This window comes from Hymenobacter sp. M1-2, assembly GCF_057808495.1.
The window spans coordinates 114,691-166,259 of sequence record NZ_JBTYZO010000014.1 but is presented as its reverse complement, the minus strand read 5'-3'; the positions used below and the strand labels follow the sequence as shown (position 1 = coordinate 166,259).

45 protein-coding genes (1 of these 45 running past the window's edge) are annotated in these 51,569 nt (G+C 56.1%); 24 read left to right on the top strand and 21 right to left on the bottom strand.

Annotation, left to right across the window (positions count from 1 at the left end; genetic code table 11):
• Positions 1-173: 173 nt before the first annotated feature.
• The 3 genes from dut (at position 174) to ACYSMN_RS15160 (ending at position 2,859) form a co-directional block, all read left to right on the top strand.
• Positions 174-608 (top strand): dUTP diphosphatase, encoded by a 435-nt coding sequence (dut, locus tag ACYSMN_RS15170; RefSeq protein WP_488924748.1) that lies wholly within the window; start codon positions 174-176, stop codon positions 606-608.
• A gap of 136 nt (positions 609-744) precedes the next feature.
• Positions 745-1,707 carry a threonine ammonia-lyase gene (locus ACYSMN_RS15165; RefSeq protein WP_488924747.1) on the top strand — a complete coding sequence of 321 codons (963 nt, stop codon included), beginning with the start codon at positions 745-747 and terminating at the stop codon, positions 1,705-1,707.
• 141 nt (positions 1,708-1,848) lie between these two features.
• Complete coding sequence (locus ACYSMN_RS15160; protein WP_488924746.1) at positions 1,849-2,859, top strand: sugar phosphate nucleotidyltransferase; 1,011 nt, start codon at positions 1,849-1,851, stop codon at positions 2,857-2,859.
• A gap of 195 nt (positions 2,860-3,054) precedes the next feature.
• On the opposite strand, the gene ACYSMN_RS15155 is transcribed toward ACYSMN_RS15160, so the two are convergent.
• A complete protein-coding gene (locus tag ACYSMN_RS15155) occupies positions 3,055-3,747 on the bottom strand; it encodes a hypothetical protein (protein WP_488924745.1) in 693 nt (230 codons plus the stop codon).
• Between the two features lie 613 nt (positions 3,748-4,360).
• Between ACYSMN_RS15155 and ACYSMN_RS15150 the strand changes: the two genes are divergently transcribed.
• The 3 genes from ACYSMN_RS15150 to ACYSMN_RS15140 are packed head-to-tail and all read left to right on the top strand — an operon-like array spanning position 4,361 to position 8,304.
• On the top strand, positions 4,361-6,172 hold the full coding sequence (locus tag ACYSMN_RS15150; RefSeq protein ID WP_488924744.1) for a tetratricopeptide repeat protein: 1,812 nt from the start codon (positions 4,361-4,363) through the stop codon (positions 6,170-6,172).
• Positions 6,165-6,938 (top strand): lipoprotein insertase outer membrane protein LolB1, encoded by a 774-nt coding sequence (gene lolB1, locus ACYSMN_RS15145; RefSeq protein ID WP_488924743.1) that lies wholly within the window; start codon positions 6,165-6,167, stop codon positions 6,936-6,938. The genes ACYSMN_RS15150 and lolB1 overlap by 8 nt, the downstream gene beginning before the upstream one ends.
• Entirely contained in the window at positions 6,922-8,304 is a 1,383-nt protein-coding gene (locus ACYSMN_RS15140) for a murein hydrolase activator EnvC family protein (RefSeq protein WP_488924742.1), read from the top strand. The genes lolB1 and ACYSMN_RS15140 overlap by 17 nt, the downstream gene beginning before the upstream one ends.
• Positions 8,305-8,579: 275 nt before the next feature.
• Here the strand turns inward: ACYSMN_RS15140 and ACYSMN_RS15135 are convergent, their stop codons facing one another.
• Together ACYSMN_RS15135 and ACYSMN_RS15130 are read right to left on the bottom strand one after the other, a co-directional pair.
• Positions 8,580-9,398 (bottom strand): LytTR family transcriptional regulator DNA-binding domain-containing protein, encoded by an 819-nt coding sequence (locus ACYSMN_RS15135; RefSeq protein WP_488924741.1) that lies wholly within the window; start codon positions 9,396-9,398, stop codon positions 8,580-8,582.
• Entirely contained in the window at positions 9,356-9,553 is a 198-nt protein-coding gene (locus ACYSMN_RS15130) for a hypothetical protein (protein WP_488924740.1), read from the bottom strand. The genes ACYSMN_RS15135 and ACYSMN_RS15130 overlap by 43 nt, the downstream gene beginning before the upstream one ends.
• Before the next feature lie 309 nt (positions 9,554-9,862).
• On the opposite strand from ACYSMN_RS15130, the gene ACYSMN_RS15125 reads away from it, so the two are divergent.
• The 6 genes from ACYSMN_RS15125 (at position 9,863) to ACYSMN_RS15100 (ending at position 16,913) form a co-directional block, all read left to right on the top strand.
• Positions 9,863-10,111, top strand: coding sequence for a Sec-independent protein translocase subunit TatA/TatB (locus tag ACYSMN_RS15125; RefSeq protein WP_488924739.1), 249 nt, complete (start codon positions 9,863-9,865; stop codon positions 10,109-10,111).
• 12 nt (positions 10,112-10,123) lie between these two features.
• Entirely contained in the window at positions 10,124-10,525 is a 402-nt protein-coding gene (gene tatA / locus ACYSMN_RS15120; RefSeq protein WP_488924738.1) for a twin-arginine translocase TatA/TatE family subunit, read from the top strand.
• Between the two features lie 14 nt (positions 10,526-10,539).
• Positions 10,540-11,982 (top strand): Asp-tRNA(Asn)/Glu-tRNA(Gln) amidotransferase subunit GatA, encoded by a 1,443-nt coding sequence (gene gatA, locus ACYSMN_RS15115; RefSeq protein ID WP_488924737.1) that lies wholly within the window; start codon positions 10,540-10,542, stop codon positions 11,980-11,982.
• Positions 11,983-11,984: 2 nt separating this feature from the next.
• Positions 11,985-14,003, top strand: a complete 2,019-nt coding sequence (locus ACYSMN_RS15110) for a lytic transglycosylase domain-containing protein (RefSeq protein WP_488924736.1) — start codon at positions 11,985-11,987, stop codon at positions 14,001-14,003.
• 165 nt (positions 14,004-14,168) lie between these two features.
• A complete protein-coding gene (locus ACYSMN_RS15105; protein WP_488924735.1) occupies positions 14,169-14,876 on the top strand; it encodes a DsbA family oxidoreductase in 708 nt (235 codons plus the stop codon).
• Between the two features lie 561 nt (positions 14,877-15,437).
• Positions 15,438-16,913, top strand: coding sequence for an alpha/beta hydrolase family protein (locus ACYSMN_RS15100; RefSeq protein ID WP_488924734.1), 1,476 nt, complete (start codon positions 15,438-15,440; stop codon positions 16,911-16,913).
• A 198-nt stretch (positions 16,914-17,111) separates the two neighbouring features.
• Here the strand turns inward: ACYSMN_RS15100 and ACYSMN_RS15095 are convergent, their stop codons facing one another.
• The 5 genes from ACYSMN_RS15095 to ACYSMN_RS15075 form a co-directional block, all read right to left on the bottom strand.
• Positions 17,112-19,151: a DUF4974 domain-containing protein gene (locus tag ACYSMN_RS15095; protein ID WP_488924733.1), complete on the bottom strand. Its 2,040-nt coding sequence runs from the start codon at positions 19,149-19,151 to the stop codon at positions 17,112-17,114.
• Positions 19,152-19,319: 168 nt separating this feature from the next.
• Positions 19,320-20,453 (bottom strand): FecR family protein, encoded by a 1,134-nt coding sequence (locus ACYSMN_RS15090; protein ID WP_488924732.1) that lies wholly within the window; start codon positions 20,451-20,453, stop codon positions 19,320-19,322.
• Between the two features lie 52 nt (positions 20,454-20,505).
• Positions 20,506-21,330, bottom strand: coding sequence for a DUF4249 domain-containing protein (locus tag ACYSMN_RS15085; RefSeq protein WP_488924731.1), 825 nt, complete (start codon positions 21,328-21,330; stop codon positions 20,506-20,508).
• 140 nt (positions 21,331-21,470) lie between these two features.
• Positions 21,471-23,861, bottom strand: coding sequence for a TonB-dependent receptor (locus tag ACYSMN_RS15080; protein WP_488924730.1), 2,391 nt, complete (start codon positions 23,859-23,861; stop codon positions 21,471-21,473).
• Between the two features lie 310 nt (positions 23,862-24,171).
• Complete coding sequence (locus ACYSMN_RS15075) at positions 24,172-24,900, bottom strand: head GIN domain-containing protein (protein WP_488924729.1); 729 nt, start codon at positions 24,898-24,900, stop codon at positions 24,172-24,174.
• A gap of 345 nt (positions 24,901-25,245) precedes the next feature.
• On the opposite strand from ACYSMN_RS15075, the gene tssD reads away from it, so the two are divergent.
• Both tssD and ACYSMN_RS15065 read left to right on the top strand, forming a co-directional pair.
• The gene (gene tssD, locus ACYSMN_RS15070) at positions 25,246-27,135 is read left to right on the top strand and encodes a type VI secretion system tube protein TssD (RefSeq protein WP_488924728.1); all 1,890 of its coding nucleotides are present in this window, start codon (positions 25,246-25,248) and stop codon (positions 27,133-27,135) included.
• A 410-nt stretch (positions 27,136-27,545) separates the two neighbouring features.
• Entirely contained in the window at positions 27,546-28,244 is a 699-nt protein-coding gene (locus ACYSMN_RS15065) for a hypothetical protein (RefSeq protein WP_488924727.1), read from the top strand.
• A 389-nt stretch (positions 28,245-28,633) separates the two neighbouring features.
• Here ACYSMN_RS15065 and ACYSMN_RS15060 read toward each other — a convergent pair whose 3' ends face one another.
• Positions 28,634-29,233, bottom strand: coding sequence for an RNA polymerase sigma-70 factor (locus tag ACYSMN_RS15060; protein ID WP_488924726.1), 600 nt, complete (start codon positions 29,231-29,233; stop codon positions 28,634-28,636).
• Positions 29,234-29,416: 183 nt separating this feature from the next.
• Positions 29,417-30,697 carry an MFS transporter gene (locus ACYSMN_RS15055; RefSeq protein ID WP_488924725.1) on the bottom strand — a complete coding sequence of 427 codons (1,281 nt, stop codon included), beginning with the start codon at positions 30,695-30,697 and terminating at the stop codon, positions 29,417-29,419.
• Positions 30,698-30,850: 153 nt separating this feature from the next.
• Here ACYSMN_RS15055 and ACYSMN_RS15050 point away from each other — a divergent pair, with 153 nt between their 5' ends.
• The 4 genes from ACYSMN_RS15050 to nth all read left to right on the top strand — a co-directional run bounded on the left by ACYSMN_RS15050 (position 30,851) and on the right by nth (position 33,301).
• Positions 30,851-31,273 carry a hypothetical protein gene (locus ACYSMN_RS15050; RefSeq protein ID WP_488924724.1) on the top strand — a complete coding sequence of 141 codons (423 nt, stop codon included), beginning with the start codon at positions 30,851-30,853 and terminating at the stop codon, positions 31,271-31,273.
• A gap of 367 nt (positions 31,274-31,640) precedes the next feature.
• Complete coding sequence (locus tag ACYSMN_RS15045; protein WP_488924723.1) at positions 31,641-32,276, top strand: RNA polymerase sigma factor; 636 nt, start codon at positions 31,641-31,643, stop codon at positions 32,274-32,276.
• Entirely contained in the window at positions 32,215-32,445 is a 231-nt protein-coding gene (locus tag ACYSMN_RS15040; protein WP_488924722.1) for a hypothetical protein, read from the top strand. The genes ACYSMN_RS15045 and ACYSMN_RS15040 overlap by 62 nt, the downstream gene beginning before the upstream one ends.
• Before the next feature lie 157 nt (positions 32,446-32,602).
• Complete coding sequence (nth, locus tag ACYSMN_RS15035; RefSeq protein ID WP_488924721.1) at positions 32,603-33,301, top strand: endonuclease III; 699 nt, start codon at positions 32,603-32,605, stop codon at positions 33,299-33,301.
• A gap of 57 nt (positions 33,302-33,358) precedes the next feature.
• On the opposite strand, the gene ACYSMN_RS15030 is transcribed toward nth, so the two are convergent.
• Positions 33,359-34,582 (bottom strand): glycosyltransferase family 4 protein, encoded by a 1,224-nt coding sequence (locus ACYSMN_RS15030; protein WP_488924720.1) that lies wholly within the window; start codon positions 34,580-34,582, stop codon positions 33,359-33,361.
• Positions 34,583-34,691: 109 nt separating this feature from the next.
• Entirely contained in the window at positions 34,692-35,708 is a 1,017-nt protein-coding gene (gene gldB, locus ACYSMN_RS15025; protein WP_488924719.1) for a gliding motility lipoprotein GldB, read from the bottom strand.
• Between the two features lie 118 nt (positions 35,709-35,826).
• Between gldB and ACYSMN_RS15020 the strand changes: the two genes are divergently transcribed.
• Entirely contained in the window at positions 35,827-36,501 is a 675-nt protein-coding gene (locus ACYSMN_RS15020) for a porin family protein (protein WP_488924718.1), read from the top strand.
• A gap of 80 nt (positions 36,502-36,581) precedes the next feature.
• Here ACYSMN_RS15020 and ACYSMN_RS15015 read toward each other — a convergent pair whose 3' ends face one another.
• From ACYSMN_RS15015 to ACYSMN_RS15005, 3 genes are all read right to left on the bottom strand, one after another.
• The gene (locus ACYSMN_RS15015) at positions 36,582-38,189 is read right to left on the bottom strand and encodes an Rne/Rng family ribonuclease (RefSeq protein ID WP_488924717.1); all 1,608 of its coding nucleotides are present in this window, start codon (positions 38,187-38,189) and stop codon (positions 36,582-36,584) included.
• Between the two features lie 412 nt (positions 38,190-38,601).
• On the bottom strand, positions 38,602-39,513 hold the full coding sequence (locus ACYSMN_RS15010) for a tetratricopeptide repeat protein (RefSeq protein ID WP_488924716.1): 912 nt from the start codon (positions 39,511-39,513) through the stop codon (positions 38,602-38,604).
• An 82-nt stretch (positions 39,514-39,595) separates the two neighbouring features.
• Complete coding sequence (locus ACYSMN_RS15005; protein WP_488924715.1) at positions 39,596-39,901, bottom strand: HU family DNA-binding protein; 306 nt, start codon at positions 39,899-39,901, stop codon at positions 39,596-39,598.
• 193 nt (positions 39,902-40,094) lie between these two features.
• Between ACYSMN_RS15005 and mutY the strand changes: the two genes are divergently transcribed.
• The 4 genes from mutY to recG all read left to right on the top strand — a co-directional run bounded on the left by mutY (position 40,095) and on the right by recG (position 44,676).
• Positions 40,095-41,186 (top strand): A/G-specific adenine glycosylase, encoded by a 1,092-nt coding sequence (mutY, locus tag ACYSMN_RS15000; protein WP_488924714.1) that lies wholly within the window; start codon positions 40,095-40,097, stop codon positions 41,184-41,186.
• 97 nt (positions 41,187-41,283) lie between these two features.
• Positions 41,284-41,718 carry a single-stranded DNA-binding protein gene (locus tag ACYSMN_RS14995; RefSeq protein ID WP_488924713.1) on the top strand — a complete coding sequence of 145 codons (435 nt, stop codon included), beginning with the start codon at positions 41,284-41,286 and terminating at the stop codon, positions 41,716-41,718.
• A gap of 137 nt (positions 41,719-41,855) precedes the next feature.
• Positions 41,856-42,452, top strand: coding sequence for a gliding motility lipoprotein GldD (gene gldD / locus ACYSMN_RS14990; RefSeq protein WP_488924712.1), 597 nt, complete (start codon positions 41,856-41,858; stop codon positions 42,450-42,452).
• A gap of 127 nt (positions 42,453-42,579) precedes the next feature.
• On the top strand, positions 42,580-44,676 hold the full coding sequence (recG, locus tag ACYSMN_RS14985; protein WP_488924711.1) for an ATP-dependent DNA helicase RecG: 2,097 nt from the start codon (positions 42,580-42,582) through the stop codon (positions 44,674-44,676).
• Positions 44,677-44,743: 67 nt separating this feature from the next.
• Here recG and ACYSMN_RS14980 read toward each other — a convergent pair whose 3' ends face one another.
• Positions 44,744-44,980, bottom strand: coding sequence for a hypothetical protein (locus tag ACYSMN_RS14980; RefSeq protein ID WP_488924710.1), 237 nt, complete (start codon positions 44,978-44,980; stop codon positions 44,744-44,746).
• 403 nt (positions 44,981-45,383) lie between these two features.
• Here ACYSMN_RS14980 and ACYSMN_RS14975 point away from each other — a divergent pair, with 403 nt between their 5' ends.
• On the top strand, positions 45,384-46,835 hold the full coding sequence (locus tag ACYSMN_RS14975) for a hypothetical protein (RefSeq protein WP_488924709.1): 1,452 nt from the start codon (positions 45,384-45,386) through the stop codon (positions 46,833-46,835).
• A 131-nt stretch (positions 46,836-46,966) separates the two neighbouring features.
• Here the strand turns inward: ACYSMN_RS14975 and ACYSMN_RS14970 are convergent, their stop codons facing one another.
• The 5 genes from ACYSMN_RS14970 to ACYSMN_RS14950 form a co-directional block, all read right to left on the bottom strand.
• Entirely contained in the window at positions 46,967-48,391 is a 1,425-nt protein-coding gene (locus ACYSMN_RS14970) for a Glu/Leu/Phe/Val family dehydrogenase (protein WP_488924708.1), read from the bottom strand.
• A gap of 287 nt (positions 48,392-48,678) precedes the next feature.
• Positions 48,679-50,466 (bottom strand): acyl-CoA dehydrogenase FadE, encoded by a 1,788-nt coding sequence (locus ACYSMN_RS14965; RefSeq protein ID WP_488924707.1) that lies wholly within the window; start codon positions 50,464-50,466, stop codon positions 48,679-48,681.
• Between the two features lie 203 nt (positions 50,467-50,669).
• Positions 50,670-50,885 carry a type II toxin-antitoxin system HicB family antitoxin gene (locus ACYSMN_RS14960; RefSeq protein ID WP_488924706.1) on the bottom strand — a complete coding sequence of 72 codons (216 nt, stop codon included), beginning with the start codon at positions 50,883-50,885 and terminating at the stop codon, positions 50,670-50,672.
• A gap of 1 nt (position 50,886) precedes the next feature.
• Positions 50,887-51,075: a type II toxin-antitoxin system HicA family toxin gene (locus ACYSMN_RS14955; protein ID WP_488924705.1), complete on the bottom strand. Its 189-nt coding sequence runs from the start codon at positions 51,073-51,075 to the stop codon at positions 50,887-50,889.
• A gap of 53 nt (positions 51,076-51,128) precedes the next feature.
• On the bottom strand, positions 51,129-51,569 hold the 3' end of the coding sequence (locus tag ACYSMN_RS14950; RefSeq protein WP_488924704.1) for an acetyl-CoA C-acyltransferase. Its footprint extends 738 nt past the window's final position; only the last 441 of its 1,179 coding nucleotides appear in the window; the start codon falls outside the window, past its right edge — the gene reads right to left on this strand; it ends in the stop codon at positions 51,129-51,131.

Here is a 51,569-nt window from a genome sequence, read left to right as displayed (position 1 = left end):
AGGTTGAACGACTCGCATGAGGCTGCAACGCTTGTCGTTCAACGATGCGCGAAGCTGGAGCTTCGCGCTACGACCCGGCCGCGTAGGAACTCGCTTCGCTCGTCGCGGAACGGATTTCCGCGCTACGGTTCCATTACTACCGAAACGAGCTGCCAAAAACTACCTTTGCCGACATGCAGATTCCCGTCATCAACCGTTCCCACCACTCGCTGCCGGAGTACCAAACGGCCCACGCCGCCGGCCTCGATGTGCGGGCCAATTTGGAAGAGCCCGTTACGCTGCAACCCCTGCAACGCGCCCTTATCCCGACGGGCCTGTTCATGGAGATTCCCGTGGGGTATGAAATGCAAGTGCGTCCGCGCAGCGGCTTGGCCTACAAACATGGCATCAGCATCGTCAACAGCCCCGGCACCATCGATGCCGACTACCGCGGCGAGCTGAAAGTGCTGCTCGTAAACCTCTCCGACACGGAGTTCGTGGTGCAGGATGGCGAGCGTATCGCCCAGCTGGTAGTAGCACGGCACGAAGTAGTTGCCTGGCAGCCCGCTGAAACCCTGAGCGAAACCTCACGCGGTACTGGCGGCTACGGCAGCACTGGCACTGTTTAGATATGAGAAGTGAGAACTTAGAAGAGAGAGGTGAGACTTCGTTCTGGTGTAAGTGCACCTGAATACGTTTCACTTACCCGTCAGCCTCTGAGTTCTCACCTCTCATGTCTCACTTCTAAGTTCTCACTTCTACAACATGGTAACTCTAGCTGATATTGAGCAAGCGCAGCGCCGTCTAGCGGGCACCATCGTGCGTACGCCGCTGCTGCCGTTTGCGGCGGGAAATGATGGCGCTACGGCTATCTACCTGAAGCCGGAAAGCCTACAACCCATTGGCTCCTTCAAGATTCGGGGGGCTTGTAACCGGATTTTCGACCTGAGTCCGGAAGAGTTGCAGCGCGGCGTTATTGCGTACTCCAGCGGCAACCACGCGCAGGGAGTGGCCTTCGCGGCGCAGCGCCTTGGTATTAAGGCTGTCATCGTGATGCCGACCAACACGCCGAAGGTCAAGATTGAGGCTACCCGCCGCTACGGCGCCGAAGTAGTGCTCTACGACCCGGCCCAGGAAAAGCGCGAAGACGTAGCGGCCCGCATCATGGAAACCAACCCGTACACGCTGGTGCCGCCCTTCAATGATCCGCACGTGATTGCGGGACAAGGCACGGTAGGGTTGGAAATCTACCAGGATTTGCCTGATGTGGACCTCGTAGTGGTGCCCATTGGCGGCGGCGGCCTGATTAGCGGGGTGGCTACGGTCCTCAAGACACTCAAGCCCGACGTGAAAATTGTGGGCGTGGAGCCGGAGCTGGCCGCTGATGCCCAAGCCTCGTTTCGGAGCGGGCAAATTGTGGAGCTGAGCGCGGCCGACACCACCCGAACTATTGCCGACGGCGTACGCACCTTGAAGCTAGGCGACCTAACTTTTGCGCACATTCAGCAGTACGTAGATGATATCGTGACCGTGAGCGAAGCTGAAATTCGGGCTGTGAGCCGCCAGTTGATGCTAGAGGCTAAGCTCGTTGTGGAGCCCACAGCCGCCGTAGCCCTGGCCGCGCTGCTGCACCACCGTAGCGAATTGCCGCCGGCGCGCCAGGCAGTAGCCATCTTGAGCGGCGGCAACATCGACCCGGCCCTGCTGGAGGAATTGTTAAATGGTTGAATGGCTAAATGGTTGCATTGTTAAATTGTTGATCGTTCAACGTCCAACCATTAAGTCATTCAACCATTGAACAATTAAGCCATTCAACCATTTAGCCATTTAGCCATTCAACCATTTAACAATTAAACCCTTCACCCTCTCATGAGAATCATTGTCCCGATGGCCGGCATGGGCAAGCGTATGCGCCCCCACACTCTCACGGTTCCCAAGCCCCTTATCCCTATTGCCGGTAAGCCTATTGTGCAGCGCCTGGTAGAGGACATTGCCAAAGTGTGCGGCGAGCCGGTGCAGGAAGTAGCGTTTATCATTGGTCGCTTTGGGGCAGAAGTAGAGAAAAGCCTCGTGCAGATTGCCGAATCGGTGGGCGCGCAGGGCAGCATTCACTACCAGGACGAGCCGCTGGGCACTGCGCACGCCATCTTGTGCGCCAAAGACGCTCTCACCGGCCCCGTGGTAGTGGCCTTCGCCGACACGCTGTTCAAAGCCGACTTCACCCTCGATTCCAGCGTGCCCGGCACCATCTGGGTGCAGCGCGTCGACGACCCCAAGCCGTTTGGCGTGGTGAAGCTGAACGAGCAGGGCCAGATTACGGACTTCGTGGAAAAGCCCCAGGAATTCGTGTCCGACCTCGCCATCATCGGTATTTACTACTTCCAGGACGGCGACTACCTCCGCGACGAGCTGCAATACCTGCTCGACAACGACATCAAGGACAAGGGCGAGTACCAACTCACCAACGCCCTCGAAAACATGAAAAACAAGGGCACCACCTTCGTGCCCGGCCGCGTCACGGAATGGCTCGACTGCGGCAATAAGGACGCCACCGTCTACACCAACCAACGCTACCTGGAATACTTGCAGGAGCGCGGCGAAAATCTGGTGGCCGGCTCCGCCAAAATCACCAACTCCGTGCTGATTCCGCCAGTCTACGTAGGCGAAGGCGCCATCATCACCGATTCGGTGGTGGGGCCGCACGTTTCGCTCGGCAACCAAAGCAACGTCCGGGGGTCCGTCGTATCCAACTCCATCGTGCAGCAGTCGGCCACCTTGCTCCACGCCAACGTCACCAACTCCATGGTCGGCAACCACGCCACCGTGGCCGGCACCCCCAACGACCTCAGCCTCGGCGACTACAACACGCTCCGCGTCTGAGCGTAGCCCGCCCCCGATGGCACAAAAACGCCGCCGGCCCCACGTGGGCCGGCGGCGTTTGTCGTTAGAAGAACCGGGCAGGCGGCTTTTCGCCGCCCGCCCGGTAGCCGCTAGTACGAGGTCGGCACAACAGTAGCTTACTCTCACTGAGCGGGCGGCGAAAAGCCGCCTGCCCAGCTACAAAACCCTTTTTGGTTACGACTGCGGGCTACCAGGAGTATCGCCCTTGTCGCCTCTGCTGCGGCCGCCGCTCTTGCCGATGCGGCGGGCCAGCCGGTAAGCCCGGTGCAGGTCGGGGTTGAGCAGGCGGAAAACTTCCATCGGGTCGTCCAGCTCGTAGAGCTGCTGCATCAGCTCGGCCAGTAGCTCATCGGCGCTGGCGTTGGCGCCCTGCCGCTGGTCGATGAGGTCCTGCGTGGCGCCCACCGTAGCCGAGTAGGCGGCCAGCGCCTCGTCGAAGCGCGTGCGCACGGCCGCCGTGAAGCCGTATTTCGCCAGTGCTTCGGCGTGGGTGGTGGCGTGGCCGAGCAGCGTGGTTACCACGTCGCGCAGCTGCGGCGGGCGCAGCTTGGTAAACTGCCGCACGCGCAGCGTGGCGACGGCCAGCAGCGCGGTGTCGTTGGTTTTGCGGGCGTGCGACTGCAACGGGCCGGTCAGGGCGGGCAGTATTTTCTCCAGGCTGAGGCGTTGCGTGCCCGCCCCCTGGGTTACGTCTTGCGTGGCGCTAGGCGTGTCGCCCATAGCCTTGCTCAGGGCGGCATACGCGGCCCGTACGTCGGCGGCCTCGCGCGCGGCTACCGGGCTGGGCGCCAGGTCCGCGGGCCTTTTTTCGAGCAGCTTGTCCACGGCGCCGGCCATGCGATACTGATTCAATTGTTCACTATCCATGAGAAAAAAAAGTAAAGTGCCGGGCAATGTCGCCCGGTTCAGCAAGATGCACGGATAAACTCAACAGTGCAATCACGCTGCTCTCCTTGCCTCGGCCAGCACCAGCTTCCCTCTGGGCACTGCCAAGTCGGCTACCAACGATGCCGACCCCACTTAGCACAGTCCCGACTTCGTTTCGTACGGCCCGGACCCCACTTCGGACAGCTCGGACTTCGCTTCGGACGGTCCCGACCTTGCTTCGGACGGCTCGGACTTCGCTTCGGACGGCCCGGACCCGACTTCGGACAGTGCCGACTTACTCTGGACGGCCCGGACTCCACTTTGGACAGTGCCGACTTCGTTTCGGACGGCCCGGACTTGGCTTGGGACGGGGCCGACTTCGTTTCGGACGGGTCTAACCTGTTCGCCGACAGCCCGGAGCTGGCTGTTTCGGAGTCTTGCTTAGCCTTGGGTTCTGGCGTCTTCCCCTTTCCGGCGCAATATCTTACCGGCAAATGCAGTATTTTCGTGGCCGCTTACGTTACGCAGAAGCGCGCGGCGGTTCCGCCGTTTTGGGTACCTTCACCTTATCAGTTTCTTCTGACTGGCGGACTCGTTCCGCGCTTCTGTCTTCATGCGTCGCGTAGTATCTTCTTTCTTACTCCTATTCGTGCTGCTGCACCTACCCGAAACGGGCCAGGCCCAGCAGCGCCCGGCTCCTACTTCGGAATCGCCGGAAGTAAAGCCCCGTAAGCTCAGCCGCAAAGAGCGCAAGGAAATATCCCGCCGCGCCGAAGTGGAGGCTGCTGGTCGGCTGCGGCAGCTCTCCGAAAAAGACCGGGAGCTGAGCGAGGCTTTCTTCGTGGATGGCGTGAAGTACGTGCTGCTCGAAGACTACAACAAGGCCTTGGAGCGGCTGCTGAAAGCCTACTCGCTCAACCCCACCAACGCGGCCATCAGCTACAAGATAGCCGAAACCAACCTGCTCAGCGGCAACCTCAAAGACGCTACCAACTTCGCGCAGGCCGCCGTCAAGCTCGATCCTAAAAACGCCTACTACTACCTGCTGCTGGCCCAGACCTACGCCTCGCAGAAGCAGTACGACCAGGCTACCAAGGTGTACGCCCAACTGATTCAGGACGTCCCGGATTCCAACTATTACCTCTTCAACCTCGCCGATCTGTATCTGGCGCAGGGCAAGCTCAATGATGCGCTGGCCACGCTGGAACGGGCCGAAAAGCAATTTGGGCCCTTGGATGAAGTGTCGTTCAAGAAGCAGCAGATCTACCTCAAGCAAAACAACCTCGATAAGGCCTTGCAGGAAGGCGAAGTGCTGATTGCGGCCAACCCCGACGAAATTCGCTACGTGCTGGCTCAGGCTGAAATGTACGCCGCCAACAACCGCCTGCCCGACGCCCTGCGCGTAGCCGAGCAAGCCTTGCGCCAAGACCCCGAAAACCCGCAGGCTCACATGATTCTGGCTGATGTGTACCGGCAGCAGGGTAATGCGGCGGACTCGGAAAAGCAAATCAAGCTAGCCTTCGAAAGCCCTAGCCTCGACATCGACGACAAGGTGCGGGTGCTAGTCGACTATCTCAAGCAGTTGCCCAACCCCAAACTGGAAAAAACCGCGCTGGACCTGGCGGCCATTACGACGCGTGTCCACCCGAAGGAAGCCAAAGCCTTTTCCGTGGCAGGCGACATTCAGTTAATCGCCAACCGTAAGCAGGAAGCCCGTAGCAGTTACTTGCGAGCCATCAGACTCGATAATTCCCGCTACCAGATCTGGCAGCAAGTAGTCCTCATCGATGCCGAGCTGAACCAAACCGACTCGCTGCTGCGCCATTCCGAAAAGGCCCTGGAGCTATTCCCAAATCAGGCACCGCTGTGGTTCTACAACGGCGTGGCGCACGTGCTCAACAAGCAGCCCACCAAAGGCGTGAAAGCCTTGGAATACGGCCGTAAGCTCGCCACCGACAACCCCGAGTTGCTCGCCCAGTTCGACACCCAGCTCGGCGATGCCTACCACGAGGTGAAGGAATACACCAAGTCGGATGCCGCGTACGAGGCGGCCCTGACCTTTGATGCCAACAATGCGCAGGCACTCAACAACTACAGCTACTTCCTCTCTGTACGGGGCGAAAAGCTAGACCGCGCCAAGGAAATGTCGGGCAAGCTCGTAAAGCAATTCCCCGACAACGACACCTACCTGGACACGTACGCCTGGGTGCTGTACAAGCAGAAAGACTACGCCGGTGCCCGTCAATACCTGGAAAAAGCCTTGCTGACCAGCAAAGACGCCACCGTAATCGAGCACTACGGCGACGTTCTATTTCAGCTTGGCGAGAAGGAAAAGGCACACGCAGAATGGCTGCGCGCTAAAAAAATAGGCGGAGCATCCAACCTGATCGACCGCAAAATCAAAGACAAGAAGCTGTATGAGTAAACGCATTGCGTTGGGCCTGCTCCTGGCGACCACCCTGCTGGGGAGCTGTAACCGCAAGGCCATTCCGACTACATCGAGAAGTGGTAGCAACCGCCCCATGCCGGAAGCGGTGCGGGCCATGAACATGGACTTCCGCTTCCTGTCGGCCAAAGGCAAGGCGCAGTTCGACTACCAAGGCAATCAGCAGGGCGCCAACATCAACGTGCGCATCCGCAAAGACAGTGTTATCTGGATTTCGGCCTCTTTGATTGGATTGGAAGGCGTGCGGGCCTACATCACCCGCGACTCGGTGCAGGTGCTCGATAAGCTGCACCGCCAATACTATTCCGGCAACTACGCCTATTTGAGCAGCCGCCTGAACGTGCCCGTCAATTTTGATATGCTGCAAGCGCTGCTGCTCGGCAACTATTTGCCGCCTATCAACTCGACCACCGAACCCCAAGTAACAACCGAGGGCTCCATGCAGCGCGTTAACTACGAGCAGGCCGGCTTGCTCGTGCAACAGCTCATCGAACTGGGCAAGGCGCGCGTGCAGCAGCTCACCGTGCACGACCCCGCCACCCAGAACAAAGTAACCGTCGATTACAGCGACTTCCGGGTGGTAGAGCGCACCCCGCAGTCTTTCGCCTACAACACGCTGCTGCAAATTCAGCAGGGCCAGACCAAACCCACCACCGCCACCATCAGCTACCGCACCATCGACGTGGACAAGGAGCGGCTGCAATTTCCTTTCTCCATTCCGAAAGGCTATGCCCGAAAGAAGTAAGTGGTGGGCGGTAGTAGCGTTATTAGCCTTAGTGCTGGGCGCAGTATGTCCGAGCGGCGATTTGCTCGCTCAACGCACCCGTACCACCACGAAGCGCCCTAGTAGCACTAGAAAATCGAAGGCTCAGTTGGAACGGGAGCGGCGCAACACCCTGCGCCGCATTCGCGAAACGAGCCGCATTCTGGAGCAGACTCAGCGCCAGAAAGAAGCTTCGCTAGGCCAGCTGAACGCGCTGAAAGAAAAACTTAACGTGCAGCAGGGCGTCATCCGCAATATCTCCTCGGAGATACGCTACATCGAAACTGATGTGCAGCAGACCGAGACGCAGGTGCAAAAGACCAAGCAGAATCTGGAGCAACTGAAAGCAGAGTACGCGCGGCTCATCTATGCTGGCTCGAAAACGGCCAACAGCTACAACCGCATCATGTTTCTGTTTGCGGCCGAGTCGTTCAATCAGTTTATGCTGCGCCTGCGCTACATCCGGCAGTACTCGGAAGTGCGCCAGGCGCAGGCAGCCCAGATTATGGGTACTCAGCAGCGCCTGAGCCAGCAGCTCACCGGCCTGAAAGTGAAAAAGCAGGAGAAAGGCCAGCTCCTGAACACGCAGGTAGCCGAGAAAAACAACCTCGTCACGCTGAAAACCCAGCAGGACCAGGTCGTAACCAAGCTCAGCCAGCAGGAACAAGAATTGCGGCAGGAGCTAGCTGACCGGCAGCGAGCCGTCAGCCGCCTCGACAATCTGATTGCCGTGCGGGTGCGGGAAGAAATTGCCCGCGCCGCCCGCGTTGCGGCAGCTAGAGCCGCTCGCGCCGCCCGTGAGCGGGCAGCTCGCACGGGCAATACGCCCGGTCGCGCGTCAGAGGCTCCCAGCAGCACTTACTCCGACGCCGGGGAGACAGCCGCGCCCGTGCGCACCGACCGCGTAACGCTGACGCCCGAAACCGCCGTGCTGTCTACTTCCTTTGCCGACAATCGGGGTAGTTTGCTCTGGCCAGTGGCCAAAGGTTTCATCTCGCAACGCTTCGGCCGGCACAACCACCCAGTGCTTAAAAATGTAGTGGTGGAAAACCGCGGCGTCGATATCCAAACCAGCGCTGGAGAACCGGTACGAGCCATTTTTGATGGTAAGGTACTCACCGTGGCCAGCGTGCCGGGCATGAATAACATTGTTATGATTCAGCACGGCGAGTACTTTACGGTATATGCCAAGCTGCGCGGCGTGAGTGTGAGCGAAGGTCAAACCGTGAAAATGCGCCAGCCCATCGGCACGGTGTATACCAACCCGGAAGGCACTTCGGAAGTCCAGTTCCAGGTGTGGCGCAACAGCTCCAACCTCAACCCCGAAAACTGGCTCGGCCGCCGCTAAGCAGGGCACCTTTGTCGGAAAAATTGCTCGCCTGATGAGCATAAAAAAACACCGCACATGATGCGGTGTCTTTCTGAGCTATGAAAACAAACTTAGCTACCAGACCGCCTTGCAGCTGCAAAACATACTAAAAACCTGTTCTGCAACCGGAGCCTTTCCGATAACATGTCGAAATATAGAAGGTCCGTTTTCTATATAGCTACGAAATTCGGTGAATCGATATTTTTCCCCGCCGAACCCCTCAGTTTATCCGCCTCTACCGATCAGCTAACGCGCTAAATCAGGTTTAGCCGGTTGAAGAGAATAGCCTTATAAGAGTTGCCGATGGGAATGAGCGTAGGAGCCGTTTGGCGGTCGGTGGTCCGGCCGGTATCTACCTGCACGTTGTCGGCCTCGATGGCCGTAATTCGGTCGAGGCACACGATATACTTTCGGTGAATGCGGGCAAACTCGCGCGGCGGTAGCTTGGCCTCTAGCTCCTTCATGGTGCTATACACTGTGTAGCGCTCCCGCGAGGTATAAATGTTCACGTAGTCGCCGAGGGCTTCCACGTAGCGGATGTCTTCGGTGTGCACGCGCACCAGCCGTTGATCCTGCTTCACAAAAATCTCGTGGCGGCTCCCCACATACATCGATTGCGCCGTATCGTTGGCTAGTCGCAACAGGCCTTCCAGCTTCTGCCGCTCCTGTTCCAGTTGCAAACGAGCGCGACGTAACTCCAAATGCGCTACGGCTTCCTTAGCCAAAATGCGCAAAGCATCCCGCTGCTGGGGCGTAAGCCGGCGCGGCTGCGTGTCGATGGCGCAGATGGTGCCTAATGGCAAGCCCTCCGGCGTAATCATGGGGGCGCCGGCGTAGAAGCGGATGTTAGGATCTTCCGTAACGAGGGGGTTGTGCTGGAACAGCGGGTCTTGTTGCGCATCTTCCACCTCAAATACATCGTTGGCGAACATAGCGTACTGGCAAAACGCAATGTCCCGCTTGGTTTCGGCAATGTCCATGTCGCCGGTGCGGGCTTTAAACCACTGCCGGTCGGCATCAATCAAAGACATTAACGAGACGGGTGTGCCGCAGATGTAGGCCGCCAGCCGCACCAGATCGTCGAAAGCTTCTTCGGGGGGCTGTCCAGAATCTGGTAATTGCGCAGTGCCTCCAGCCGCTCGGCCTCGTTGGTTTGCGGCGTGCCCATTGGGGCTGTTTTTTGGCCGGGCACCTCGGTAGTTGGCTTAGCAGAATTTGGCTTAGACATAAGGCCAGAAAGGCATTAGAACAAAATAAATCAGCTGTCGTCTTTGCTCCACCACGCGGTAAGACTACAAACTTCCAACTTTGCTACTCAGATAGCAATTGCTCTAGGATGAAATACAATTTTATACCGAGGAGTTATTTACCTCAAACCAGGTACTTAGGTTACGATAAGCTAGGCACTTCCGGATCTTGTTATCGGGTCTTGGGGCACTTTTTTTAAAATTATGGGGTACCTTTACCAATCCTGACCTAGGTCAGTCTGCGTACACTAGGCTTTCCACTCCTAACCGGGCTATTGGCCCTCCTCCGTATGTTGCTTTCCGTGCTGATTCTGGCCATTGCGCCCCGTACCATACTTTTTATTGTCCTCATTCTGGTACTTTTCTTCGGGGCTAAGCGCATACCGGAATTGTTCCGGGGTATGGGGCAAGGCATCCGGGAGTTTAAGGATGCTTCCCGCGAGCCGCAGCCGGAGTTCCGGGACCGTCCGGCCAATCCGAACAACGCTCCCAACGCCGCCCCCCAAACGCCCAACACTCCCAATCAGCCCCAGGCTTAACTGCTTCTAGTCATGCACACTCCTCTTTTTCTTTTCCTCGAAGGTATTGGCGGCGGCGAGATGATGATCGTCCTCGTGGTTATTCTCATCTTCTTTGGCGCCAATAAGATACCGGAGCTGGCTCGTGGCTTAGGCAAGGGCATTCGCGAGTTCAAAGATGCTTCTCGCGAGATTCGTAGCGAATTCGAAAATGCCGGCCAGCAGCCCCAGCCGCAGCAACCCTACCAGCAGCAGTTCAACCAGAATCCCAACCAGAACTACGCGCCCCCGGTAGCGCCGCCGCCCACGCACGAAGCAGCGCCCGTTGCCCCCGCAACCAGCTACGTACCGCCAGTTGCTCCGCCCATGGATGGTGGCATCACTCCCACTACGGATGCCCCCGCTGAGCGCCCCCGTCTTGACCAAATGTCCTAACTGATTTCTTCGATTTGAGACGCTTTCATTCTCTCACGGAAGTTCGCCACGAGCTGACGGCAGGCACCACGACCTGCCGTCAGCTCGTGGAGTATTATCTAGATAACATCGAGCGGCGCAACGGCCGCTTGAATGCTTTTCTGGAAGTATGGCCCGATGAAGCCCGCGCCCAGGCCGATGCCGTAGACGCCAAACTAGCCGCCGGAACAGCGGGCAAGCTGGCCGGTATGGTAATCGGGCTGAAAGACGTGCTGGCTTACAAAGACCACGCCCTGCAAAGCAGCAGCCACATCCTCGACGGTTTCAAGTCCTTGTTCACGGCTACGGCCATGCAACGATTGCTGGACGAGGATGCCATTTTCATCGGGCGGCAAAACTGCGACGAGTTTGCGATGGGTGCTTCCAATGAGACGTCTTACTTCGGCCCCGCCCGCAATGCTTTGGATGAGGAGCGCGTGCCGGGTGGTTCCTCGGGTGGCTCGGCCGTAGCCGTGCAAGCCGATATGTGCCTGACTTCCATTGGCTCCGATACAGGCGGCTCCGTGCGGCAGCCAGCGGCGTTTTGCGGCATTATCGGTTTCAAGCCCACGTACTCGCGCATCTCCCGCTACGGCTTGGTGGCCTACGCCTCGTCGTTCGACCAGATCGGTACCCTCACCCGCTCCGTGGACGATGCCGCGCTGCTGCTGGAAGTAATGGCCGGCCCTGACAACTTCGATAGCACCGCCAGCCAGCGCGAAGTACCCGCCTACAGCCAACTGCTGGAACCCGCGCCCCACTACCGCATCGGCTACATCCGCGACGCGGTGGAGCGGCCCGGCCTCAACGCTGAAATCAAAGGCGCCCTCGAAAACACGCTTGACGAGCTACGCGGCCAGGGCCACGTGGTAGACGCGGTAGATTTTCCCTACCTCGACTACATGGTGCCCACCTACTACATTCTGACTACGGCCGAAGCCAGCTCCAACCTGAGCCGCTTCGACGGGGTGAAGTACGGGTACCGCGCGCCCGATGCCACCGACTTGGCTTCGCTCTACAAGAAAACTCGCTCCCAAGGCTTCGGCCCGGAAGTGCAGCGCCGCATTCTGCTGGGCACTTTCGTGTTGTCGGCTGACTATTACGACGCGTATTACACCAAAGCCCAGCAAGTTCGCCGCCTCATCAAAGACAAAACCGACGAGCTGCTGCGGCAGTACGATTTCCTGGTGCTGCCCACGGCTCCCACCACCGCCTTCCGTATCGGCGAGGTGAACAAAGACACGCTAGCTATGTATCTGGCGGATATCTTCACGGTGCAAGCCTCGTTGGCCGGTGTGCCCGCCGTATCGGTACCCGCTGGTACAGACTCCGAAGGCCTACCCATTGGCTTGCAGGTGATAAGCGGCGCGTTCCGCGAAGAACACCTGCTGGCGTTTGCCAAGTCCTTAACAGACACTCTTACTCCCGCTTTGCGCTGACTATGAAATTGTCGAAGCTGCCAGTACGTGTTGCGCCCCTTTTGCTAGTAGCCTCCCTGTCCCGCCCTGCGGCGGCCCAAACGCTGCCCGAGCGAATGCCCGAAGCACCTCGTATCGGCGGCTTCGACGATTCCACGCAGGTAGTGGACTTGCAATTGCTGCCCGATTCGCTGGTGGCGGTACCCGTGCCGCTGGATTCCGCTAAGCTGGCCTGGATGCAAGTTCCGCCGGAGATGCGCGATTTGGTAGGCGACCGTATCGGCTGCTTTGAAACCGAGGCTCCGCACGCGTTCAATCCGCAGGTAATGGCTTTCGTGAGTTACTTCACGGAGCGCAACCGCAAGTACATGCAGCGGGTATTAGAGCGGGAAAACGTGTATTTCCCGTTGTTCGAGAAGTACCTCGCCAAATACAACCTACCCACCGATCTAAAGTATCTGGCCGTAGTAGAGTCGGCTTTGATTCCGACGGCTAAGTCGCACGTAGGGGCTACCGGCCTATGGCAGTTCATGGGTCCAACAGCCGGCGATTTACGCTTGCGGCGGGATGAGTGGGTGGACGAGCGGATGAATCCTGAAAAGTCGACGGAAGCGGCTTGCAAGCACTTGCGCTACCTCTACGGCGTCTTCCACGACTGGGAGCTGGTGCTGGCGGCTTATAACTGGGGCGCGGGTAACATGCAACGTGTGATGCGGCGCACAGGCAAGAAAAACTTCTGGGAGCTGTACCCAAACTTGCCTAAGGAGACCCGCAACTACGTGCCCACTTTTACGGCTACCATGTACGCCATGCAATACGCGCAGGCGCACCGGCTGCACTCGCCTGACTTGCAGTACCGGCAAGCCGAGGCAATGGATACGCTGCAAATAGCTGGTCAGCCCCTCGACTTACACCGCCTTAGCCAGGCGTGCGGCCTCCCCGACTCGGCCGCCTTGTTGCGCTACAATCCGGAGTTGAAGAAAAGCTGGCTGCCGGCTGGCTACCGGCCTTACACGGTACAAGTGCCCGCAACTGTCCGGCCGCAACTGGCCGTGGTAGACCGCACCACGCTGTTTGATTACTGCCGCCCGCAGGTTGATTTACCCCGTCCTTTGGCGCCTATGATGGCTCGCCTGAGCGGCGTAGAACCATTCCCGACGCGCACCATGGTGGCTAGCGGCGCGCCCCGCGAGGAAACTGAAACAACGGCACCACGCTTCCGCCGGGTGCGCCATACCGTGCGCCGCGGCGAAACGGCCGCCAAACTGGCCAGCCGTTACGATGTAACCCCCGAGCAGCTAGCCCGTTGGAACGGCCTTCGTAAAGGTCGAGCTTTGGCTTCCGGTAAGCAGCTCGTGGTGTTCGTGCCGGTGGCGGCTCCGGTTGCTACGCCCGCTCCGGTGGTAGCCGCGGCTTCGCCGAAGTACAAACCAACTATACCTGCTCAATTGCCTCTCCCGACGGTAAAAGCCCTGGCGGCTGGCCGCCCGGCACAAGAGCAGCCAACTGCCGTAGCAGAAGCAACGGCAGCCCTGGAACCCACGAAGCCTACTAGTATCACCAGCACCCGCCGCAGCATCCAGCCCGTTGCCACGGAAGCCGCCGCAGTAGCTACTTCCGCACCCGACGACACCCTGCCCGCTACCTACACGGTGCGGCGGGGCGACAACCTGGCGGCGCTGGCGCAAAGCCGGGGACTGAGCGTGGCGCAGGTAATGGAGTGGAACCACCTGGATTCGGAACAAATAGCACCAGGCCAGAAGCTGACGTTGATAGCGCCAGATGTGAAAGCAGAAGAGACTATAGCGGTGGCTGTTGCCGCTGCTCCGCGGCCGAGTCCTAAAAAGGCAACTCCCGTGGCAACAGCGCCTAAGACCCTGCCTATCGCCATCAGCAACAAAGTGCATATGGTGCAGAAAGGCGACACCCTCTACAACATCTCCCGGCGCTACCAAGGCGTGACGGTAGACCAATTGCGCCGCCTGAACAATCTGACTTCCGACGCGGTGAAGCCTGGCCAAAAGCTAATTGTGGCGCGGTAAACCGCATCAGCTGTTAGATTCAGTAACCATACTTCAACTCCACATATAATTGCCGGACCCAGTACTATTCGGGTTCGGCAATTTTGCGTGGGGAGAAACCGGCGTGCTGCTCCAATAGTTATAGGAGCCGTAGAAACCTATTTCGCGCAAGCTGAACCTCCTTTTATGAAAAAAATACAGGTAGAAATCTGGTCTGATATTGCCTGCCCCTTTTGCTACATAGGCAAGCGGCGGCTGGAAGCGGCCCTGGCGCAGTTTCAACACCACAATGAAGTGGAAGTACAGTGGCGCAGCTTCGAATTGGCCCCCAACGAGCCGACGGTACTCAACCAAAACCTGCACGAGGTGCTGGCGGAGCGTAAAGGAATGTCTGTGCCGCAGGCTCGCCAAATGAGCAGCCACGTAGCGCAACAAGCAACTACTGTAGGTCTCGCCTTCGATTTCGAGCACGTGGTGCCCGCCAACACCTTCAATGCGCATCGGCTGATTCATGTGGCCGCCGCCCACAACCGCCAAGATGCCATGAAGGAGCGACTGTTGCGGGCATATTTCACCGAGGGCCGCAACGTCGACGATGTACCGACGCTGCTGAATCTGGCCGCCGAAGTGGGCCTCGATACCACCGAAACCCAGCAAGCTCTGGCTTCTGACGCCTACGCCCAGGAAGTGCGCCACGACGAATACCAAGCCCGGCAGGTTGGCGTGCGCGGCGTGCCTTACTTTGTATTCGACAATAAGTACGCCGTATCGGGGGCGCAGCCGACTGAACTGTTCCGCGAAGTGCTGGATAGAGTGTGGGAAGAAGCGCGGCCAGCCACCGTACAGCTATCGGGCGCCGACGGGGCCGCCTGCGACGTAGACGGCAACTGCTAACACGCTTGTTTAACGCAGAAAACGGCCGCCTCAGCAGAGGTGGCCGTTTCGCGTCTCAGCCATGAGCAGCAGAAAAAATCAGTCAGCATTGCGTACGACTGTCAAGAGCGAAAGAATCGCTCGGATGCTTATCTCTCAACCGCTTTGCAGTTGATGTACCAAGCGAACCGTCGCCCTGCCAAACCCCGGCTTTCACCACTATTGGTAGTAAGTATGATTTTGTCGGGCCAGTGAGTCCAATACGAGTTGAGATAGTAAGTAATTTTTTGAGGTTTATAACCGGCTCTTTTATCGGCTTCGGGCATGCGTAATAAATTGTTTTGCCGATTATACAGAGTCCTTAGCTGCCAGTTGTTTAGGGGTCGCCAACCAAGTTTAACGTCGTCCGTAGTAGGAAGCCCAAACCGTTGAAAAGCTCGGCTTTTAGCTGGCTTATCCTCTTTTTGTTTTTTGTTGAAATACTCATCAGTAAAAATAATTCATTCAAGTATCTTTGAATTTGATAATTTCCGTGCTCTTTCCGTATATGAGCGTCGTAAACAGCTTTCTGTTTTTTACTTTATGAAGAAAACTCTACACGTTTTTCTCCTGCTTTGCGCCTGCCTATTTGCCGCGCCAGCTTTTGCAGGCGCTCCTTCTAACCTGAACGGGCAGTGGCGTGGGCCGCTAAAAGTGCCCGGAGGGCAATTAGAGCTTATTATCACCATTATTCCGCTGACCAACGGCGGCTACTATGCGGCTCTCGACGTGCCGCAGCAGCGCATCTACCGAATGCCGGTGGATGTGAAAGTGAAAGGTGCCGACTTGATTTTGCGCATTGAGCAGGCGGGCAGCAGCTTCACTGGTAAAATCCTCAGTAATGGGGCGGTGCTGAGCGGCGTCTGGAAACAGCCCGGCCTCAGCGGCCCGCTCAAGCTTCAACGGGCCCGCGAAGCAGTTACTGCCTCGGGTAAACTTCGGCTCACGCCGCCCTACCGCGAAGATGAGGTCAGCTTCATTAATCCCACGGCTAAACTGCGTTTGAGTGGCATGCTCACGGTGCCGGCTGGGCCCGGCCCTTTCCCGGCCGTGGTGTTGATTTCTGATTCTGGCCCGCACGACCGGGATGCTGGGGAGCAGGAATACCGCATGTTCAGCATTCTGGGCGACTACCTAACCCGGCGCGGTATTGCCGTGCTCCGTTTCGATGACCGGGGCGCGGGTAAGTCCCAGGGCACTTACCTCACTGCTACCACTATCGATTTGGTCAGTGATGCACAAGCAGCCTTGACGTTCTTGCGCAAACGCAGCCTCATCAATCCAAATGAAGTTGGATTTGTTGGGCACGGTGAGGGAGCCAATGTGGCGTTGCTGGCCGCTGCCGACGGTTCTACAAAACCCAATTTTGTGGTGTCCCTGGCAGGCTACGGCCTCCCCGGCCGCCACGTCCTGACGCGCCAGCAACTGGAAATCATGCGCCTTATTGGTTCGAGCCCAGCGCAGGTGAAGGCTTCGATGGAATTACATGCCCAGATGATCGAAATCATTCGGCAGACTCCCAACGATGCGCAGGCCCGCGGTAAAGTGGCGGCCACGCTTCGCCTCAACAACACCGACCTTGACCCGCACATGGCCCGCGCCCGCGCTATTCAGCTCACGTCGCCTTGGTCGCGCTATTTTATCGACTTTGAGCCGGTTCGGAAATTGCCCAATGTGAAATGCCCCGTTCTGGCCCTCAACGGCGCCGACGACCTACAAGTGGAAGCGACCAACAACCTGGCAATGCTGCGCAAAGGGTTACGCAGTAACCGCGACGTCACGACGTACAGACTTCTCGGGGTAAACCACTGGCTTCAGCCCAAGCCAGAGGAATGGGCATTGGTGAATGGGGTGCAGCAGCCGACTTTCTCGCCCAAAGCACTGGAAATAATGCGCGCCTGGATTGCCAAGCGCACCACGCAGCCGGAAGCCGTACCCGTTACCGTGAAACGAGGCCCCATCAAAACTCTGCGCGCCGCGCGCCGGCTCCGATCTTTGCCCCAACAAGCTAGCCGCTAACGCGCCGAGTGCGAAGCCATTGACTGGGCCCTGGAACAGCAGTATCATCACTATCACTATCAGAGAACCGGCACAGGGTCCGCGTACGGCCTCGCTGAACGTGCCGGCGCAGAGGCTTACTGGCCTGGCTTTGGCACCAAGTTACCCACATCATTGTGGATAAACTTGTTGATAACCAGCTGCAAATTTCTCTTTCTATCAGAATCTGAGGCCGGCCTGCAAGCCGGGCCACATCCGCCAAATAGTTTTATCGTTGCTGATGTCGAGCAGGAGCAACTGGTTTTCGCCAAAGTCCCAGGTGGGCGGCTCGTCATTGTTGACGGCTAGCGCCAAATTTACTGTGGGCGAAACTATCAGCTGCAAATTGCCACCAGCTTGTATCTGCCACGCCAGAGCCGGGCGTAGCTGCGTCAGCAGTCTAGTTTCTCCTATTTGTGCGGTGCCCAGTTGGTCTAGAGTCCATTGCAGCAAGTCGAGGCTGTAGGTGAAGCGCCCGTGCGGCTTGCCCGACGTACCAATACCAAAGCCCGCGGCCCAGCGCACCCGCGTGCCCAAAGGTTGAGCAGCCGCGCCTAGAATAGTATAGTAGCGAGGCACGCCCAGCTTCAGCACGGCATTGAGCGGGAGGGTTTCACTGGCCCAGACTTCGCCTTTATGGTAGCCATGCCGCACGATGTTGATTAGGCCTATTGGTACGCCATCCACTGAATCGGCAATATTAACCAGCCCTATTTGAGTGCCACGCACATGGCGCGCCACGTTTACAAGGCCTAGTTGGCCACCGCTAATACGCCGGCCGATGTTCAGCAGCGGCGCCGTTTGGATTCCTCGCACATCGGTGCCCGTAAGATTAGCCAAGCCGGCAAACTGCAACAAGGGCCCAGGCAACGATGCTGGGCCCGGGGCACCAAGCTTGGCGGCAGTTGAGTCGGTAGCCAGTAAGCGCGGTAAGCCTAGCATACGGCGCAGCAGTACCGGCCGCGTACTATTGGCCGAGGCCGTTGCTGCTCCTCCTACAATATTGACGAGGCCCGCTAACTGCAAGCCGCGGGCATCGTCGCGGATGATGTTGGCTACTCCCGCTGCCTGCACGCCCCGCACCGAACCGCCTTGCACGTTCAGCACGCCGGCCGCCTGAAAGCCTTGGGCCGAGGTACCGACTACGTTGGCAACACCTGCCACCTGCACTCCACGCACCGTATCGCGCACCACATTTAGTAGGCCACCCATTTCCAGCCGCCGCACGCCCGCGGCATACCCCGCCAGCACGTTCAACGAATATGCATTGCTGGTCCGGCCGCCACGCAGCCAGTTGGTACCCAACGGCGACACAAACGTAACCTGGGCCTTGCGCTGGTAATAGCCGGCACGAGGAATGGGCGCGGGCTTAGGGCGAGAAGCGAGGAGCGTGTCGCGGGTAGGCAAACTGCTAATGGCACGTACGAGGCGACTTTTCAGCGGCTCTATGCTGCCGGCTTTCTGCCCTAGCCGCCGCGCTGCCCGCGTCAGTACCTGCGCTGCTTGCTGGGTTTTATCTTGCAGGTTTGGCAGTAGAGAGCCCCGCTGCCCAGCTGCTACCGTACGGGCAGCATCCAGTGGGGTTGGCTTGACTGCCGCAGTGTCCGCCGGTGTCGTTTCAGCAATTGTTTTTTGATTTGAGCTGGAAGAATTACCAGCGGCTACTATACGATTTCCAGGGTTCTTGGGCGTACCGGAGCGCCTAGTCGGGCTAGCCGCACGAGTACGGGAAGAAGCTGTAGCGCCGGAACTTCGCGTGGCAGCGAGTTGGCTTTTCTGCCCAGAATCAACATTTCGCGCGCTAGACAATTCCTTTTTTGCAGGTTGAGGCGGCTGGCGAGTCGTAGCTGAGGCAGATCTACTGGCTGCTTTAATGGCGGCGGCAAGTTGCGGCGGCGGACCAGCCGCCGTGCGCCACAGCACCACTTGCCCGTGTACTTGTTGCCAGGAAAGTCCTCGTGAACGGCACAGCGTAGTCAGCACACTTTCTACGGATTGCGGGCTGCTGGTACGCAACGTCACGCGGCTTTGCAGCGGAATAACAGTGTTGCTGTAACTGAAATTGACCCCACTTCGCCGCGACACTTCCCGCAACACTTCTCCCAGTGGCCGGTCGGTTACAGCGAGCTGCACCCGCCGCTGCAGCAGCGCCGACTGTTGCGCCCGCGCGGCGCCGAAAGCCCCCAATAAGAACAAGAAGAGAAGTATAAGCTGCCGCATAGAAGCGCTTAAAGATGAACGAAGCTAGGCTAGCTTTGCGAGTAGGCCCATCATCTGAAATACATGGAGTAGGTAGTGAAAAACAAGGGAGCACAGCGTCGCAGGCAAAGTATTGATCCTGAACTGCCGGTCTCATATTCCATGTCTCACTGTCTCGGGTCTAGTACTTTAGGGGCAGCCTACACCGCTTAGCACATAGCCTGCGGTTTCGTCGCCTCGCAGACTGGAATTGGTGGCGAGGCTAAGCACGTTGAGCACCTGCCCCGGTATGGGCTGCCGAAACGTACCCGTAAAACGGCAGTTGAGCAGGCCCGCATCCGCCACCGTCACGCGGGTACCAAACGTGGTGCGCAAAGTGCGAACCACGTGGCTGAGCGGCGCGTTGTCGAACACCAACTCGTCGGTTTGCCAGGCGCGAAAGTTGGCATCGACGGCGGCTGCGCGGCGTAATGGGGCCACGGGGCCGGAGGCTGTAGCAGCTGTTTTGGTGTAGAGCACGCCGCGGTTACCAGCCGTCAGCAGCACCGAATCTGAGCCAGTTGTGGCGCGCGGCGCCAGTTCTACCCGGCCCGTCACGACGGCCACCTCCACCGAGTCTTCGGCTTGGTAGGCCCGTACGTTGAATGAGGTGCCTAGCACGCGGGTGCGGCTGGCAGTCGTGAGCACCGTGAAAGGTCGGCCACGGTCTTTTCTTACTTTAAAGAAAGCTTCTCCCACCAATGAAATCTCCCGCTTGCCTTCCTTGAAATCGGAAGCATATTCCACCTTCGAATATTGGTTGAGCCACACTTGGCTGCCATCGGGTAGGGTCAGGAAGCGCTTTTGGTTTTCGGTAGCTACGCTAAGCGGCGTGGCCGGTAATAGTTGGGTTCGAAAGCTCTGAAAGGCGTACACTGCCCCCACCAACAGCAAAAGCACCGCCGCTATCCGCATCAGGGGCCGCAACGAGAAAGTAGCGGCCGGCCGCATGGGAATTACCTTGGCCGATGTGGCAGCAGTTTCCACAGAAACTGGCGTCCGGTCGATGCGAAGAGGCCGCTCGGTGGCGGCCGGGGCTACTTGCATGTGGGGCCGGAAACGCTGCCAGGCAGCCTCCACGTCGGCCTCGCTAAAAAGCGTGGGCACTGGGCTTGCTCCGGCCCGTTCCCAGGCGCGGGTAGCATCCGTGAGCAGACCCAGCCGCTCGGGCCGCGCCGCCACCCACGCCCGCAGTCTATCCAGCTCTTCGGGCGTGGCTTCGCCAGCCAAGTGACGGGCCAGCAAATCCCAGGGCGCTTCAGAATCAGAATAGAGGTCGGGCATATGCGGCGGTGGTAAGTGGGTCACAAAATCCGCATTTTTTAGCAGATGATTCTCATGGCACCCGAATGGAGTCGGTACGAACAGTGTAGCCGGCAAAATAGCCCACGGCCGCTTTCTTAGGGTCGGAGGAAGTTAGGTTGCGGACATTGGTACGCACGTTGGCCGGCGGCGAGGCAAACAAGCCCCCGTTGTTGATTTGCGTTGAGAGTTCATTCAGAAAGTAATAATAATCGCGGGGCAAGGAGGTGGCCTCCACCCGGATCATGTCGTTTCTTTCGAAAGGGTCGTCGTTCAGCTCCAAGCCGTCAATGTAGTTGCCATCCACGAATTGGTCGTCCGTGATGATTAGGTCGTCGGGCTCATTGAGCAGCTTGCCGTTGCGGAATATTTTAAAACGATAGTAGTCGCCTACCCCGGGCAGCTCTTCGCCATAGTAAAGCACGTAATAGCCCTCGTCCGTGAAGCCTTCCTCCCTACGAAACTCAACTCGGAGACTATCGATTTCGGGGGTGCGGCGGATTTCAGTTTCGGCGCGAAACTCTTGGCCTTCAGCGCGGATGGTGAGCGTGTAGCGTCCACCAATACGGCCCCGGATGGTGCCATTGGTGGTGTAAGTGCCGGGGCTGGTTTCGAGCAGCGTTTCGGTGTTGCCTTGGTCATCCTGCAAAACCAGCGCGGCACCACGCACCCGCGGCAGCTCCGTTTCGCTGAAGTAGGGCGCCGTTTTGGTGAGCGTGACGGTGTAAGGGCCCGGTTGGTCGGTGATGGCGCCATCCACGGCCAGCAGCGGCTCGCCTTTAGGAATATCAACATCAACGACATCTTCGCAGCTAAAGAGCGGCAAAGCAGCGAGGAGAAGCAGGAAAATACGTTTCATCGGAAGTAGGCTGTAGCGCTGAGCGGCGGCTCAGCACCTCGTTGCAGAAATTGAGTGAGAATACTCTGAAGCGGCGCCTCAGTCGTTGAAACGAGCGAGACCATGGGATTTCAGCGGCCAAAGCCCCGCCTCGGAATAGGTTAGAAGCTGAAGTTGTAGCTCACACTCGGCAGCACCGAGCCGAGCACCGACAGGCGCACCGCCTCGGTCTTGTTGGGGTTATCCTCGTTTTGGCGGAAGTAGATGCTGTACGGGTTGCGGCGGCCGTACACGTTGTAGAGGCTGAACACCCAGTAGCTCTGCCATTTGCGCTCGGCGTTGCGCTTGCCTTGCATGGTAGCGGCCAGGTCGAGGCGGTGGTAGGCAGGCACGCGGTAGTTGTTGCGCACGTCGCCGTTCACGTTCGGCACCACCAGGCCCTGGTAGATGTAGCGCGAATCGGGGAAGGTGGTGGAGATGCCGGTGCTGTAGTTGAAGGTGCTAGAGAAAGTCCAGCGCTTATTCAGCTCATAGAGTCCTACCACGGCGAGATAGTGCGTTTTGTCGTACTTGTTCACGTACCAGTCGCCGTTGTTGAGGGCGTCTATCTGCCGCTCGCTCCGGCTGAGCGTGTAGCTGATCCAGCCCGTGAGCGGACCCTGGTTTTTCTTCACGTAGAACTCGGCCCCGTAGGCGCGGCCTTTGCCGTACAGCAGTTCGGCTTCCAGATCTTTGTTGAGCAGCGTATTGGCGCCGTTGATGTAGTCAATCTGATTGTCCATGCGCTTGCCGTACACTTCCACGCTGGCCTCAAAGGCGTTGTCCTGGAAGTTGCGGAAGTAGCCCACGGCCACCTGGTCGGCGTGCTCCGGCTTGATGTTGGCGGTGCTCGGCGTCCAGACATCCAGCGGCGAAGAAGCCGTGGTGTTGGAGATGAGGTGCACGTATTGCACCATACGGTTGTAGCTGGCTTTCAGTGAGCTGGTTTCCGAGAGGGTGTAGCGCATCGAGGCCCGCGGTTCCACGTTGGGATAACGCTTGATGACTTTGCCATCGCCGTAGCGCCGCGGGTTGACGGGCGTTTTCTGGCGGCCGTCGGGGCCCTCGTAGTCGTACACGGTGCCCGGCCCGAGGTAGTCGAACATGGTGAAGCGTATCCCATACTGCATGGTGAAGCGCGGCGAAAACGTCTGCTCATGGTCGAGGTAGGCGGCGTATTCTACGGCGTACTGCTTATCGAGCTTCAGTTCCCGGAAAACGGAGCCCTCGCCAGGTTCCACGCTGCCCGGCAGGAAGGTGTAGTACAAAGCCCCGGCTCCGAAGTTGAGCGTGCTTTGCGGGGAACGGTAGTAGTTGAAATCGGCCTTGAGGCTGTAGTTGGTCACGTTCGATTTCCAATCGAAAGCGTCTTTGCCTTCGGGTACGCCCAGGTTGTAGTCGTACTTGCTCGCTACGGCCGTGAGGTTGGCGAACAGGCGCGAATTCACCACGTGGTTCCAGCGCACGGTGCCGGTTCGGTTGCCCCAGTTGTTCTTGAAATCCTTGCCGAACGCGAATACGTCGCGCCCAAAATAGCCAGAGGCATAAATACGGTCCCGCTCACCAAGCGTGTAGTTCACCTTGGCCGAAAGGTCGTAGAAATAGGCCTGGTTGTCTTTCTGCTCGGGTATAGCCTTCAGAAATAAGTCCCCGTACGAGCGTCGCCCCGCCACGATAAATGAAGACTTGTCTTTCACAATTGGTGCTTCCACAGCTAGCCGCGACGATACCAGCCCCAGCCCGCCACTCACGCCTAATTGTTGCGAGTTGCCTTCCTTCATGCGCACGTCAAGCAGCGACGACAGCCGCCCGCCGTACTGCGCCGGAATGCCACCTTTCACCAGTTTGAGGTCCTTTACGGCATCGGGGTTGAAACTCGAAAACAGCCCGAACAAGTGCGAGGAATTATACACTGGCGCCTCATCCAGCAGAATCAAGTTCTGGTCGACGCCGCCACCGCGCACGTTGAATCCCGACGCGCCTTCCCCTACCGTACTGATACCCGGCAACAGCTGAATGCTGCGCACCACATCCACCTCGCCCAGCAGCGCCGGCACCAGCTTCACGGTTTTGATATCGAGCCGGTTCACCCCCATTTCCGTGCTCTTCACGTTCTCGTCGGGCTTTTGCCCTGTCACCACCACCTCGCCCGTTTGCACACCCTGGCTTTGCAGCCGCACCGACTGCGTTACGTTGCCGGTAAGCGTAAGCGGCACTTGCTGCACGGTGTAGCCGATGTAGCTGTAGGTGAGCGTATAGGTGCCTTTGGGCAGCGTGAGCGAGTAAAAGCCGTACTCGTTGGTGTTGGTGCCGAGGCCTAGGCTCGGGACGCCGACGGTGGCTCCTATCAACGCTTCGCCATTGGTGGCATCTTTCAAATAGCCGCTCACCGTTACGCGGCCATTAGGATTAGGTCGAGGAGCCGCTGGCGTAGCAGCTGGCGCCTGTTGGGCCTGGCCCGGCAAACTGGCCGCTACACTCAATGAAAGCAATACAAAACTGACGCGCAACATATTGGAGGAGGTGATGAGGTGATTAAGTGATGAGGTAAATGGGAGGATGAGGGATGAGTACGGCGGACGAATTGTGCGGAGCAGCGGGCACGAAAGTGAGAGCCTTCCTAACCCAGATTGGAGGCAATGAGCCCCGGCAGGGCAGGTTACCGGTAGTCGTGATGTTTCAGCGACAGTCTCACAGCCCTGGCGCGGAGCGGCATATGCTTGGCGGAATGTTACCCCATCGGGGCGGTGCCTAACTTCACGGACGGCACGTCTACCATTAGGCCGCTCCCCAGCGCCCACTCGGCTATTTCACTTGCGTTTGTTAGTTGGCGCTGACGACCCGGCCCGAGCCGACAATGCGCGACGTTACGCTCGGCTCGCCCCGGTAGTACACCGTGCCACTGCCGCTGATATCGGCGTTCAGGGCTTGCATTATGCGCAGACGGGCATTGCCCGAACCACTAATGCGCACGTCGGCAGTCGTTTGTGTAAGGTCGAAGCCATCCACGCTGCCCGAGCCACTAAGCGAAATTTGCTGCTGCCGGGCCGTACCGCCAAGTCGCACTGTGCCGGAACCCGAAACAGTGGTGCGCAGGTCACGGGCCGTGAGTTGAGGCAGGTCAATGGCCCCGGAACCCGACATGTAGATACTGAGGTCTTCCGTGCTCCACGGCCCCGCTGCCTGCGCCTTGCCGGAGCCCGACACATCCACGCTGGTGAGGGTAGGCAGCGTGAGGTAGACGCGGACAAGGTCGTAGCTGCGGATGCTCTTCCCATCGAAGTCGATGGTGAGCCGGTTGCCGCCCACTCTGGTTCTCAGCACGTCCAGTATGTTCCGCTGGCCTTCTACTCGCACGCTTTGCACTTCGCCCTGCGTCAGATATACGTCAGCATCAATGGCCAGGCTGACACCCGCGAAATTGGCTACCGAGCGAGATTCTGAAATAGTCGGCCCTTCGCCCTTTATGCGGTTAGAGAATACATTGTCGTCATCACAGGCCATCAGCAGCGGGCCCAAGAGTAGAAGCAGGAGTATGCGTAGTCGGTTCATGAAGGCAAGTTGAAGGGGTTGAAATCGGCAGCTGCTTTCCCTCTAGACTCGCTTGCCTACCCCTACCCCTACTCTGCTGAGGAAATTTTTTCGGGGCCTCTATTATCTGCCGACTCAGAGCAGGTCTCTAGTCCATGTACACTGACGTGAGAGCCGGTCTATATGGCTCCTTACCAGCTGCTCTTCCTCCGGATTCTAAATTTTTTCTTGATAATTTCTTATTATGATTGAATATCTCCCTATTTCTAGCATCTTTGCTACCCGTTGAGCTTTCGCCAGGCAACAATCTATTGATATAGTTGCCTGGTCCAGTGCTTGTATTACCTTTCTTTATTACCGTTTCTTATGAGTTTTTCCTACTCTGGCGTGCTGCGCATTAGCGGCTACGAATGGCCTATTTTGAGCTCCAGCCACGAATTCATGCAGCGCCTTGGTGTGCGCGGCAACCCCAACAGCAAGGTGCAGGCGCAGGGCCTGTTCGTACTGCTACACGGGGGCGGGGCCAATAATTGCTTCTTCACTGAGTCTTTGCTTAACCAGCCCAAGCCTAGCCAATGGTCGGGTGAGGCAGTGTTTCAGGATAACAATGGGCGCACGTTGCGTCGCCTAGAGTTTGAAGATGGCCAGCTAGCCCGACACGAGACCATCTTTGAGCCCGGCCGCACCGATGGGCTACCCGCTCTTATAGAGCTGCTGCATATCAAAGCGCCGGTCTGGTACATTGATGGTGTGCGTCATCCTTTTGTACCGGGAGCAGACAAAGCCCGCGAACGGCCCCCAGCTAAAGAAGATAAGCCTACACCAGATCGCAAATGCTGGGCTCTCTTTGACCGCGGCAACAATTATTGCGGAGAATATGGTTTCGATTGGGTAACCTGGGATGAGAGTTCTGGTGATCTAAAAACAGTGCAAAACACTTCTATAGCTAATTATCAATGGGGTTTTGACGACAAAGCGCAAGAATATGTAGCGGCACCTGGCAATACAGCTATGCAAGCCAAATTACAACAACAGTACCAGCGCCTAAGCGTTTATGGTAAACCTTACTATATTCCTTGGCTTTCATTGCGTCCTGGCCAGAAGGTGACGCTAAAAATGACATTGTCTCTTCTTAATCAGGAAAGCTTACGCCAGGATATACTCAAGTTTACCCCCAATGCTCATTACCAGGTTACGGTGAACGGGCAAGCAGACGCAGCCATCAGCCTTCCAGCTGAAGCTACTAAAGATATTGCTGTGACTATCAAGTGCCTTTCTCCTAGCGCCGCTACTTCGCTGTTTGTCAAAGATGAGCTAGGTACTACAGTAGGGCAGATTAACATAGTGGATAATCGATACGCGTACAAGCTACCATTACGAGTGGTATACGTTGTAAAATCTGGCTCAAATAGCGAAAAACGAAAACAAGTAGATTTGTTGAAAAATAAATTCAAACCTCGTATACCTGACTTAGAAAGGTATCTCAACACTGAATCATTCAATCAAGCGTTCGTTGAGTGCTCATTTGAAAAAAATAGTCCTGATTATGTATTTGCTTTCGACACTAAGAAGTGGAGTAGAGATGGTTATTACGACACAAAAACGAATAAGCTAAAGATACATAAAAATGGTAATTGGACATTAGACTACTGTGCTGATGAATTAGACAGAGTTCTTCCTAAAGACTTTAGAGGTGTGACCATCTGTCTAACTGACTTAGAATTAGAGGACAATGACCCTACAGGGTATATTTATGGAGCGGGTACAATATATCCGCTTGACTCACCGTATTTACTGATGTATAACCAAGGTGTTACTGGCACCGAAGAGTTCGCTCATGAAATAGGCCATGTATTTGGTTTACTCCATTCATTTCTTGATAATGCTATGATAGCACAATTAAACAACTTCAAAAATGATATTGAATACTTAGAAACGGAGATAAAAAGATCAGATAATCTTATCAAAACAACTAAGAAAAATATCAGTGATCTAAAGAAAATAGGTGCAGACCTATCTTTTAATAAGCAGTTCTTATCAAATGAAGAAAGAATAAGAAAACAGCTTTATAAAAGGCAAAGAGATACTAAGAAAAAAATAAATGTCTCTCAAATGAACAATATTATGTTCAAAAAGGCGACATCAGAGAATATAATGGACTACTCAGCTTCAAAACTATCACTACACAAATGGCAATGGGAGATTATACAAAAAGATGCATCGTTTTACTACGGCACTAAAGAATTAATAAAATGAGAACGTTAACTCTTTTTTTCCTTCTACTGACACAAATGGTCTATGGCCAATCACAAAACAAAAACGTTTTGAGACACCGTTTACCCTCTAGTTTTATAAAAATCATTAAGCAAAAATATTTTCTTGACGGTGAGCCGCTATACCATTTGGATGGAAAATATCTAATACTTCAAGAAACAAAAAAATACTGTTGCTACTCTGTAGGGTCAGATATTCCTTCGACGCTCATCTATGAGAAATCAGATACAACAATAACAGCTGGATTTATAAGAGGTATACCAACTGGCACTTGGGCGTATTATAAAAAGGACAAAAAATACAAAGAAGAAACCTACCAGAACGGCCGACGCATAAGCAGCCGCAAATGCCCTTGCAAAAAATAATTTCCATTCACCTTTTTCTTAATCCACATGTACGAAGACAAATACGAGAACCATTTTCTTAATATCGTAGCTTCACGAGAGGCTTTTCTACAGTTCGCGCAGTACACCGCTACGGCGCTGGCGGCTACAAGCAATAACGCCTTGCAACAGTTGGCTCAACCCGTGCAGAACCGAGTGGCTGCGCTGGGCAAAAGCGTGACGGAGCGCGGCGGGCAGGATGCTACCGGCCAAAGCGGCACCCGCACTCAGAACGACGTCATCGAGGCTATGAAGCAGTTTGTGCGCGACACCAACGTGGACCTGCTGCAACCCAAGCTGCGCAAACAGCCCGCCGAACTGCTCAAAGTATTGCCCTACGGCCTGAATGGTCTCACGGCCGCTAGCAAGAAGCAGTTTCCTATCCGCTTCACCGTATTCACCGAAGCCCTCGAAGGCCAGACTGCCACCCTTGGGACTGAAGTTGCCCAGCAGGCTCGGACCCTGCTGGCCGAGCTGGCTGCCATTACAACCACCCGCGACACCACCAACAAGCAGAAAGATGATACGATAGGAGCACTAGGCCAAGACTGGCAGCAACTATGTACTGGACTGTGGCAGGTGCATTGCACGGCTCTGGCTCAGTTCCATGAAACACCTGTGCTAGCCCGCGCCTTTTTCAACTACGACCTGCTGCCCGATTATAACGCCAAGCGCAAGGCGGCGCGCAAAGCCCAAACGGCAGTGTAGCGCGTGTAGCGCGAAGCTCCCGCTTCGCGCATCGTTGCTGACATTGAACGACTCCTGTTCCATAACATCATTCCTCAACGTCGTGCAACGAGACGCGAAGCCGGAGCTTCGCGCTACATCAACCCTGGTGCCGCGCTATGCTTGGGTGCTGGGCCCTTTGAGCAGACAGCTCACAGCCGCGCGTTGGATTATCCCAACTGGTTGGAAAAGCTTACCGGGTGGCCTGCACCCTATTCCAACCGGTTGGGATAGGTAAGCGGACGTCCGGCAATGGCTCCCAACCGGTTGGAGTACATTGCCGGACGTCTGTTTGCCCACCCCAACCGGTTGGGAGCCATTCCATGACGTACTTTACCCCGTTCCAACCGGTTGGAACGGGGTAATTGCTTTTATAAGGAACTGATTAACCAGAGCAGCAGCCCCAGGTACAAATTGCGCAGTACCGTGCTTAGCTCGCGGCGCAGAATGCGCAGGGCTTTGCCCATATGGTTTTCCACCGTTTTAGGCGAAATCTCCAGCACGTCGGCTATTTGCTGGTAGCTCAACTCCTCGTAGCGGCTCAGCTCGAACACCGTGCGGCACTGCGTGGGCAGTTGGTTCAGGGCTGCCGCCACGGAATCCTCGGCTTCCTGGTGGTGCAGCTGTTCCAGCGCATCCACCGCCTGGGGCTCTACGGCGGGTGAGGCATCGTCGAGAGCTATCTGGCGGCGGCCACGCTCCTGGTAGCGCAGAGCAGCATTTAAGGCAGCGCGGTAAAGGTAGGCGTGGTAGCTGGCTACGTCGAGCGTTTCGCGCCCGTTCCAGACGCGCAGAAATACGTCCTGCAACAAATCCTCGGTTGCATCGCGGTCCTGCGTTACGCGTTGGATTACCTGCCCTAGCGGCCGATAGAACTCTCGAAACAGCAATTCCATCCAGGCGGCCTCGTCGGCGTGGCGCAGGTGGGCCAGCCGGGTTTCGAGGGCGTCGCGGGCAGCGGATGGGTCCATGGCACGGGTACAGCAGCTGAGAATCCGGCCCAGGAAAACGACCGGCGCCAGCCCAAAGCTAATAGTCTATGGGTATATGAGCACCGATATATGTCCAACAGATGAAATAAGCGCATGATTTTGTACCTGAGCCAACTCAGCCGCAGCCGGCACCCGGCGGTACGAAACCCTCCGCCACACTAGCTAGGCCTTTACCGTTTCCGGCGTCATATCGAGGCGGCGTAGCTTGTCGGCTCGCCACGCCGTGATGCCCACCACCAGCAGCGTCATGCCCCCACCGAATACCACCGACGGTACCACCCCCATCAGCCTGGCCGCCGCGCCCGACTCAAACGAGCCAATTTCATTGCTGGAGCCAATAAAGATGTTGTTCACCGCCGACACCCGGCCTTTCATGTATTCCGGCGTGAAGGTGTGCAGCAGCGTGGAACGCACAATAACGGATACGGCATCGAAGACGCCCGTCAGGAAAAGCAGGAATAGGGAAAGCCAGAAGTTGGTTGATAGCGCGAACAAGATGGTAGCCAGCCCAAAGCCGGCCACCGCCCACAGCAGCTTACGTCCCGCTTGTCGCCGCAAAGGGAAGTAAGTCAGTAGCACGGCCATCAGTACCGAGCCCACCGCCGGTGCCGACTCCAGGTGGCCCAGCCCCGCGGCTCCCACCTTCAAAATATCAACCGCAAAAACCGGCAACAAGGCCACTGCTCCCCCAAACAGCACCGCGAATAGGTCGAGCGACAGGGCCCCCAGCACCAGTTGGTTGTTGAAAATGAACTGCAAACCGCTCAGCACGCTGTCTTTAAGGCCTAGCCGCTCGCCTTCCACTGCCGGTAAGGGGCGCGAGGCAATCCGCAAAAACTGGAGCAGCGCCAACGTCAGCAACCCCGTAGCAATGGCGTAGGAGTTGCTGACGCCCAAATGCGCAATCAGATAGCCCCCAATGGCTGGGCCAATCACTGCCGCCGCCTGATAAGTGGTGCTGTTCCAGGTAACGGCGTTGGCCAGTTGCTCCCGCTTGGGCAGCAGCTGGGGCATAAAGGAAAAGAGAGCCGGCCCCAGAAAACCCCGTGCAATGCCACTCACGAAGATAATGCTGTACAGCGGCAGCGTGTAGAGCGACTCTTTAGCGAGCATGCCGATGCCCAAGGGCGAAGCAAAACCCCAGAGAGCCGCCGCACACAGCACCAGCACGGCCACGGCCGCCACGATAATGTTCTTACGCCGTACAGTATCGGCCACGTGGCCGGCATACAGCGAGACGCCAATGCTAGGAATAGCCTCGGCCAGCCCGATAAGCCCCAAAGCCAGCGGGTCGTTGGTGAGCTTGAATATTTGCCAGCTTATTACCAGGCCTTGCACGCGCGTAGCCACTATCATGCAGACCCGCGCGGAGATAAGACGGCGGAAATCCGGGATGCGTAAAGCGGCGTAAGAATCGTGGCGCGGAGTAGGGGCAGCAGACATGGGGCAATTCGCGGGCGAAAGAGCCGCAAAGGTAGACCCCTACCTAAGAAGCTTCGCCTCTCACGCCTATTTCTCTTGCTCCTTTGGTGCTTCTTCGTACCATTGATATCTACTGCCGCCTCTTCCTGCTCTCACCTTCTGTGCCTCTCTCCCATGCCTACCCCCGCACACCTAGCCGACTTAGTGGAGCTAACGTACCGCCACGACCTGAACGTGCTGCTGGCTCGTTGGCTACGGCCTATTTCCTCGCCGGAGCTGTGGCAGAGCTACGAAGCCCTACTCGATGCGGCGGCCGCTCACCAGTGTCGTTTCTGGCTGCTTGATCTGCGGCGGCGCGGTATCAGCACCGAAGACGACACGCAGTGGGTACTAGAGACTTTCTTACCTCGCTTGGCGCCCCGGCTCGGGGGTCGAGTGTACCTGGCCTTTCTCGTCGCGCCACCACATTTAGCCGCCATCGACCAAGAGAACGGGGCCCCGTTGGTTTCCAACGCGCAATGTCACGTGCGTTTGTTCACCGACGAAGGGTTGGCTTCCGCCTGGCTGGGCCGGCGACGTCAGCACGAGAGCGTATAGGGCGTTTTTGCTATTGATGACCCGCCGGGCGAATTTTCTGTGTGGTCGCGCCAAGCGCACGGCGCTTGGTTTACCCGCCTAAAACAGTAGCGGTTAGTTTGCAAAAATTCTTTCTCAACCTATATCAGTAGGTTAAGGATTTATTGCGTTTTTCACACAACGTAGCATCGTTTATTGTATATGTTTTATCGAAAGGTTTAGAAAAATGAAAAAATATTTTCTTTACGGCTTTTGAAGCGTTGTGTTTCGTCGGGCAGTTACATACATTTGAGCAAACGAGTTTCTTCATCATTCGCTCATCTCGAGATTTTTCACGGCAATTGCACAATATGGTTTAAAGCTCTACGTTTCTTAACCCGTAGCCTTTATGGAAACCATGCAGCCGAGCGATTCCGCTCTCATCTCGCTCTACATTGCCGGCAATGAAGAGGCCTTCGCGCAATTGCTCGGACGGCACAAAGACCGTGTCTTTACGACTATCATGCTGATCGTGCGCGACGAGGACGTGGCGGAAGATTTGTTGCAGGATACCTTCATCAAGGCTATTCACACCATGAAAAGCGGCCGTTACAACGAGGAAGGTAAATTCTCGTCCTGGATCTGCCGGATTGCTCACAACCTGTCCATCGATTTTTTCCGCCGCGAAAAGCGCAGCCCCCTGCTTAACCTCGATACGTCGGGCCATACGTTCAACTCTCTTTCGCACGCGGAAGAAGATGTGGAGATGATTCTCACGCGTGAGGAAACCCACGCCCGGCTTCGGGAGTTAATACAGGATCTGCCCGCGGCTCAAAAGGAAGTTCTCGTGATGCGCCACTACGGCGACATGAGTTTCCAGGAGATTGCCGATGCAACGGGGGTGAGCATCAACACGGCGTTAGGGCGTATGCGCTATGCGCTGATCAACCTGCGGAAAAAAATGGCCGCACAACCCGTTTTCTATGATCAAAACCTTTACCCACGAGAAGCTGCTCCGGTACGTATACAACGAATTGCCGGCTGATGAGCAGTATGAAGTAGAACTCGCGCTGCAACACGATGCCGAGCTAGCTACTATCTGTGCCGACTTGCTACTGGCCCAGCGCACCCTCGATACGGTGCGTTATAAATCCAGTCAGCGCAGCACCGATGCCATCTTGCAATACTCTCGCACCTTCCTGCGCTCCGCGTAGCAGGCAACAGAGCGGTGGAGTAAACGAGTGAAATTCTTGAAGCGGGATGCTACGAAGACCTACCAACTGGTACCTTCGTAGCATCCCGCTTTTGTGTTTTCGTCTAGCCAATGAGACACACAGGATGTTGTCTTGACTAATTCCTTCGCTACCTCCCATGCGCAAGTCTGAGCGTTTTCGTCTGTTTCTAGAATACTTCACCACGCACTTTCCACAGCCAGAAACCGAACTACACTACAGTAATCCCTACGAGCTAATTGTGGCAGTGGTGCTCAGCGCCCAGTGCACCGACAAGCGCGTGAATCAGATTATGCCCGCGCTGGTGCAGCAGTTTCCCACGCCCGCTCATTTAGCGGCGGCCTCCGCCGAGGACATATTTCCTTTTATCCGCAGCGTTTCTTATCCCAACAACAAAGCCAAGCACCTCGCCGGCTTGGGCCGAATGCTGACGAATGAGTTTGGTGGCGAAATCCCCAGCAGCATAGAAGAGTTACAGCGCCTGCCAGGGGTGGGTCGCAAAACGGCCAATGTGGTGGTATCTGTGATTTACAACCAACCCGCCATGGCCGTCGATACCCACGTGTTTCGAGTTTCGCGCCGCTTGGGTCTGGTGCCGCATACTGCTACTACGCCATTGGCGGTGGAGAAAGAGCTAGTGCGGCATATACCCGAAGAAGTAATTCCCAAAGCGCACCACTGGCTCATTCTACATGGCCGGTACATCTGTGTAGCGCGCCAACCTAAATGCTCCATCTGCCCGCTATCTAGCTGGTGTAAATACTACACCGATGTAGTTACTAAAGAGCAAAAACTCTTCGCCCAAAGCAACTTAAAGCCCGTCCCGCCGAAGAAATAGGGAGAGACTAGTACAACTTAGTATAAAAGTAGCCTACCCGAGCACAAAGCAACTCTGCTAGTGGGCTGCTTGCTCCAGAATTTGCTGCGCCGTAACGGCTAACTGCTGACGGTCGAAAAGAGCGTCAGCCACTTGGCGCCCAGCTGCTCCCGCTGCTTGTAGTAGCGCGGGCTGCTCTAGCAATGAGGCTAGCTGCTGGGCCAAGGCTGATGCATCGCCAGCAGGTGAGTACCAGCCACAGCCGTGGGTTTCCACCAAGTCCCGCGTCCAACCGTTGTTGGTTACAATCACGGGCGTACCTACGGCCAAGCTGTCGTAAAACTTAGCAGGCGAGTTGGTATCCAGCACCGGCAGGTCAAGAAACGATACCACCGACACCTCCGCCAGCCGGAACCACGCAAAAATGGCGTGGCGTGGCTGCGGCGGCACCAACCGGATAGCCGAGCATCGGGCGGCGGCCTCCCGTACCCGCGGCTCATCAAAACCGAGCCCTAAAAACAGCCACGTTACATCTGGGCATTGAGCTGCCAATTGCTCCGCGGCGGCCAAAAGCGTCGGAATATCATTAGCACGGCCGAGTGTACCCGCGTATAAAATCACCCGGCGTCCCTCCAAGCCTTGCTCGCGGCGTAAAGCAGCCACGGTCGTTTCGGTGGCCCGCGCTGCTAGGTCAAGGTCGGTACCGTTGAGAACAGTCGTAATCTTTGATGTGGCTAGCTGATTGGTAAGAAATGGTACTCCGGATACGGCTTCCACGTAGCGTGTCATGTCTGGAGAGAGAGTCATGATGTGTCGGGCACCGTGGTAAAGATTCTTTTCGAGGGCAAATAGGCGACGTTGCGCCCAACGGTTCGGAATGGCACCCATGGCAATGGGAAATGAGGGCCACAAATCCTGCACCTCAAACACCCACGGCACCCGGCGCCAGCGGGCTACCTGCGCCGCTGCCCAGGCCGCCGTCAGCGGCGTACTGATACCCCATATAACGTCTGGCTTATCGATGCGCAACCCTTCTCGCACAGCGTAAGCGGCATATTGCCCGAAAGCCAAGCCACGCCGCATTACCCCCATTTTGTTTTCATACTGCACCTCGGCGGCCCGCATTTCCACGCCTTCCGGCAGCCAAGGAAACTCCTGCGTCAGGCGTTGCCGCTCCCAGGTGCGCGTGGTAATAAGCGTGACGCGGTGCGTGTGCGCCAAGTATTTCAGCAACGAATAGTGCCGGCTTGTAGCCGGACAATCCGGATTCGTATGATATTGGCTGAAAACGGCAATATGCACCTCGTGAGAATTAGGAATTAAGAATTAAGAATTAAGAATTGGTCTGTACCCATCCCAAAGGGCGTAGCCGATTCTAATTCAGAGTTCCTAATTCTACATTCAGAATCAATTAACGCTCTGCTTTGCGAGGGCGCGGACGGTAGCGCGACTCGTCCAAGATGTGCTGCGGGTTTTTGTCGGCCATGAGCTGAGCTAGCGTCACATTGGGATGTTCGGCCATATACTTGCGTACTATCTGCCAGCCCACCCACGCCCCTACCCGGCCGGGGCAGGTTTCGTCGATTTCAGGAATGTTGGGCCGCTCCCCCACGTACTTCTGTACCGTGAAGGGCGCCGTAGTGTAAAGCAGCTTCTTTTCCAGGAAATGGGCCCACACCTTGCCTTCATTGAAAAGCACGCCCGCAAGCTCTTTGTCGGTATAGCCCATGAGCAGTGAATCGGGAGTGCAGGGCAGTACCCGCTCGGCAAAGTAGAGCGCCTTGCCGAACTGTATCATCTCGCCCAGCATGGTTTGGTTGGTCAATTCCTTCTTGTTGTACTTGCTGCTGATGGCCAGTGCGGCAGTGGGCAGCACGTATTCCGGCTGATAGCGGCGCAGAATATATTCTGGCACGTTGGGCCGGTACTTGGCCTTGGGCCCTACGAAAAAGTCCAGCCCCAGCACCATTAGGCTGTCATTGACAAACATGTCCTGGCTGAGCCCAGTCACGAAGGTCTTCACGGGCGGCTCCCGAAAATCCGGGAAATTGTAGCGAATATGCTGAAACATGCGCTCCAGGTTGCCTTTCAGCTTATCGGTATCCTGGAAAGTACTATCGGTTTGGCGGCCGAGCTGCTGCAAGCCGGCGTTAGTAGCTAGGCGCGTGAGGGTGGCGGCCAGCATGTCGTCGGAAGGGTACTGCCGACGCTGCAAAAACTGATCGGCAAATAAGGAGTGCTCCGCGACGAAGCGCTTGGCATCGGCCTCGGTCTTGATCTGAAAAAAAGGTTTTTCCAGCCGCTCTACCTGAACTGGCGCCGACACTTTGGCTACGGCCGGGTCTAGCTCACAAGCCGCATCCTCTCGGCCACAAGCGGCAAGCAACGTAACACAGCAACCAAGCACAACGGCTAGAACGGAACGCATATAGGCAGGGAAGTGAAACTCGCTTCTATCTTTGAGCGAACTTTGGGCGAAATTAGCCAAAACCAAACGCCCCACGATTCTACATCGTATCTAAAGCTCAGCTTAGTCGGTCTTTCCTATGAAAAAATTGATTCTTGCCGCTCTTCTGACTGGAGCTACTGCCTCCACGGCCTCCGCTCAGGTGGAAATAGGTCTGAAACTCTCACCTTCCATTACTAGTCTGCGTGCCGAGTCGCCCAGTTCTTTGGGCTTCAACAGTGAAAGCAGCAAACTCACTATCGGTGGAGGCCTCGTAGTCGACTACTTTTTTGGGCAGAACTATGCCTTCAGCACCGGCCTGCAATTGGTTGGCAAAGGAGGCACCATCAGCTACTACGAATCTGGGTTAAGCCGCCGAGAAGAGCAAAAAATCGGCTTGCAGTATTTGGAAGTGCCCGTCACAGTCAAGCTTTTCACCAACGACATCACCACCGATACCAAGCTTTATTTCCAGTTGGGCGGTACTCTTGGCGGCGTCATAGCCGGCAAAGTTGATGGCAAAAAAAACAATTATTTCGATCCAGCCACTGGCCAGGAATCCAAAGCCACCGACCATTTCATCATCCCCGATGTCGCCGCCTTGCTTGGTTTTGGCGCGGAGTACCAAGTGGGCCAAAACACGAAAGTATTTGCTGGCCTCAGCTACCACCGTGGGCTACTGAACATCGAGAAATACTTTGACAAGGAGCGCGGCTTCTCCGATGTTACGCTCAAAAACAGCGAAGTAGCATTGGACTTAGGTCTCAAGTTTTAAGTCGTCTATCAGCTGAAAAAGCCCGCCCTGCGTACAGCAGAGCGGGCTTTTCTTCTTTCAGGAAGAGTCGTCGCAGACAACTAATCTATGATTTCCACTTCGCGGTCTTGCAGGCGAGCCATGGCTACGGCTGCTGAGTGCAGCTCTATCTCCTCGCCTTGTTCGTCCTCGATGCGGTAGTCGGTCAGGCCCAAGCTGGTGTCCTTGGTTACCTTGATCCACTTGTAATACTTCAGATACCACTTCATCTGCCGGCTTACGAGGCCTTTGGTGTAGTAGGCATGCAGGAAAGGATGCACGTGCAGTGTGATGCCCGACTGGTTTTGCGTCACCAGCAAGTCTTCGATGCTGTTGTCGATTTCGTCGGTTACCTGGATGGAAGCCGAGATTTTGCCTGTACCACCACACGTAGGGCACACCTCGCCAGTCACGATTTTCTCGGCCGGCCGCACGCGCTGCCGCGTAATTTGCAGCAACCCAAACTTGGTAATGGGCAGAATGGTGTAGCGCGCCTTGTCGTGTTTCATAATTTGATACACAGCGTCCTCCACCTTCTTGCGGCTCTCCGCCGACTTCATGTCAATGAAGTCGACGACGATAATGCCGCCCATGTCGCGCAACCGAAGCTGACGGGCCACTTCCTTTGCAGCAAGCATGTTTACCATGAGTGCCGTGGCTTCCTGGTCACTTTCCTGATTGCTCTTGTTGCCGGAGTTCACGTCGATGACGTGCAATGCTTCGGTGTGCTCGATTACCAGGTAGCCACCACCGGGTACCGTTACGGTCTTGCCAAACAGCGTTTTCAGCTGCTTCTCAATCCCAAGGTGCTCAAACACCTTCACTTTGCCGGTGTAGTGCTTGAGCAGACCTAGCTTGTCGGGCGCAATCTGCTCCAGATAGCCTTTGATTTCCTCGTAGCGCGCCGTTGTATCTACCGTAATGGCATCAAACGACTCGTTCAGCATATCGCGCAGCATGGAACTCGTGCGGCCCAGCTCTCCCAGCACTTTGTCGCGCTCCTTGGCGGTGCGCAATGCTTGGAAGAGCTGCTCCCATTTGCCTACCATGCTTTGCATGTCCCGGTCCAGTTCCGCCACCTCACGGCCCTCGGCCACGGTGCGAATAATGACCCCGAAGTTGTCGGGCTTGATGGAGGCAATGAGGCGTTTCAGCCGCTCCCGCTCCGCCTTGCTCACGATTTTCTTCGACACGCTGATCGTGTTCGAGAAAGGCACCAGCACCAAGTAGCGCCCCGCCATCGAAATGTCGGTGGACAGACGTGGGCCTTTGGTGGAAATCGGCTCCTTGATGATCTGAACCAGGATCTGCTGACCCTTTTTCAGAATATCGGCGGCTTTGCCCACTTTATCCAGCGGCTTTTCCAAGCCGAAGCTTTTAAGCGCCGCCACCGTAGTTTTCTGCGACTGTACGCCCCGCACCCACTTGCTGAGCGAGGGATATTGCTCGCCCAGGTCGCCGTAGTGCAGAAACGCATCTTTTTCGTACCCGATGTCGATGAACGCGGCGTTCAGACCGGGCATAACTTTCTTGACCGTGCCCAGGAAGATGTCGCCCACCGAATAATTGGTGTCGTTGCGGTCGAAATGATATTCGATGAGCCGCTTGTCCTGTAGCAGGGCAATCCGTTCTCCTTCCTGAGTAGAATTAATGATTAATTCGTTACTCAATGGATTGGGTTGTTAGGTAGTCCCGGTAGCGGCACGCACGCTCCCGAAACCGGCAAAGGGAAGCCGGTACGCACGGTACCGGCTTCCCTTGCAAACCTCGGGGAAAGCGAACTAGTAGCCACTCTCGGGGATACAAGATGAGAGATAGACGGGTGTCTTGCCCTATAGGCAGCACCCCGCCAGCAAACCCCGAAAGGGCTTACTTCTTCTTGTGACGGTTTTTGCGCAGGCGCTTCTTCCGCTTGTGAGTGGCAATCTTATGACGCTTTCTTTTTTTACCGCAGGGCATGAGTGATGTGAGTTAGATGGTTGAATGATTTTTTTAATGGCTACATGGCTTAATGGTTAAATGGTTGGTCGTTCTAAATGCATCAGAACGGTTAGCCATTCAATAATTAAACTATGTAGCCATTCAATTAAGTTTTTGCAGTTGCTCATCAACAGACGCTGTCAGGCCAGGGTCGGTGCTGAGGCTTTTCGCTTTCTCAAACGCTTTGCGGGCATCTTCTTTGGCACCCGTCTGGGCCAAAGCGACACCAAGATAAAACTGGCCGTTCACGTTTTCCGGATTCACTTTTGTTAGCTCCCGGAAACGCTCCACGGCCTTTTCGTACTGGTTGCTTTGCATGGAGAGCAAGCCTAGGTTGTAGATGGCCTGCTCGTTGCGCGGGTCCGCCGCCAGTACTTCGCGCAGCAGCACTACGCCTTGCACAGGGTTGTCGCTGGCCATGAAAGCCATGCCCAAATTGGTTTTGGCTTCCAGGTTTTCGGGATTGTTCTTCAATACTTTCCCGTACAACTCCTGGCATTTGGCGGCTAGCAGTTGCTGCCGTTCTTGCGTCGCCGCGAAGGTAAACGCTTCGAAATACGCATCAGCAGCGCGTTTCCAGGCTTGCTCGCCCGGCCGGGCTTGCGCCATTTGCTCCAGGTAGTAACCGGCGCTGTCGAACTTTTCGACGGCTCTGTACTTGCCGGCCAGGTCCGAAGCCAGCCGGAGCTTAGCCACCGGGTCCTTTTCGGCAGTGTACTTCCCTAACAGCACATCGATTTCTTGGCGTTGTGCCGGGGCTATCGTCATGTGCGGCTGCTCCGGTGTGGCACCTGGCTCGTGGCTGCCCGCCGGATGGCCGTGCTCGTCTAGCTCCGCGGTAGAAGGCGCCGCAGCACCGTTGTCGCGATTAGCTGTGCGGGCCGCTGTTTGCGTAAGGTCGCCTTTACCTTCTTTGGGCTTAACAATCACCTTCGGCAGCAAAAACAAGCCCGCTACCAAAGCCAAAGCAACGGCAAGCAGAATGAGTTGATGCGATTTGGTGCGTGTAGCCATCGGAAAAAAGCAGGCCGCCGGGCTTCCAAGAGCAGGATACCCAGCGGCGCAGCCAGCAGTGCGTTATAACCAGGCCAGCAGCTTACGCGTTGGTCAGTTCTTTGATTTTCTTGCTGTTCTTGATCTTGCCGATGAAGGTCTTCGACGGCTTGAAGCTCGGGATGAAATGCTCGTCGATGATGATCGACGTGTTTTTCGAGATGTTCCGGGCCACTTTCTTCGCGCGCTTTTTGTTTACGAAGCTACCGAAGCCGCGCACGTAGATGTTGTTGCCTTCGGCCATCGAATCTTTCACAACTTTGAAGAAGGCTTCGACGGTAGCCGAAACGTCTGCTTTCTCGATGCCGGTTTTGTCGGCGATTTCGGCGATTACTTCTGCTTTAGTCACGCTGGTAAGGTACTATGGGTGAAAAATGAGTGCTGGGCAAATGCTCCAATCCAGTACGTAAGCCCTTGCCCGGTAGGCTGTTCGCTTGCGAATTGGGGCCACAAAGGTAGTTTGCTTTTTCGGTTTTGCAATAGATTTAATGGCAATAGAAACTGCCTTCTTCAAACCTTACAACTAATTCTCTCTCAAACGCTTGAACCAATTCTCTCCCTCTTCGGCTCATCGCTTCTTCGCCCAGGCCCTTCTGAACTGGTATCCACGTCACCGCCGCGACCTGCCCTGGCGCCACACCCGCGACCCGTACGCTATCTGGCTGTCGGAAGTCATTTTACAGCAGACTCGCGTGAAGCAGGGCCTGCCTTATTATCAGGACTTTATTACCTCCTATCCTACTGTGCAGGACTTGGCCGCCGCGCCCGAAGACGAAGTGCTGCGGCATTGGCAGGGCCTGGGCTATTATAGCCGCGCCCGCAACATGCACCACACTGCCCAGCAGGTAGTGCGCGACTACGGCGGCCAGTTTCCGAACACGTACGCAGAATTACTCAAGCTCCGCGGCGTGGGTCAGTACACCGCTGCCGCCATTGCCTCCTTCGCCTTCGATGAGCAAGTAGCTGTGTTGGATGGCAACGTCTATCGGGTACTGGCGCGCGTGTTTGGTCTCACGCAGGATATTGCCGCTCCTTCTAGTCGCAAAGTTTTCCAGCAGCTTGCCGATACCCTGATTCCGGCCGAGACGCCAGCTGATTTCAACCAGGCTATCATGGAGTTTGGAGCCATTCAGTGCACGCCTCTGAAGCCAGACTGCCTCTTTTGCCCGCTGCAAAGCCAGTGCTATGCTTTCCAACACGGCATGGTGAGCGAGCTGCCAGTGAAGAGCAAGGCCAAAGCTTCCCGCACGCGCTATTTCCACTACTTGGTACTGCGCCACGCCGACACGGTATACATGCGTAAGCGCGGCCCCAAGGATATTTGGCACGGCCTCTACGATTTCTACTTGCAGGAAACGGAATCGGCTAGTCTACCCGCGGTAGAGCTACTTGATGCCGTGGAGGCGCTGGATGGCCGAATAGACACGAGCCGCGCCGCAGAACCGGTACACGCGTTGCGCCATGTACTGAGCCACCAAAAGGTAGAAGCTCTTTTTCATCCGGTTTGGCTGGAAGCACCGCTACCAACTAAAGCGCTGCAAACATCGGGCTTGGCCGCTTTCGCGAGTAATCAAGCCGAGGAGCTACCCAAACCCGTTATGATTGCTAATTATCTTAACAATCTATGGAAATAAAGACTAAAATATTTGGAAACCTCTCGGCTTATGAATATCTTTAAAGCAAGATACAGGTGAGTGTTTCACCTAGCAGCCACACTTTACTACATACGCAATGGCAGGCATCAACAAAGTAATTTTAGTCGGTAATCTGGGTAAGGACCCGGAAGTGCGCCACCTCGAAGGCGGCACCAGCGTAGCAAACTTTACGCTGGCTACCAATGAGTACTACCGCGACAAACAAGGTACCCGCGTGGAGCGAACCGAATGGCACAACATAGCCGCGTGGCGGGGCTTGGCTGAAATGGCCGAGAAATACCTAAAGAAAGGTCAGCAGGTGTACATCGAAGGCAAGATCCGGACCCGGCAATACCAGGACAAGGAAAACCAGACTCGCTACATCACCGAAATCATAGCCGATGAGATTACCATGCTCGGCGGCCGGCCCCAGGGCACTGAGGGACAAACTGCTCAAAACGGGGCGTCGGTAGTAGCAGAAGCGCCGCAAACGTTCCGGCAGGAACCGGAGCTTGACCAGCTGCCTTTCTAAGCAGCCATTTCCTTTGAAGAGCCTCGGCACGTTGCCGGGGCTTTTTTCGTTGTGCTACTCTCCGCTCGTCGCGCTTTTACCTGCTGCTTCGCGCGGGTTTCGCGTTACCTTTGAATCGTACCTCTGCATTGCTGCCAATGCCTGCCCCCCGAATTCTTCTCGCCACCTTGGCCCTAGGTCTGCTGGCTACTGCCTGCACTTCTTCCGGCTCCGAAGGCGACTACACGCCTAAACCGAAAGGCTACAACCGCATCGATTTGCCGCCGCACGCCTACCAGCAGCTGGCGCCGGGCCATCCGTACACGTTTCAGTATTCGCGCTACGCCAAGGTGCTGCGCGACTCGTCTTACCTGGCTCAGCCGCACTGGATCAACATCTTCTACCCGAAGCTGCAAGCCAACGTGCAGATAACGTACGCCAACATCAAAGGCAAGCCGCAGCTCTACACCCGTATGCTGGAAGATGCGCGCAAGCTCACCAGCAAGCACGAAGTAAAAGCTACCGGTATTGATGAGAAAATCATAAAAACACCCAACGGCATGCGCGTAGCCGTGTTTGAGCTGCAAGGCGAAGTGCCCAGCCAGTTTCAGTTTTTCACCACCGACAGCACCCAACACTTTTTCCGCGGCGCCCTTTACTTTCGTACCGCCACCGCCAACGACTCCCTGGCACCGGTAATCGACTACGTGAAAAAGGATATTGTGCAGCTACTGAACACGCTGAAATACCGGTAGTCATTTGACATTTATCAATCAACAGCTAACCAATCGGCTCCACACCCAAAACCTGGCTTTTCGAGTTGAAAAAGCCTTTTTGGTTGCCAGTGAAGTGTTAATTGATAAATGTTAACTGTTAATTGAAATGAGTTTCTTTCAGACCAAGATAGAGTACTTGCGGGGCGTGGGGCTGCAACGGGCGCAGCTGCTGCAAAAAGAACTGAACCTGTTCACGTACGGCGACCTTATTCAGCGCTACCCCTTCCGCTACCTCGACCGCACGCAGTTTTATAACATCTGTGACTTACACGACGACCTGCCGTACGTGCAGGTAAAGGGCATTTTGCGCAACCGCGAAGTGGTGGGCGAAGGCCCCAAAAAGCGCATGGTAGCCAAAGTAGCCGACGCTAGCGGCGAATTGGAGCTGGTGTGGTTTAAGGGGGTGAATTACCTGGAGAAAATCATCAAGAACCACCAGGAGTACATCGTCTTTGGCAAGCCCACGATGTTCAATAGCCGGCCCCAAATGGCCCACCCAGAGCTGGAAGAAGTGACGGAGCAGAAGCCGGGACAGAGCTACTTGCAGCCGGTTTACAACACGTCCGAGAAGCTCAAAAACTACCACCGCGTCGATAGCAAAGCCATTGCGCGCATGGTGGCCGACCTGCTGAAGATTGCGCTGCCCCATGTACACGAAACGCTGTCGGAGGATCTGATACGGCAGTACGGGCTGATGGATAAGGCTACGGCCTTGCAGCAAATTCACTTCCCGCAAAGCACCGAGCAACTCCAAACCGCACGGTTCCGGCTCAAGTTTGAAGAGTTGTTTTACGTGCAGCTCAAGCTGTTGCGCCAGCGCGACCAGCGCAAGGTGGAGCTGGCCGGCCAAATATTTCGAGAGGTGCCCACGCTGGTGCATTTCTACAAAAACGTAATGCCTTTCGACCTCACTGGGGCTCAAAAGCGCGTCATTCACGACATCTACAAGGATTTCTGCTCCGGCAAGCAAATGAACCGCCTATTGCAGGGCGACGTAGGTTCGGGCAAAACCATCGTGGCATTTATTAGCATGCTGATGGCCGCCGACAACGGTGCGCAAAGCTGTCTGATGGCTCCTACTGAAATCTTGGCCGATCAGCACTACGTGGGCTTGAAGCAGTTTGCCGATCTGCTCGGCCTCAACATTGGGAAGCTGACGGGCAGCACCCGCACGGCCGAGCGGCGCGTGCTGCATGAGCAACTGCGCTCCGGCGAAATGCACATGCTGGTGGGCACCCACGCGCTGCTCGAAGACGTGGTGCAGTTTCGCAACCTGGGCCTCACCATCATGGACGAGCAGCACCGCTTCGGGGTGGCGCAACGCTCCAAGCTCTGGCAGAAAAACCCGCACGTAATCCCACACGTGCTCGTGATGACGGCCACGCCCATTCCGCGCACGCTGGCCATGACGCTCTACGGCGACCTGGATGTGTCGGTAATTGACGAACTGCCCGCCGGCCGCAAGCCCATTGTGACCGTACACCGCTACGACGCCAACCGCTTGAAGGTATTCCAGTTCCTGCGCGACCAAATCAATCTGGGCCGGCAAGTTTACATCGTGTATCCGCTCATCGAGGAGAGCGAGGCCATGGCCGACTATAAAGACCTCATGGACGGCTACGAAAGCATTGCGCGGGCTTTCCCGGAGTTTCAGATCAGCATCGTGCATGGCCGCATGACGGCGGGTGAGAAGGACGCCGAGATGCAACGCTTCGTAGAGCGCAAAACCCAAATCATGGTGGCTACCACCGTGATTGAAGTAGGCGTGAACGTACCCAATGCCTCTGTAATGGTGATTGAAAGCACTGAGCGGTTCGGCCTTTCGCAGTTGCACCAGCTGCGCGGCCGCGTAGGCCGGGGCGCTGAGCAGAGCTACTGCATCTTGATGAGCGGCTACAAGCTGAGCAAAGACTCCCGCACCCGCATCGAAACGATGGTGCGCACCAACAACGGCTTCGAAATTGCCGACATCGACCTGAAGCTGCGCGGCCCCGGCGACTTGATGGGCACCCAGCAGAGCGGCGTACTCGACCTGCTCATTGCCGACCTCGCCAAAGATGGCCGCATCCTGACTGAAAGCCGGGCAGCCGCGCAGGCCCTGCTCAACGACGACCCAGCCTTGGCAAAACCGGAAAACCAGCCTATTCGCCGGCACATCGAAAGCCTACCCGCTACCGCAGTGAACTGGAGCCGGATTAGCTAAGCAGCTTGCCAGACTGAGAACAAGCGGGGCATAAAAAAAGCGACTTATGAAAGTCGCTTACTCTAAGCTATTGAAAGCTCGTGGCCGAAGTGGCAGCAGGCGCTGTAGCACGCCACCTGTCAGATTGTTCTACCTCAGCAGTCGGCTTAACTGTCATCTGTTGTAACAAGGATACGGTTTGCACTGGAGCTTGCTCAACAACCTGAACTGCCTTCGCCATATCCGACAAAGCAGTGGGTTCCTTGGTCATTTTTCCAATGATGATGAGAGCGAAAAGAAGAACGAAGCGAAGTAAAGATTTCATGATGAGGAAGGTGGTTGCCCTGACTTAGGAAGGCACGGCGACGCAAAGTTAGAGCCAATTTTTCTAAGGACCTATATTGATGAGATTTTAGAACGAAATCCTTTGTATCACGCGGCAAACAAGGATTCGATGGCGTCAGTATTGTATTAGTCTAATACCAGCTGAAACATCTATCGTTCCTTTTCTACCACTTATCTTACTCTCTCAAGTCGGCCGCTAAGTAAACGGGCGTCTGCATTAAAAGTGTACTTCTTTACGTTATGGAAGCGTGAATAAATCGTTACCCGAACCGCCGTGGCGTCGCAGGTAGCGGGGCATGTACGGTAAGCAATTGGAGTTGGATACCTTTGACTGCCAGATTTTTTTGAATTTTGTTTGGTCTTCCACCTAATCTGCTTTCTCTGTGCGTTTTAAATACATGATGGCCGTAGGCTTATTTGCGTCTGGCCTTCTGATAAGTCCGCATTCGGCGTCGGCTCAAAAAGTAAAGTCGGCTCCGTTCAGCTACCTACCCGAAAAGTCCGATGACCGGTACAACCAGCGGGTGCTTCGCAAAACGCTGCCCTTAGCAGGTGGCGGGTTTGTTATTCTAGCGCACAAGTCGGCCACAGAGTATGCCGTGGAGCGCTACGATGCGGAGCTGAAACGGCAATGGACCGCCGCTTTGCCGCTAACTGCCGAGCAGGCTATTGATGGCTTCACTAGCAGCAACGGCCAGGCACTGGTGGCTATTTATCAAAAGAACGGCGCTACGCAAACGCTGTCGGTCCAGGCCATCGACCTAAGCAACGGCCAAAAGGCGCCTCTGAAGAAGCTAGTTGAAACAGGCACCCGTGACCGGCGCCCCGGCGTGGCTTTTTCGCCTGATGGTAGTAAGCTGGTGGCGTGGCGCTACGTCACGCGCAACGAGCAGATCAAGGCCATCAGCTCCAGCATGTTCGATGAGAAGCTCACCAAGCTCAAAGACCGCAACTACGACTTCAGCGACCAAGGCGCTTTCTTTTCCACCACCGTGCACATCGGCAACGACGGCACGCAATACGTAACGCTGGTGAGCGACGAAATGAAAAAGCTCACCGTACGCCGCTACCGCAACGACAACGCCGACATCAAGGTGATGTCGGTGGCTGTGGGCGGGGTGTTTGGAGGCAAGCTGGTGAACGTGTTTGACTCGCGCTTCAGCCTACAGCCCGACAATGCTCTTTATGCCGCCGTCATTTGCAATGAGCGGGAGAGCGGCCTGTATCAGAGCCTGAAGGTGGTAAAGTTCGATTTCTCCGGCGAGGGTGAAATGAAATTTGCGCCGGAGTTCAAGTTCACGCCGGAATATCTGGCTGAGGTAAATAAAGCTAGCGCCACTGCTGCTAAACGTCTTGAGGATGTGTATCTCACTGACCTGCTCATTTCTGAAGAGAAGCAATTGGTGGTGGTAGCGGAGAAGAAGTACGAGGAAGGCGGTGACGATTCGCCGGGCCACACCCGCGAACTACACTTGTTCGGCTACAACGAGTTTCAGTCGCCCTCCTGGCACAGCATCATTGCCAAAGACCAAGTAGCCCCAGCAACTGAAGGCTTCAGCAGCATCGGCTACCGGGCCGCCGTGTTCGGGCAGGACATTCAGTTCGTGACGTGGGAAAAGATTAAGGGAAAATCGGACTTGTACCTGCGCCGCGTGAATGCGCAGTCGGGTGTGGTGCAGGAGCCTAAGGGCCTTGGTCTAAATGTCGCGGCCGACCAAAACCCGTCTTACGTGAAAGATTTTACTTCCTGGCTCGACGCCAAAACCCTCGTTGGCGTGAGCCGGCCGAGCAAGAAGTCAGCGGCTCTGATGCTAAATAAGATTGTAGTCAAGTAGGATCACGGATTAGCGCGGATTTAAGCGGATTTCACGGATTTTGTGGATGGCTGTAATGCAAAGAAGCTGCTCCTGCGTTGGGAACAGCCTCTTTTTGTTTGCTGACTGATACTATTGCGCAGCTTACCAGCTTACGGAAAGATACCGAGGGATTGGTAGCTCACGCCTATTTTTTCGATGGCGCTGTAGAAGGCGGCGGTGCGCAGATCCGTGATGCCTTCTACCTCGTTCATCACCTTCCGAATGGAGTGGTAGGCGGTAATCATGGTGTCTTCCAGCCCAGAGCGCACCAAGTCAATTTCGTCGGCGCCGTGCACTATCAACTCCCGTTCCTGGGGCGTGATGGTTTTGCCGGTGGTTCGTTCGATGGTGGCCACCAGGCGTTTCATGGCCGATTCTTCTGCCCGCTTGCCCATGCGGCCAAACCGCACGTTGGAGAGGTTCTTCAGCCACTCGAAGTACGACACCGTGACGCCGCCGGCATTCAGATAGAGGTCGGGCAGAATCACGGCGCCGCGCTCCAGCAGGATTTTCTCGGCGGCCTTCGTGGTAGGTCCGTTGGCGCCTTCCGCAATGATTTTCGCCTTGATGTTGGCGGCATTACCCTCGTGAATCTGATTTTCCAGGGCTGCCGGTATCAGCACGTCGCAGTCGTATTCCAGCAGGTCCAGCGACTCTGGCACGTCCTGCGCGCCCGCGAAGCCCAAGATGGAGCCCGTTTCCTGGCGATGCTTAAATACAGCCTCCACATCCAGGCCCGCCGCGTTGAAGATGCCCCCTTCCCGCTCGGCAATACCTGTAATGAGGGCTCCTTCTACCTGGCAGAAATGCGCCGCGTAGTAGCCCACATTGCCCAGGCCCTGCACGATGATGCGCTTACCCGCAATGCCCGTGCTCAGCCCCATTCTATTCAGCATAGACTCATCCAGCAGCAGCTCCCGCAATCCGAAGAAGACGCCCAGGCCCGTGGCTTCGGTGCGCCCCCGGATGCCGCCCTGCCCCACTGGTTTGCCCGTCACGCAGCCCAGGGCGCTGGTATCGCCGTATTTGAAGGTGAGGTAGGTGTCCGCAATCCAGGCCATTTCGCGGCTGCCCGTGCCGTAGTCGGGGGCCGGTACGTCCATGCCGGGACCAATCAGGTTTTTCTTGATCAGCTCACTGGCGTAGCGGCGCGTTACGCGCTCCAGCGTCTGCACGGAGCTGGTGCGCGGGTTGATTTTCACACCACCCTTCGCCCCGCCAAAAGGCACATCAACCAGCGCGCACTTAAACGTCATGAGCGTAGCCAGTGCCATTACTTCCTCCTCGTCTACATACACGCTGTAGCGGATGCCGCCCTTACTGGGCAGCTTATGGTGGCTATGCTGCACCCGGATTCCCTCAAACACCTGCACGTGGCCATCTACTTCCACCGGAAAATTGACCTTATAGATGCTGTTGCAAGCCCTAATCTGGGCAATAATGCCAGGGTCGAGCTTCGAGAAGCTGGCCGCATGATCATAGAATTGCAGCACACTCTCATAAAAGTCCTTGCCCTGTACCTGTTCGTTGGCCATGTTTCGTGAGAATTTGAGGGGAAAAGTTGAAGGTAGAAGATATTGATTCCTATGCAAACGGTCACCCTACCCGAGTCGTTGCCCACAAAAGCAGAACGCCGCCCTTGTAACCAAGAGCGGCGTTCCATTCATTCAGATACAAACCTCAGTCCTAACAAAGCATACGCAGCAAAAAAGCGCCGTCCACAAAATCAGATACAAACTTCAGTCCTCACAAAGCAGAAGCGGCAAAAAAGCGCCGTCCACAAAATCCGTGAAATCCGCTAAAATCCGCGCCAATCCGTGATCTAGTAGGCGTACTCGTTGGCCTGAATCAGCACGTCGGCAATGCGGCGGCGGGCTTCTTTGGCGTTGTAGAGGTCGGCTTTGGTGAAGCGCTTCAGGCCCATAGCCAACAGGCGCTGCTCGTCGCCTTCCGTCATGGTGGCAATGGCATCTTTACCGAACTTATTCACCATATCTACGGTGTCGTAGAGGTACACGCGGGCGATGTCAATTTGCGTCGACGCGGCTTCTTCGCCTTTGATGTCGGCCTCTTTCTCCACGCGGAGCAGGGTGCTTTCGGCGGTGTATACCTTGATGGCCATGTCGGCGATGTTCATGAGGACTTCCTGCTCTTTGGCCAGGGAGTTCATATACTTCTGCACGGCCGTGCCAGCTATCATCAGAATAGCCTTCTTCAGCTTAGCAATAGTCTTCTTCTCAGCCGCGAACAAGCCGGTTTCCTCTTCCACGTTGAAATCTGGAATGGCCATCAGTTCCTGCTGTACCGCCTGCGCCGGACCCATAAGATCCAGTTCGCCTTTCAGACCCTTCTTCAGGATCATGTCCACAGCGAGCATCCGGTTAATTTCATTGGTGCCCTCGAAGATGCGGTTGATACGGGAGTCGCGGTAAGCGCGGTCCATAGGATAATCGGCCGAGAAGCCGTAACCACCGTACACCTGCACGCCTTCGTCCACTACGTAGTCCAGCACTTCGGAGCCTTCTACTTTCAGGATGGCGCACTCCACGGCAAATTCGCGGGCAGCTCCGAGCAGGGCCTCATTGTGGCTCTGGCCTTTGCCCAGCAACTCCTGCTCCATGCGGAAGATGTCCATACCCGCCCGGTAAATAGCCGATTCTACGGCGTAGATGCGGATGGCCTGCTGCGCCAGCTTGTGCTTGATAGCACCAAATTTGGCAATGGGCAGCTTGAACTGCACTCGCTCGTTGGCATACTTCACGCTCAGCGTAGAAGCCATTTTAGACGCCCCCAGGCAGGCAGCGGCCAGCTTGATACGGCCAATGTTGAGGATGTTGAAGGCAATCAGGTGACCTTTGCCAATCTCGCCCAGAACAGCCGACTTCGGCACTTTCACGTCGGAGAGGAATACCTGACGGGTCGAGGAGCCTTTGATGCCCATTTTGTGCTCCTCGTTGCCGAGGCTCAGGCCGGGCGTGCCTTTCTCTACAATGAAGCCGGTGAACTTGTCGCCATCAACTTGCGCGAACACGATGAACACATCGGCAAAGCCGCCGTTGGTAATCCACATTTTCTGGCCGTTGAGCACATAATGCTCGCCATCCTCGGTAGGAATGGCTTTGGTTTTGGCACCTAGCGCGTCGGAACCGGAGCCGGGCTCGGTGAGGCAGTAGGCGCCCATCAGGTCCCCGTTGGTGAGACCGGGCAGGTATTTATTCTTTTGCTCTTCGTTGCCGAAGTACAGGATGGGGAGCATGGCAATGCCGGTGTGCGCCGCAAAGGCTACCGGGAACGAGTGGCCGCCGCCCACACCTTCCGTCACGCGCAAAGACGTGGGGAAGTCCATGTCCAACCCACCATATTGCTCCGGAATGCTTACACCAAACAGGCCCAGTTGGCCGGCTTTCTCCATCAAGCCGCGCATAAGGCCTTCCTCGTGGTTGTCGAGGCGCTCCAGCAGTGGGTGTACTTCTTTTTCCACGAAGTCCAGCGCCGTCTGGTGCATCATGTTCTGCTCCTCCGAAAAATCGGCGGGCGTGAATACGTCCTGGGCGTCGGTTTCCTTGATGATGAACTCGCCGCCTTTAACAAGCTTGTTGGTTACTTCCATGACCGGGGTGAGATGTTGATGTGGGAGGTTAGTGGTGAAGTCGAAAGAAGCGGCAAGATGTTCGGCTTGCCGAGTACTTTGAGGAAAAAATACGCTGGTGTTCAGCGTAGCGAAATATACGAAAATATGTTATGCTTGCCGACTACTTAACGAAAAGAAAACCCCGTTTGGTTCGGGGCTTTCTTTTCGGAAGTCTTTAACTGCTACGCAGCTACGGAAAGAGTCAAGGCTTCTGTTGTCGGGTCTGGAATTGGCAAGCCTTCCAGTTGCATACCTTGCACATGAAAGGCAATGCCTTCGCGAATCTGCTGTTCCGTTTCCGATCTAGTATCCCCAAAAGCTACGCAACCTGGCAAGTCAGGAACGTAAGCAGAAAAACCTGAGCCGGTTTTTTCAATGATGACAAGGTACTTTTTCATATTATTTCAAGCCGGCTTGCTTTAGTACGCTGTTCAAGGTACCAACTGGTACGTCGTCTGAAGGTTTGTGACCAGAAATCGTTACAAGCCCCACTTTATGGGGATGCTTGTACTGTTGGTGGCTGCCCGATTGGCGAACCAATATCCAGCCATCAGCTTCGATTATCGCCTTCAGCTCTTTGACCTTCATAAAGCGAATAAAGTATGAGCATTCTTGAGCATATACACTGTGCTCAAGAATAGTTACTTCAGCAGCTCGTAGATGCCAGCTACGCCTTGGCCACCACCGACGCAAGCGGTTACCATGCCGTACTTCTGGCCTCGCTCGCGCAGTTCGTGGAAAAGCTGAATGCTAAGTTTAGCGCCGGAGCAACCGAGCGGATGGCCCAACGCAATAGCGCCACCGTTCACATTCAGTTTGTTTTCATCGATGCCTAGCTCGCGCACTACAGCAATGGACTGCGAAGCAAAGGCTTCGTTCAACTCAATCAGGTCGATGTCGTCGAGCTTCATGCCAGCTTGCTTTAGTGCTTTCGGAATGGCTTTGATGGGTCCCATGCCCATGATGCGCGGATCCACGCCTTCGGTGGCGTAGGTGATCATGCGCGCAATGGGTTCCAGGTTCAATTCCTTCACCATCCGCTCCGACATAACAAGCACAAAGGCGGCGCCATCAGAAGTCTG

Bases quoted from the DNA above. Each gene is read 5' to 3' on its own strand.
- ACYSMN_RS15040 (WP_488924722.1), top strand. From the start codon at position 32,215: ATGATCAAAACCTTTACCCACGAGAAGCTGCTCCGGTACGTATACAAC.
- ACYSMN_RS15020 (WP_488924718.1), top strand. From the start codon at position 35,827: ATGAAAAAATTGATTCTTGCCGCTCTTCTGACTGGAGCTACTGCCTCC.
- ACYSMN_RS15060 (WP_488924726.1), bottom strand. From the start codon at position 29,233: ATGGACCCATCCGCTGCCCGCGACGCCCTCGAAACCCGGCTGGCCCAC.
- ACYSMN_RS15075 (WP_488924729.1), bottom strand. From the start codon at position 24,900: ATGAACCGACTACGCATACTCCTGCTTCTACTCTTGGGCCCGCTGCTG.
- lolB1 (WP_488924743.1), top strand. From the start codon at position 6,165: ATGAGTAAACGCATTGCGTTGGGCCTGCTCCTGGCGACCACCCTGCTG.
- ACYSMN_RS14980 (WP_488924710.1), bottom strand. From the start codon at position 44,980: ATGAAATCTTTACTTCGCTTCGTTCTTCTTTTCGCTCTCATCATCATT.
- ACYSMN_RS15110 (WP_488924736.1), top strand. From the start codon at position 11,985: ATGAAATTGTCGAAGCTGCCAGTACGTGTTGCGCCCCTTTTGCTAGTA.
- gldD (WP_488924712.1), top strand. From the start codon at position 41,856: ATGCCTGCCCCCCGAATTCTTCTCGCCACCTTGGCCCTAGGTCTGCTG.
- ACYSMN_RS15155 (WP_488924745.1), bottom strand. From the start codon at position 3,747: ATGGATAGTGAACAATTGAATCAGTATCGCATGGCCGGCGCCGTGGAC.
- ACYSMN_RS15095 (WP_488924733.1), bottom strand. From the start codon at position 19,151: ATGCGGCAGCTTATACTTCTCTTCTTGTTCTTATTGGGGGCTTTCGGC.
- ACYSMN_RS15080 (WP_488924730.1), bottom strand. From the start codon at position 23,861: ATGTTGCGCGTCAGTTTTGTATTGCTTTCATTGAGTGTAGCGGCCAGT.
- ACYSMN_RS14965 (WP_488924707.1), bottom strand. From the start codon at position 50,466: ATGGAAGTAACCAACAAGCTTGTTAAAGGCGGCGAGTTCATCATCAAG.
- gldB (WP_488924719.1), bottom strand. From the start codon at position 35,708: ATGCGTTCCGTTCTAGCCGTTGTGCTTGGTTGCTGTGTTACGTTGCTT.
- tssD (WP_488924728.1), top strand. From the start codon at position 25,246: ATGAGTTTTTCCTACTCTGGCGTGCTGCGCATTAGCGGCTACGAATGG.
- ACYSMN_RS15065 (WP_488924727.1), top strand. From the start codon at position 27,546: ATGTACGAAGACAAATACGAGAACCATTTTCTTAATATCGTAGCTTCA.
- ACYSMN_RS15105 (WP_488924735.1), top strand. From the start codon at position 14,169: ATGAAAAAAATACAGGTAGAAATCTGGTCTGATATTGCCTGCCCCTTT.
- ACYSMN_RS14970 (WP_488924708.1), bottom strand. From the start codon at position 48,391: ATGGCCAACGAACAGGTACAGGGCAAGGACTTTTATGAGAGTGTGCTG.
- ACYSMN_RS15090 (WP_488924732.1), bottom strand. From the start codon at position 20,453: ATGCCCGACCTCTATTCTGATTCTGAAGCGCCCTGGGATTTGCTGGCC.
- ACYSMN_RS14955 (WP_488924705.1), bottom strand. From the start codon at position 51,075: ATGAAGGTCAAAGAGCTGAAGGCGATAATCGAAGCTGATGGCTGGATA.
- ACYSMN_RS15055 (WP_488924725.1), bottom strand. From the start codon at position 30,697: ATGTCTGCTGCCCCTACTCCGCGCCACGATTCTTACGCCGCTTTACGC.
- ACYSMN_RS15010 (WP_488924716.1), bottom strand. From the start codon at position 39,513: ATGGCTACACGCACCAAATCGCATCAACTCATTCTGCTTGCCGTTGCT.
- nth (WP_488924721.1), top strand. From the start codon at position 32,603: ATGCGCAAGTCTGAGCGTTTTCGTCTGTTTCTAGAATACTTCACCACG.
- tatA (WP_488924738.1), top strand. From the start codon at position 10,124: ATGCACACTCCTCTTTTTCTTTTCCTCGAAGGTATTGGCGGCGGCGAG.
- ACYSMN_RS14995 (WP_488924713.1), top strand. From the start codon at position 41,284: ATGGCAGGCATCAACAAAGTAATTTTAGTCGGTAATCTGGGTAAGGAC.
- ACYSMN_RS14960 (WP_488924706.1), bottom strand. From the start codon at position 50,885: ATGAAAAAGTACCTTGTCATCATTGAAAAAACCGGCTCAGGTTTTTCT.
- ACYSMN_RS15130 (WP_488924740.1), bottom strand. From the start codon at position 9,553: ATGTCTAAGCCAAATTCTGCTAAGCCAACTACCGAGGTGCCCGGCCAA.
- ACYSMN_RS15045 (WP_488924723.1), top strand. From the start codon at position 31,641: ATGGAAACCATGCAGCCGAGCGATTCCGCTCTCATCTCGCTCTACATT.
- ACYSMN_RS15140 (WP_488924742.1), top strand. From the start codon at position 6,922: ATGCCCGAAAGAAGTAAGTGGTGGGCGGTAGTAGCGTTATTAGCCTTA.
- ACYSMN_RS15160 (WP_488924746.1), top strand. From the start codon at position 1,849: ATGAGAATCATTGTCCCGATGGCCGGCATGGGCAAGCGTATGCGCCCC.
- ACYSMN_RS15150 (WP_488924744.1), top strand. From the start codon at position 4,361: ATGCGTCGCGTAGTATCTTCTTTCTTACTCCTATTCGTGCTGCTGCAC.
- ACYSMN_RS15165 (WP_488924747.1), top strand. From the start codon at position 745: ATGGTAACTCTAGCTGATATTGAGCAAGCGCAGCGCCGTCTAGCGGGC.
- dut (WP_488924748.1), top strand. From the start codon at position 174: ATGCAGATTCCCGTCATCAACCGTTCCCACCACTCGCTGCCGGAGTAC.
- ACYSMN_RS15085 (WP_488924731.1), bottom strand. From the start codon at position 21,330: ATGAAACGTATTTTCCTGCTTCTCCTCGCTGCTTTGCCGCTCTTTAGC.
- ACYSMN_RS15100 (WP_488924734.1), top strand. From the start codon at position 15,438: ATGAAGAAAACTCTACACGTTTTTCTCCTGCTTTGCGCCTGCCTATTT.
- ACYSMN_RS15125 (WP_488924739.1), top strand. From the start codon at position 9,863: ATGTTGCTTTCCGTGCTGATTCTGGCCATTGCGCCCCGTACCATACTT.
- recG (WP_488924711.1), top strand. From the start codon at position 42,580: ATGAGTTTCTTTCAGACCAAGATAGAGTACTTGCGGGGCGTGGGGCTG.
- ACYSMN_RS15050 (WP_488924724.1), top strand. From the start codon at position 30,851: ATGCCTACCCCCGCACACCTAGCCGACTTAGTGGAGCTAACGTACCGC.